58 protein-coding genes (1 of these 58 cut by a window edge) are annotated in these 55,420 nt (G+C 56.0%); 32 read left to right on the forward strand and 26 right to left on the reverse strand.

Annotated features, from left to right (window positions below; all coding sequences use genetic code 11):
• Together RCCS2_RS13230 and RCCS2_RS13235 are read right to left on the reverse strand one after the other, a co-directional pair.
• The coding region (locus tag RCCS2_RS13230; RefSeq protein ID WP_008235033.1) for a hypothetical protein at window positions 1-316 on the reverse strand (316 nt) is incomplete at its 3' end.
• Between the two features lie 96 nt (window positions 317-412).
• Complete coding sequence (locus tag RCCS2_RS13235) at window positions 413-1,417, reverse strand: TAXI family TRAP transporter solute-binding subunit (RefSeq protein WP_008235036.1); 1,005 nt, start codon at window positions 1,415-1,417, stop codon at window positions 413-415.
• 398 nt (window positions 1,418-1,815) lie between these two features.
• Here RCCS2_RS13235 and nanR point away from each other — a divergent pair, with 398 nt between their 5' ends.
• Entirely contained in the window at window positions 1,816-2,532 is a 717-nt protein-coding gene (gene nanR, locus RCCS2_RS13240) for a transcriptional regulator NanR (RefSeq protein WP_008235038.1), read from the forward strand.
• Here the strand turns inward: nanR and RCCS2_RS13245 are convergent.
• Window positions 2,524-3,429, reverse strand: coding sequence for a cyclase family protein (locus RCCS2_RS13245; RefSeq protein WP_008235040.1), 906 nt, complete (start codon window positions 3,427-3,429; stop codon window positions 2,524-2,526). The two genes, nanR and RCCS2_RS13245, sit on opposite strands and share 9 nt — an antisense overlap.
• Before the next feature lie 195 nt (window positions 3,430-3,624).
• Here RCCS2_RS13245 and RCCS2_RS13250 point away from each other — a divergent pair, with 195 nt between their 5' ends.
• From RCCS2_RS13250 to RCCS2_RS13290, 9 genes are all read left to right on the forward strand, one after another.
• Entirely contained in the window at window positions 3,625-4,728 is a 1,104-nt protein-coding gene (locus RCCS2_RS13250; protein WP_008235042.1) for a TRAP transporter substrate-binding protein, read from the forward strand.
• Window positions 4,729-4,788: 60 nt separating this feature from the next.
• Window positions 4,789-5,340 (forward strand): TRAP transporter small permease subunit, encoded by a 552-nt coding sequence (locus tag RCCS2_RS13255; protein WP_156788554.1) that lies wholly within the window; start codon window positions 4,789-4,791, stop codon window positions 5,338-5,340.
• A 3-nt stretch (window positions 5,341-5,343) separates the two neighbouring features.
• A complete protein-coding gene (locus RCCS2_RS13260; protein WP_008235045.1) occupies window positions 5,344-6,915 on the forward strand; it encodes a TRAP transporter large permease in 1,572 nt (523 codons plus the stop codon).
• A gap of 33 nt (window positions 6,916-6,948) precedes the next feature.
• Window positions 6,949-7,776 carry a sulfite exporter TauE/SafE family protein gene (locus RCCS2_RS13265; RefSeq protein WP_008235046.1) on the forward strand — a complete coding sequence of 276 codons (828 nt, stop codon included), beginning with the start codon at window positions 6,949-6,951 and terminating at the stop codon, window positions 7,774-7,776.
• A 38-nt stretch (window positions 7,777-7,814) separates the two neighbouring features.
• Window positions 7,815-9,080: a 3-oxo-tetronate kinase gene (gene otnK / locus RCCS2_RS13270; RefSeq protein ID WP_037294209.1), complete on the forward strand. Its 1,266-nt coding sequence runs from the start codon at window positions 7,815-7,817 to the stop codon at window positions 9,078-9,080.
• Entirely contained in the window at window positions 9,077-9,727 is a 651-nt protein-coding gene (gene otnC, locus RCCS2_RS13275) for a 3-oxo-tetronate 4-phosphate decarboxylase (protein ID WP_008235048.1), read from the forward strand. Before otnK ends, otnC begins: the two co-directional genes overlap by 4 nt.
• The gene (locus tag RCCS2_RS13280) at window positions 9,724-10,491 is read left to right on the forward strand and encodes a hydroxypyruvate isomerase family protein (RefSeq protein ID WP_008235049.1); all 768 of its coding nucleotides are present in this window, start codon (window positions 9,724-9,726) and stop codon (window positions 10,489-10,491) included. Before otnC ends, RCCS2_RS13280 begins: the two co-directional genes overlap by 4 nt.
• Window positions 10,492-10,987: 496 nt before the next feature.
• Window positions 10,988-11,788 carry an exodeoxyribonuclease III gene (gene xth, locus RCCS2_RS13285; RefSeq protein ID WP_008235050.1) on the forward strand — a complete coding sequence of 267 codons (801 nt, stop codon included), beginning with the start codon at window positions 10,988-10,990 and terminating at the stop codon, window positions 11,786-11,788.
• 46 nt (window positions 11,789-11,834) lie between these two features.
• Window positions 11,835-12,155: a hypothetical protein gene (locus RCCS2_RS13290; protein ID WP_008235051.1), complete on the forward strand. Its 321-nt coding sequence runs from the start codon at window positions 11,835-11,837 to the stop codon at window positions 12,153-12,155.
• A gap of 12 nt (window positions 12,156-12,167) precedes the next feature.
• Here the strand turns inward: RCCS2_RS13290 and RCCS2_RS13295 are convergent, their stop codons facing one another.
• The 5 genes from RCCS2_RS13295 to dksA form a co-directional block, all read right to left on the reverse strand.
• Window positions 12,168-12,485 carry a hypothetical protein gene (locus RCCS2_RS13295; RefSeq protein WP_008235052.1) on the reverse strand — a complete coding sequence of 106 codons (318 nt, stop codon included), beginning with the start codon at window positions 12,483-12,485 and terminating at the stop codon, window positions 12,168-12,170.
• Entirely contained in the window at window positions 12,482-13,168 is a 687-nt protein-coding gene (locus RCCS2_RS13300; protein ID WP_008235054.1) for a Hint domain-containing protein, read from the reverse strand. Before RCCS2_RS13300 ends, RCCS2_RS13295 begins: the two co-directional genes overlap by 4 nt.
• 93 nt (window positions 13,169-13,261) lie before the next feature.
• Window positions 13,262-13,618, reverse strand: a complete 357-nt coding sequence (locus RCCS2_RS13305) for a hypothetical protein (RefSeq protein WP_008235057.1) — start codon at window positions 13,616-13,618, stop codon at window positions 13,262-13,264.
• A gap of 140 nt (window positions 13,619-13,758) precedes the next feature.
• Window positions 13,759-14,907, reverse strand: coding sequence for an FAD-dependent monooxygenase (locus tag RCCS2_RS13310; RefSeq protein ID WP_008235060.1), 1,149 nt, complete (start codon window positions 14,905-14,907; stop codon window positions 13,759-13,761).
• Between the two features lies 1 nt (window position 14,908).
• Window positions 14,909-15,331: an RNA polymerase-binding protein DksA gene (gene dksA, locus RCCS2_RS13315; RefSeq protein ID WP_008235061.1), complete on the reverse strand. Its 423-nt coding sequence runs from the start codon at window positions 15,329-15,331 to the stop codon at window positions 14,909-14,911.
• 181 nt (window positions 15,332-15,512) lie between these two features.
• Between dksA and RCCS2_RS13320 the strand changes: the two genes are divergently transcribed.
• Complete coding sequence (locus tag RCCS2_RS13320) at window positions 15,513-16,352, forward strand: AAA family ATPase (protein WP_008235063.1); 840 nt, start codon at window positions 15,513-15,515, stop codon at window positions 16,350-16,352.
• Here RCCS2_RS13320 and RCCS2_RS13325 read toward each other — a convergent pair.
• Entirely contained in the window at window positions 16,349-16,717 is a 369-nt protein-coding gene (locus tag RCCS2_RS13325) for a hypothetical protein (RefSeq protein ID WP_008235064.1), read from the reverse strand. The two genes, RCCS2_RS13320 and RCCS2_RS13325, sit on opposite strands and share 4 nt — an antisense overlap.
• Window positions 16,718-16,828: 111 nt before the next feature.
• Between RCCS2_RS13325 and RCCS2_RS13330 the strand changes: the two genes are divergently transcribed.
• The 5 genes from RCCS2_RS13330 (at window position 16,829) to RCCS2_RS13345 (ending at window position 20,997) form a co-directional block, all read left to right on the forward strand.
• On the forward strand, window positions 16,829-17,287 hold the full coding sequence (locus RCCS2_RS13330) for a GNAT family N-acetyltransferase (RefSeq protein ID WP_008235074.1): 459 nt from the start codon (window positions 16,829-16,831) through the stop codon (window positions 17,285-17,287).
• Window positions 17,284-18,630, forward strand: coding sequence for a DUF2927 domain-containing protein (locus RCCS2_RS13335; RefSeq protein WP_008235076.1), 1,347 nt, complete (start codon window positions 17,284-17,286; stop codon window positions 18,628-18,630). The genes RCCS2_RS13330 and RCCS2_RS13335 overlap by 4 nt, the downstream gene beginning before the upstream one ends.
• Before the next feature lie 16 nt (window positions 18,631-18,646).
• Window positions 18,647-18,814 carry a hypothetical protein gene (locus RCCS2_RS18590; protein ID WP_008235078.1) on the forward strand — a complete coding sequence of 56 codons (168 nt, stop codon included), beginning with the start codon at window positions 18,647-18,649 and terminating at the stop codon, window positions 18,812-18,814.
• A gap of 3 nt (window positions 18,815-18,817) precedes the next feature.
• A complete protein-coding gene (locus RCCS2_RS13340) occupies window positions 18,818-20,005 on the forward strand; it encodes a vWA domain-containing protein (protein WP_008235079.1) in 1,188 nt (395 codons plus the stop codon).
• A 305-nt stretch (window positions 20,006-20,310) separates the two neighbouring features.
• A complete protein-coding gene (locus RCCS2_RS13345) occupies window positions 20,311-20,997 on the forward strand; it encodes a M48 family metallopeptidase (RefSeq protein ID WP_008235081.1) in 687 nt (228 codons plus the stop codon).
• On the opposite strand, the gene RCCS2_RS13350 is transcribed toward RCCS2_RS13345, so the two are convergent.
• The 3 genes from RCCS2_RS13350 to RCCS2_RS13360 are packed head-to-tail and all read right to left on the reverse strand — an operon-like array spanning window position 20,994 to window position 23,350.
• Entirely contained in the window at window positions 20,994-21,548 is a 555-nt protein-coding gene (locus RCCS2_RS13350) for an RSP_2648 family PIN domain-containing protein (protein ID WP_008235082.1), read from the reverse strand. The genes RCCS2_RS13345 and RCCS2_RS13350 overlap by 4 nt on opposite strands.
• A complete protein-coding gene (locus RCCS2_RS13355; protein WP_008235083.1) occupies window positions 21,545-22,750 on the reverse strand; it encodes an RSP_2647 family RNA methyltransferase in 1,206 nt (401 codons plus the stop codon). Before RCCS2_RS13355 ends, RCCS2_RS13350 begins: the two co-directional genes overlap by 4 nt.
• Before the next feature lie 45 nt (window positions 22,751-22,795).
• A complete protein-coding gene (locus RCCS2_RS13360) occupies window positions 22,796-23,350 on the reverse strand; it encodes a DUF6778 family protein (RefSeq protein WP_037294211.1) in 555 nt (184 codons plus the stop codon).
• 162 nt (window positions 23,351-23,512) lie between these two features.
• Between RCCS2_RS13360 and edd the strand changes: the two genes are divergently transcribed.
• Together edd and eda are read left to right on the forward strand one after the other, a co-directional pair.
• Window positions 23,513-25,318, forward strand: a complete 1,806-nt coding sequence (edd, locus tag RCCS2_RS13365) for a phosphogluconate dehydratase (RefSeq protein WP_008235085.1) — start codon at window positions 23,513-23,515, stop codon at window positions 25,316-25,318.
• Window positions 25,319-25,396: 78 nt separating this feature from the next.
• Complete coding sequence (eda, locus tag RCCS2_RS13370; protein ID WP_037294213.1) at window positions 25,397-26,035, forward strand: bifunctional 4-hydroxy-2-oxoglutarate aldolase/2-dehydro-3-deoxy-phosphogluconate aldolase; 639 nt, start codon at window positions 25,397-25,399, stop codon at window positions 26,033-26,035.
• A 173-nt stretch (window positions 26,036-26,208) separates the two neighbouring features.
• Here eda and RCCS2_RS13375 read toward each other — a convergent pair whose 3' ends face one another.
• Both RCCS2_RS13375 and RCCS2_RS13380 read right to left on the reverse strand, forming a co-directional pair.
• The gene (locus RCCS2_RS13375) at window positions 26,209-26,478 is read right to left on the reverse strand and encodes a hypothetical protein (RefSeq protein WP_008235101.1); all 270 of its coding nucleotides are present in this window, start codon (window positions 26,476-26,478) and stop codon (window positions 26,209-26,211) included.
• Window positions 26,475-29,240 (reverse strand): [glutamate--ammonia-ligase] adenylyltransferase, encoded by a 2,766-nt coding sequence (locus RCCS2_RS13380; protein WP_037294214.1) that lies wholly within the window; start codon window positions 29,238-29,240, stop codon window positions 26,475-26,477. The genes RCCS2_RS13375 and RCCS2_RS13380 overlap by 4 nt, the downstream gene beginning before the upstream one ends.
• A gap of 48 nt (window positions 29,241-29,288) precedes the next feature.
• On the opposite strand from RCCS2_RS13380, the gene RCCS2_RS13385 reads away from it, so the two are divergent.
• The 4 genes from RCCS2_RS13385 to RCCS2_RS13400 all read left to right on the forward strand — a co-directional run bounded on the left by RCCS2_RS13385 (window position 29,289) and on the right by RCCS2_RS13400 (window position 31,459).
• Window positions 29,289-29,480 carry a hypothetical protein gene (locus RCCS2_RS13385; RefSeq protein ID WP_156788555.1) on the forward strand — a complete coding sequence of 64 codons (192 nt, stop codon included), beginning with the start codon at window positions 29,289-29,291 and terminating at the stop codon, window positions 29,478-29,480.
• 139 nt (window positions 29,481-29,619) lie between these two features.
• Complete coding sequence (locus RCCS2_RS13390) at window positions 29,620-30,057, forward strand: DUF2852 domain-containing protein (RefSeq protein WP_008235111.1); 438 nt, start codon at window positions 29,620-29,622, stop codon at window positions 30,055-30,057.
• A gap of 78 nt (window positions 30,058-30,135) precedes the next feature.
• Entirely contained in the window at window positions 30,136-30,579 is a 444-nt protein-coding gene (locus tag RCCS2_RS13395; RefSeq protein ID WP_008235113.1) for an RDD family protein, read from the forward strand.
• A gap of 73 nt (window positions 30,580-30,652) precedes the next feature.
• Entirely contained in the window at window positions 30,653-31,459 is an 807-nt protein-coding gene (locus tag RCCS2_RS13400) for an arginyltransferase (protein WP_008235115.1), read from the forward strand.
• A gap of 38 nt (window positions 31,460-31,497) precedes the next feature.
• Here the strand turns inward: RCCS2_RS13400 and RCCS2_RS13405 are convergent, their stop codons facing one another.
• The 4 genes from RCCS2_RS13405 to RCCS2_RS13420 all read right to left on the reverse strand — a co-directional run bounded on the left by RCCS2_RS13405 (window position 31,498) and on the right by RCCS2_RS13420 (window position 38,182).
• Window positions 31,498-33,495: an autotransporter domain-containing protein gene (locus RCCS2_RS13405; RefSeq protein ID WP_198007051.1), complete on the reverse strand. Its 1,998-nt coding sequence runs from the start codon at window positions 33,493-33,495 to the stop codon at window positions 31,498-31,500.
• A 158-nt stretch (window positions 33,496-33,653) separates the two neighbouring features.
• Window positions 33,654-36,008, reverse strand: a complete 2,355-nt coding sequence (locus RCCS2_RS13410) for a TRAP transporter large permease (RefSeq protein ID WP_008235118.1) — start codon at window positions 36,006-36,008, stop codon at window positions 33,654-33,656.
• Between the two features lie 18 nt (window positions 36,009-36,026).
• Window positions 36,027-36,971: a TRAP transporter small permease subunit gene (locus RCCS2_RS13415; RefSeq protein WP_008235119.1), complete on the reverse strand. Its 945-nt coding sequence runs from the start codon at window positions 36,969-36,971 to the stop codon at window positions 36,027-36,029.
• Window positions 36,972-37,099: 128 nt separating this feature from the next.
• Entirely contained in the window at window positions 37,100-38,182 is a 1,083-nt protein-coding gene (locus RCCS2_RS13420; RefSeq protein WP_008235121.1) for a TRAP transporter substrate-binding protein, read from the reverse strand.
• 246 nt (window positions 38,183-38,428) lie between these two features.
• On the opposite strand from RCCS2_RS13420, the gene RCCS2_RS13425 reads away from it, so the two are divergent.
• Together RCCS2_RS13425 and RCCS2_RS13430 are read left to right on the forward strand one after the other, a co-directional pair.
• Window positions 38,429-39,862, forward strand: a complete 1,434-nt coding sequence (locus tag RCCS2_RS13425; protein ID WP_050770827.1) for a cache domain-containing protein — start codon at window positions 38,429-38,431, stop codon at window positions 39,860-39,862.
• Window positions 39,859-40,491 carry a response regulator transcription factor gene (locus RCCS2_RS13430; protein WP_008235123.1) on the forward strand — a complete coding sequence of 211 codons (633 nt, stop codon included), beginning with the start codon at window positions 39,859-39,861 and terminating at the stop codon, window positions 40,489-40,491. Before RCCS2_RS13425 ends, RCCS2_RS13430 begins: the two co-directional genes overlap by 4 nt.
• Here RCCS2_RS13430 and RCCS2_RS13435 read toward each other — a convergent pair.
• Both RCCS2_RS13435 and RCCS2_RS13440 read right to left on the reverse strand, forming a co-directional pair.
• Window positions 40,488-40,802: a DUF1272 domain-containing protein gene (locus RCCS2_RS13435; protein WP_008235125.1), complete on the reverse strand. Its 315-nt coding sequence runs from the start codon at window positions 40,800-40,802 to the stop codon at window positions 40,488-40,490. The two genes, RCCS2_RS13430 and RCCS2_RS13435, sit on opposite strands and share 4 nt — an antisense overlap.
• Window positions 40,803-40,877: 75 nt before the next feature.
• A complete protein-coding gene (locus RCCS2_RS13440) occupies window positions 40,878-41,990 on the reverse strand; it encodes a LysM peptidoglycan-binding domain-containing protein (protein WP_008235127.1) in 1,113 nt (370 codons plus the stop codon).
• Between the two features lie 487 nt (window positions 41,991-42,477).
• On the opposite strand from RCCS2_RS13440, the gene yghU reads away from it, so the two are divergent.
• Window positions 42,478-43,344, forward strand: coding sequence for a glutathione-dependent disulfide-bond oxidoreductase (gene yghU, locus RCCS2_RS13445; RefSeq protein ID WP_037294242.1), 867 nt, complete (start codon window positions 42,478-42,480; stop codon window positions 43,342-43,344).
• A 30-nt stretch (window positions 43,345-43,374) separates the two neighbouring features.
• On the opposite strand, the gene RCCS2_RS13450 is transcribed toward yghU, so the two are convergent.
• Complete coding sequence (locus tag RCCS2_RS13450; RefSeq protein WP_008235130.1) at window positions 43,375-44,130, reverse strand: DUF3592 domain-containing protein; 756 nt, start codon at window positions 44,128-44,130, stop codon at window positions 43,375-43,377.
• Between the two features lie 325 nt (window positions 44,131-44,455).
• Between RCCS2_RS13450 and RCCS2_RS13455 the strand changes: the two genes are divergently transcribed.
• Entirely contained in the window at window positions 44,456-46,210 is a 1,755-nt protein-coding gene (locus RCCS2_RS13455; RefSeq protein WP_008235132.1) for an acetolactate synthase 3 large subunit, read from the forward strand.
• 47 nt (window positions 46,211-46,257) lie between these two features.
• Window positions 46,258-46,824 (forward strand): acetolactate synthase small subunit, encoded by a 567-nt coding sequence (gene ilvN, locus RCCS2_RS13460; protein ID WP_008235134.1) that lies wholly within the window; start codon window positions 46,258-46,260, stop codon window positions 46,822-46,824.
• A gap of 128 nt (window positions 46,825-46,952) precedes the next feature.
• Here ilvN and RCCS2_RS13465 read toward each other — a convergent pair whose 3' ends face one another.
• Entirely contained in the window at window positions 46,953-47,195 is a 243-nt protein-coding gene (locus tag RCCS2_RS13465) for a hypothetical protein (protein ID WP_008235136.1), read from the reverse strand.
• A 320-nt stretch (window positions 47,196-47,515) separates the two neighbouring features.
• Between RCCS2_RS13465 and RCCS2_RS13470 the strand changes: the two genes are divergently transcribed.
• Genes RCCS2_RS13470 through RCCS2_RS13485 form a run of 4 tightly spaced genes read left to right on the forward strand, consistent with a single transcriptional unit; the run spans window position 47,516 to window position 51,305 of the window.
• Complete coding sequence (locus RCCS2_RS13470; protein WP_008235138.1) at window positions 47,516-48,679, forward strand: aromatic ring-hydroxylating oxygenase subunit alpha; 1,164 nt, start codon at window positions 47,516-47,518, stop codon at window positions 48,677-48,679.
• Window positions 48,676-48,885: a hypothetical protein gene (locus RCCS2_RS13475; RefSeq protein WP_008235140.1), complete on the forward strand. Its 210-nt coding sequence runs from the start codon at window positions 48,676-48,678 to the stop codon at window positions 48,883-48,885. The genes RCCS2_RS13470 and RCCS2_RS13475 overlap by 4 nt, the downstream gene beginning before the upstream one ends.
• Before the next feature lie 60 nt (window positions 48,886-48,945).
• Window positions 48,946-49,887 (forward strand): nucleoside hydrolase, encoded by a 942-nt coding sequence (locus RCCS2_RS13480; RefSeq protein ID WP_008235141.1) that lies wholly within the window; start codon window positions 48,946-48,948, stop codon window positions 49,885-49,887.
• A gap of 2 nt (window positions 49,888-49,889) precedes the next feature.
• Window positions 49,890-51,305 (forward strand): protein adenylyltransferase SelO, encoded by a 1,416-nt coding sequence (locus tag RCCS2_RS13485; RefSeq protein WP_008235143.1) that lies wholly within the window; start codon window positions 49,890-49,892, stop codon window positions 51,303-51,305.
• Here RCCS2_RS13485 and RCCS2_RS13490 read toward each other — a convergent pair.
• From RCCS2_RS13490 to RCCS2_RS13505, 4 genes are all read right to left on the reverse strand, one after another.
• Entirely contained in the window at window positions 51,280-52,179 is a 900-nt protein-coding gene (locus RCCS2_RS13490) for a DMT family transporter (RefSeq protein WP_008235145.1), read from the reverse strand. The two genes, RCCS2_RS13485 and RCCS2_RS13490, sit on opposite strands and share 26 nt — an antisense overlap.
• A gap of 111 nt (window positions 52,180-52,290) precedes the next feature.
• Window positions 52,291-53,256 (reverse strand): DUF3179 domain-containing protein, encoded by a 966-nt coding sequence (locus RCCS2_RS13495; protein ID WP_008235146.1) that lies wholly within the window; start codon window positions 53,254-53,256, stop codon window positions 52,291-52,293.
• A gap of 92 nt (window positions 53,257-53,348) precedes the next feature.
• On the reverse strand, window positions 53,349-53,894 hold the full coding sequence (locus RCCS2_RS13500; RefSeq protein WP_008235150.1) for a peptidylprolyl isomerase: 546 nt from the start codon (window positions 53,892-53,894) through the stop codon (window positions 53,349-53,351).
• The gene (locus RCCS2_RS13505) at window positions 53,887-54,393 is read right to left on the reverse strand and encodes a peptidylprolyl isomerase (RefSeq protein ID WP_008235152.1); all 507 of its coding nucleotides are present in this window, start codon (window positions 54,391-54,393) and stop codon (window positions 53,887-53,889) included. The genes RCCS2_RS13500 and RCCS2_RS13505 overlap by 8 nt, the downstream gene beginning before the upstream one ends.
• 130 nt (window positions 54,394-54,523) lie before the next feature.
• Between RCCS2_RS13505 and RCCS2_RS13510 the strand changes: the two genes are divergently transcribed.
• Window positions 54,524-55,420 carry the 5' portion of a phosphoglycerate kinase gene (locus RCCS2_RS13510; protein ID WP_008235156.1) on the forward strand. 282 nt of this gene lie beyond the right edge of the window, so 897 of the gene's 1,179 nt are visible here — the first part of the coding sequence; it begins with the start codon at window positions 54,524-54,526; its stop codon lies off the right edge, out of view.

The raw sequence follows: 55,420 nt of genomic DNA on the forward strand, positions 1-55,420 counted from the left end.
ACGCAGAGACATAAGGATACCGCAGCGATATGCGGTCATAATCAAAGTAGACATAGAATGCAGGCGCCAATGCGATGCCTGCCAGAACGAAGTCATACCAGGGAATGCGATCCGCGTTGCGTCGTGCGGATAGGCCATAGGCCAGATAGACAAGTGCCGTATACATGCCGACGTGAATGGACCGGAAAATCAGAACCTGAGGCTGGCCAAACTGCACCGTGTACAGGTGATAGAAAATCACGATCAGCGTAAAGTATCGTAATATCATGGCGTGACCGCCTGACAAAATACGCTGCCCACTTACCTCTACGGCCATTTCGCTACTTCCCCGATAACTGTGTCTGCGGCATTTCAGATGCACGAAAAGGTTGCCCCGCCTTAGCGGAGCAACCAAACCATTTCTTTCGCTGGATTATTCCAGAACGCCGATTTCGCGGTAATACCGCTCGGCTCCGGGGTGGAGAGGTACAGTCAGCCCGAATGGTGCTTTGTTAACGTCAAGTGCCGTGAACGCGTTGTGGCCGGCGATCAGTTCATCGGTTTTCTCAAACATCAGTTTGGTCATCTGATAGACAACCTCTTCGTCCATATCGGCGGTCGTGACGAAAAGCGGGGTCTGGTAGGTCGTCATGATATCCTGATCCTGCCCTTCATAGGTGCCTGCAGGGATGACGCCCGGGATGTAGCCATACTCGCTTTCCATCAGCGCGATGGCCTCTTCCGATTGCGAATAGATCGTGATGTCGTCTTTTCCGGCAAATTCGGCAAACAGCGGCGCACCTGGCAAGTCGTCATTCGCGAAGCCATCGATCTGTTTGTCGTTCACGCGGTCCATCGCTTCGCGGTAGGGCGAATAGGTGATTGAACCACCCCATGCCTGGATGTCTTCATATGATGCGCCATGGGCGGCCAGCATGCGTCCGGCGGCGAGTTCACCACCACTGCCGCGCGGACCGGTATCAATTTTGAGTGGGATTTGCCGCTCCGCGATGTCGCCAAGCTCTTCGATGCCTAGCGATTTATCAAAATAGACATGCATGTAGGCCGACAGGCCTGTATTCGCGATAGCGCGGATGTTATCAAGCTGGCCTTCGTAAGGCTCATCACCGCGTGCGGCAGCAAACAGATTGGTCGAATACGACATCGCAAACTGTGACTGCCCAGAGCTGAGCGATATCGGGTTTGCAACGCTGCCACCAGGGATGGTTGTGTAGGTTAGATCATCAATATTGTTGCGATACAGCTCGAACATCGTGGTCATGATCGCAAACCAGCTGCCACTGATTGAACCTGCGGAAACGGTATATGCTTTCTCTTCTGCGTGCACAGCCGTTGGCATTATCGGTGCGGTGGCAACGGCAAGCGTGAGTGTGGCAGCCAAAGGACCGCGTTGCCAGAACATCTTTGAATTGGTCATTGTTATTCCTCCCAAGAACGCCTTTGGCACCAGTTATTTGGGCCAAGGCTAACACTATTGGGGTGTCAGACATCCATAGTCATTAACCCACTCATCATACCAGTTTAAATGATTTCATAAGTCAAGTCATCACAAGGGGTGCAGTGTGGGGCTTCCTAATTGCGATAATTTATCCATATAAAACAAAATACTGCGGTTCTTACAGATATACTATCATTGTTTTCTAGGCTTGAGGCATGCCGCTTAATTATGTTACTTCTGCTTTGCTTTTACCGACTCAATGCACCAGATATAAAGACTGGTATGATCAGAATAGAGGCGCTACCGACGACGCCTCAAATGTCCCGCGACTTACGAAACCGCTTGAATAAGCTCTCATCCTGTATGAATTTGTCCCAATGACCGCAACAAAGCCAAAAGCCCGTAAGAAAAACCTGTCACACAACATACGTGAGCGTCTGATCGCGTTGTTACAGGATGATGCCTATGGACCGGGTGCCGCCTTGCCGTCAGAGCGCGAGTTAATGGCGCAATTCGGTGTAGGCCGCCCGGTGGTGCGCGAGGCCATGCAGCACTTGCAGGTGATGGGCATGGTTGAGATCCGTCATGGTGAGCGGGCGAAAGTAGCCGAGCCTTCTATCGGTAAGATGGTTGAACACTTCAGCGGCACCATGCGTCACCTGCTCGCCTCCTCAAGTGCGAACCTCGAACACCTCAAGGTCGCGCGCTTTGCGTTTGAAAAAGCGATGGTGCAAGAGGCCGCACGCATGCGCACCGCGTCCGATCTCGACCGGATGCGTCGGATCATTGAGGCGCAAGCCGGTGCGATGTCGGATAAAGACAGCTTTCTCAGCCATGACCGCGACTTTCACCGCGCGCTCGCTGCGACCAGCGGCAACCCGATCTATACCGCACTTGCCGAAGCAATGTTCGGCTGGTTGGCTGATTTCCACTCCGATACCGTTATTCTGCCAGGCCGCGAGCAGCTGACAATTGATGAGCATATCGACATTCTGGATGCCGTCGAAGCAAAGAACGAAAAACGCGCGGCCAAGGCGATGCACGATCATCTGACCCGAGCAAATGTTCTGTATCACCGCACCCATCTAAACTAGCGCGAGCGGTCGCAAAGGTGCGCCTGTTGCGCCTTTCAGTTTCGCGGGTGCGACGATGATGCAGAACACGGAAATATCTTGCACGATCAGTGGTTCCAGCAACATATTCTCGATTAGGTTAACCCCTGCGTCGACCAGACAATGCAGGTGTACTGGCATCTGAATTTTGGGGAAATCTGCGCCGGGCAGAACCTCGACCGCCATCGTGTCCGCACCAATTGCGATAACACCATGCGATGTTAGATACTTTGCAGCCTCCAGATCTATTCCCGGCTCGCCCGCGATGTAACGCGCAGGGTCCGTGTCGTAAAAACGCCCCCATCCGGTGTGCAGACACACAACATCACCCGGTCGTGGCGTGGCTTCTATTCTGTCAAATGCTGTTTTCACATCATCCGCTGTTACGGCGCGTCCCGGCTGAAGATGATTGCCATCATCCAGGCTGGCGACGTTCAGGGCGATGCCTCTTGTAACCATCGGCGGGATATTTTCGACACCAAGATCAGCCAGCCCAACAGGTGTTGTCAGTGCTGCAGCAGACCTGCCGCCATGCATGGCATCGCCCCGCGCAAAATGCCCAAGCGCGTCGATGTGTGTACCGACATGGGTTGTCATACCAATGCGTTCCAATATCGCGCCCGCATCGTTTTCGCCCCCGTTCGCGCGCCGCATCGCGATGTTGTCGGAGGCGCGGACGGTGGGTGAAATGACATAAGGTGTCATCAGCGCTGGATTGGCCGGCGCGCCGGGTGCGATGATCCGGCCGAGATCGATGATGCGCCCCTGTTTGACCAAGGACAGCGCTTCCAACGTCATATCCGGTGTCAGATATCTGCCCGCGGCGCCCGTTGGATCGCCCCGCTGCCAGTCCGAATGATCATGAATACAAGCTGTCATTCTATCCTCTCACGTTGCACGCAAGCACCTGGGCCGTAGGTGGAAAATCAAGATACCACGCGCTTGGCAAGACAATGGCTTGACATGATCACATTTTCAACTGGTATGATGACTAGGTGGAGGAGCGCGCGACAACGCGTGCTGCATGTAACGCAGAATATGCCGGACTTCCCGGTGTTCTTGTGGGAGGGAAAGATGACGAAATCAATCGAACGCAGACGGTTTATCAGGACGGCTGGCCTTGGTGTGGCGGGGGCTGCCGCACTTGCGTCGCCCGCTGTCGCACAGGGCAAGACACAACTGCGCTTTGTGACGTCTTTTCCAACAATGTTTCCGGGGCTGGGGACATCCGCCCGGCGTGTCACGGATCGCATAAACCTAGCAACAGAAGGCCGGATCGAGGTCGCGCTGTATGATCGTGGGGCACTTGTGCCTGGCGGCGTGGGCGTGTTTGAGGCGGTCGCTGCCGGCAATGCCGACATGTATTATTCGTCCGAATACTACCACCCGTCCAAAAGCCAAGCCTATAACATCTACGGTGCCGTGCCCTTTGGTATGACCACGCCAGAGACATATGCCTGGATCCTCCATGGTGGCGGTCAAGAGCTGTGGGACACGCTGCATGAAGGTTTCAACATGAAGCCATTCGCAGGCCCATCCACAGGTGTTCAGATGGGCGGCTGGTATAATAAGCAGATCGAATCGCTGGATGATATGCAAGGCGTGAAGTTCCGGATGCCCGGTTTAGGCGGCGAGGTTTTGCGGTCTATAGGGGTGGCTGTTGTCAACCTGCCTGGGTCAGAGGTGTTCGCAGCCCTGCAGTCGGGTGCCATTGATGGGGCCGAATGGGTTGGCCCATGGCACGATCTGGCCTTTGGTTTCCACAAGGTCGTGAAACACTACCATTGGCCGGGCTTCCATGAACCGGGCAATATCGGGTCTTACGGGATCAACCTGGATTTCTGGGAAGGCGTGTCAGACGCCGACAAACAGATCATCACGTCAATACTGGAAGCCGAATGTTATCTGCAAACGGCTGAATATAACGGCGTCAGCCCCGATGCACTGGACAAGTTGCTGACAGAGCATGACGTGCAATTGCATCAATACCCGGACGATTTATTGGTCGAACTGGCCAAGGCCAGCCGCGACGTGATGGAGGATGTGGCAAACACGGACGCCATAACGCGGGCCGTCTGGGACAGCTATCAAGCATTTCGCGAAAAATCGATTGGCTGGTCGCGGTTGGGCATCCAGGGCTTTCTGAATGCCCGCACAATGGCCGGATCAAATATCTAACAGGTTCCTCCCTGCTGAGAGCGCCCTTGGTCACCTGCCTTGGGCGCTTTCGGTTTTTGAATGAAATACATGCTGAAGCTGTCACACCATCTCGATATGATTACCGACACGTTTGGGCGTGGCCTGTCGTGGCTCGCGATTGCCATGGTGTTGCTGCAAGGTGCCGTTGTTTTCATGCGGTATGTATTCGGCCTGTCGATCCTGTGGATGCAGGAAGGCATTCTGTATCTGCACGCGATCATTTTTCTGTCGGCGGCGGGGTATACACTTTTGCATGATGGGCATGTGCGCGTTGATATTTTCTACAGCGACGCCTCACCTCGGACCAAAGCGATGGTTGATATCATCGGTGTCGTGTTCTTGCTGGCGCCCGTTTGTGTGCTGTTGTTGTGGGCGGGCTGGCCTTACGTGGCCGCGTCATGGGCGGTCTGGGAAGGATCAATGGAACCCAGCGGCATCCCGGCGATGTTTCTGCTGAAGACATGCATCTTGCTTTTCCCGGCGACGCTGCTGCTACAGGGGGTTTCGCTGTTGCTGCGTTCGGTTCTTGTTTTGCGCGGTGTGCTGTCGACAAATGCGTGGCAAGACCCGCAAAGCGATGCAGGGGGATAGGGTTTGGATCCCGATATCCTTCTTGGTTTGATGATAGTCTTTGTTTTTGGCACGTTGATGCTGGGGTTTTCGGTTGCGTTTACGCTGGCGGGCGCGTCCATCCTGTTTGGCCTGCTTGGGTGGTGGTTGGACGCCTTTCAGCTGTCATTCTTTGCAGTACTGCCCAACCGTGTCAGCGGATTGATGGCCAACCAGGTGCTGATCGCGATCCCGCTTTTCATCTTCATGGGTGTCATGTTGGAACGGTCCCGCGTGGCCGAAGAACTGCTTGAGACGATGGGCATGCTGTTTGGACGGCTGCGCGGTGGATTGGGCATATCGGTTGCCGTAGTGGGCGCGATGCTGGCAGCATCAACGGGGATTGTGGGCGCCACTGTTGTCACCATGGGTCTGGTGGCCCTGCCCACGATGTTACGCCGCGGCTATGATCCGAAACTTTCAACCGGGGTCATTGCCGCGTCCGGTACGCTGGGCCAGATCATCCCGCCGTCGATCATTCTGGTCGTGCTGGGGGATCAGATTTCGATCGCTTATCAGCAGGCACAACGTGAACTTGGGAATTGGTCGCCCGACCCGGTTTCGGTTGGCGACCTGTTTGCGGGGGCACTTGTGCCTGGGCTGGTGCTGGTTGGTCTCTATATTCTGTACATTCTGATTTATTGTTGGATCAAACCATCTGCTGGCCCGGCGTTAAGCGCATCCGATGCAGGCGAGACAGCTGATCTGGGCCGACGCATTGTGCATGCGCTGCTTGCCCCTGCTGTGCTGATCTTTTCGGTTTTGGGGTCCATCCTGTCCGGTATCGCCACCCCGACCGAGGCTGCCGCACTGGGTGCCCTAGGCGCAACGGTCCTTGGCGGTCACCGCGCCAATCCCGCAAGAAAGGGGGCTGTGCTGGCTGTGTGCGCGGGGCTGATCATTCTGATCGCCCTTGTGACCCAAGTGGATATGCGGGTCACGCGTGATATTGGAACACCGGTTGAGAAAGCCGCGATCTGGGTCGCTGTTGGGGCCTGTGTCGCTGTGGCCTATGGTCTTGCCGTTTGCTTATGGCGCGTGTTCCAAAACGGCACACTGGCCGAGGTCAATCGCCAGACCATCCGCATCACATCAATGGTGTTTGCGATCATCATCTGCGCGCAGCTGTTTTCACTTGTGTTTTTGGGGCTTGGCGGGGACGAGATCGTGACCCACGTTCTGACGTCACTACCCGGCGGTGTCTTTGGTGCAGTGTTTACCGTGATGGTCGTGATCTTCGTTTTGGGGTTCTTTCTGGACGTGCTGGAAATTTCGTTTGTGGTTGTACCAATCGTCGCACCCATTCTGCTTGCGATGGACTTGAACCCGGTTTGGCTAGGCGTGATGATCGCCGTAAACTTGCAAACATCTTACCTGACACCGCCATTCGGCTTTGCCCTATTTTACCTGCGCGGGGTGACACCGCCCGAGGTCAAGACCAGCACCATTTATGCAGGCGTCGCCCCGTTTGTTGTGATCCAGCTTTCGATGCTATGTATCCTTGCTCTGTTTCCGGCCCTTGCCACTTGGTTACCTAGCGTGGTCTTTGGTCCATGATGCACGTGTTTCCGTTCCCAAATAGGTGGATAAATGATTGATTTTGCGCCGCCTTCGTTTCTGCTGATCATCGGTGCCATTCTGCTCGCGACGGGTGCTTTGTCTGGCCTATTGGCTGGATTGCTGGGCGTTGGTGGTGGCATGTTTGTTGTGCCAGTGCTGTTTTTTCTGTTTGGCGCGTTGAACGTCCCAAACGATGTCGCAATGCATCTGGCCGTTGCCACATCGCTTGCGACGATTATCCCGATCTCTGTTTCTTCGGCGCGCGCGCATTATATTCGTGGCGCGCTGGATACCCATCTTTTTAGAAGCTGGGCGCCATTCATTTTTGTCGGCGCAGCCCTTGGTGGGCTTGCTTCGAAATATGTGGATGGCGCACAACTGACCGTTATCTTTGGCGCCATTGCCTTGATCGTTGCTTTAACCATGGCTGCACCCAAAGGCCCTGTCATCGCAGACAGCGTGCCATCATCGGTTTTACCAAGGTCGCTGATTGGCAGTGTAATCGGGCTTTTGTCAGCGCTGATGGGCATTGGGGGCGGGACCCTTTCTGTGCCAATACTGACGTTGTTTTCTTTCCCCGTGAAACGGGCTATCGGAACAGCCGCAGCTTTTGGTATCGTTATCGCTGTGCCTGCGGTGATTGGCTTTGTTTGGTCGGGGTTGGGCGTTGCAGATCGCCCGCCGTGGTCGCTTGGGAACGTCAATATGCCAGCCGCTGTCATAGTCGTCGTAGCGGCGATTTTCACAGCCCCCATTGGCGCGCGTATGTCACATGCGATCGACCCGACCGCATTGCGGTTTGTATTTTCTGGATTCTTGTTTGTGACTTCAATCTATATGCTACGCGAGGTGCTGTAATTTGGCTGCGCGATATGTTCACCAAAGGACCTGATTTAATGACGACACTTCTTGGCTGCATTGCGGATGACTTTACCGGTGCGACCGATCTGGCCGGAATGCTTGCGCGCAGCGGGGTGCCCGTTTCATTGCGCATTGGCGTTCCTGACAAGGTTCCGGACAACACCGCCGCTTTCGAAGTCATCGCCCTGAAATCCCGCACCGAACCTGTGGATGTTGCTGTCGCTGAGTGCCGAAAGGCGTTGGCATGGTTGCAGGCTGCGGGAGCAACGCGGTTCTTTTGGAAATATTGCTCGACCTTCGATTCAACACCGCAAGGCAACATCGGCCCGGTTGCCGAGGCCTTGATGGCGGATATCGGAACCGATCAAACCATCTATTGTCCCGCGTTCCCCGAGAATGGGCGCGCGATTTTCATGGGCAATCTATTTGTGGGCGCGCAGCCCCTGCATGAAAGCCCGATGAAAGATCATCCACTGACCCCTATGACGGACGCGAATTTGATGCGCCTGCTTGAACCACAAGTGACAAAACCCGTCGGGCTTGCCAATCGGTTGACCGTCGCGCGCGGTGCGGCGGCATTGCGGACCCGATTGGACGATCTGCGGGCCCAGGGCGTGGCGCATGTTATTGTCGATGCGGTCGCAGACGAAGATTTGCACGTGATCGCTGAGGCCTGCCAGAATATGGCCCTGCTGACCGGGGGCAGTGCCGTTGCGATGCCGCTGCCCATGCTTTGGTTGAAGGATGGAACGCTCACTGCATCGCAGGCGTCCCGCACCGTGCCGGACATTGATAGTGGCGCTATTGTGCTGTCAGGCAGTTGTTCGGCCATGACGCGCGCGCAAGTCGCGCATTATCTGCAAAACGCGACCGGTTACCTGCTGGATCCGCGTGTGCTGGCCAAGGATGGACCACAAGCAGCCTTGGATTGGCTTGCCGCACAGCCGATCACGGCCAACCCGATCATCTATGCAACCGCAGACCCCGCAGAGGTCAAGGCAAGTCAGGCCGCACTTGGCGTGGCGCAGGCGGGGTCCGTTGTCGAAAACGCCTTGGCACAACTAGCCCTACAAGCCCGCACGATGGGCATTGGCCGGTTTGTCGTCGCCGGGGGTGAAACTTCGGGTGCCGTGACCAGGGCGTTGGGTGTGGCACAACTGGATGTGCGCTGCGAAATTGCCCCCGGTGTGCCATGGACGTTCTGCCAGACCGATGGCCGCGATATCGCCCTTGCGCTCAAGTCAGGGAATTTCGGTGCCGCAACATTCTTTGAGGACGCATTGGAAATGGAGCTGAAATGACGACTGAAGCCGCTCTTCGGGAGCAAATCTGCCTATTGGCGAAATCAATGTTTGATCGTGGATTAACAGGCGGGAGTACGGGAAACATTTCGGCGCGCACCGATGATGGCGGTTTGCTTGTCTCACCGACAGGCACCAGTTTCGGACAGCTTGATCCGGGTCGCCTTAGTCGGTTTGATGCGATGGGCGCCCTGATTGATGGCGATCCGCCGACAAAGGAAATGCCGCTTCATACGGCCTTTTATGACACACGCAGCACTGCCGGAGCGGTTGTGCATTTACATGCCTGTCATTCGGTTGCCCTGTCCATGATGCCCGACGCGGATGCGGACAATTTTCTGCCACCTCTGACCCCTTACGGCATCATGAAACTCGGCAAGGTGCAGCTGCTGCCCTTTTTCATGCCCGGTGATGCCGCGATGGGCGAGGCCGTGCGCGGATTGGCCGGGAAACGCAGTGCCGTCATGCTGGCCAATCACGGCCCGGTCGTCGCTGGCGCGGATGTTGAAGCGGCCTGTAACGCGATCGAAGAGCTCGAAGACACGGCCCGCTTGGCGATGCTGACACGCGGGCTGAACCCGCGCATGTTGACCGCCGCCCAGGTTCAGAACGTTGTCACCAAGTTTGAAGTCCCATGGGAGACATGAAGTTTTCGGCAAATCTGGGGTTCTTGTGGTCTGATCTGTCATTGGTCGACGCAATTCACGCGGCGAAAGCGGCCGGCTTTGACGCCGTCGAATGCCACTGGCCCTACGATACGCCTGCCCCCGACGTGGCCGCAGCACTTGCCGAGACCAATCTCCGGATGCTGGGGCTGAATACGTCGCGCGGCGACGTTGCTGCTGGCGAAAATGGCCTGTCGGCGCTGCCCGGTCGCGAAGCCGACGCCCGCGCAGCGATTGACCAGGCGTTGAGCTATGCCGATGCAATTGGCACGCCCAATGTGCATGTAATGGCAGGCTTTGCAGAGGGCGATGCGGCGCTTGCGGCCTTTCAGGCAAACCTGACCTATGCATGCGAACAGGCCGCGGCGTTAGACGTCACGATCCTGATCGAGCCTTTGAACCACTATGACGCGCCAGGCTATTTCCTGACGACCACGGATCAGGCGCGCCGCATCATTGAAACGGTAAGCCACACAAATCTGAAGCTGATGTTTGACTGTTATCACGTCCAGCTGATGGAAGGCTGCATCAGCCGCCGTCTTCAGGCTCTCGCGCCGATTATCGGTCATATTCAATTCGCGTCCGTTCCGGACCGGGGGCCACCGGATGATGGAGAGCTGAATTATAGCTACATATTTGGCATTATTTCGCAATTGGGCTGGGACGTCCCATTGGGGGCTGAATACAGGCCTAAGACCGGCACCAACGCGACTTTAGGTTGGCTGCACCGCGCAGGTTGGAGTTAACGGCAGTTCATCGTGGCCGCGACCACGCTGAAGGCCATGCCACGCTTGTCCAAGCTAAGCTTGATTGTATTGCGTGTCGTCAGCTCTCTGCAACAATTTGTCTAACACAAAATCTAGAGGGTATTCGCAGAAACCGGTCCTCCACAGTTAGGGACGAATTTTAGCAACGTTCCGCGACCTTCGCGTTGTGTCTATCTACGGCGAAGGGAAGGTTTCCGGTGAGACGAAATTGTTCCTAAAGAATGACTGGTGCGGTGACATCCGCTGAGTTGCCGAATTTGCAGCGTTGCAAATGCGAATGTTTGCTGCGCCAGCAATAGCCGCATACACCAAAGGCGGGTTTGTCCACTCAGCGGACGTTGAACAATTGAAAAATATCGCTCCAGATACCTTTCTCACACCCGGAACGTCATCGGCCACCAGCGACATACGGCAGTTGCCTTTCTCTTTCCCCTCGCTCAAAACACTGCCTAGGCACCAAACGGGGACAGCATATATGAAAATCGCGACATTCAACATCAATGGTGTGAAAGCCCGGATTGGCGCGCTGACAGACTGGATTGATGAGGCCCAGCCGGATGTTGCTGTTCTGCAAGAAATCAAGTCGGTGGATGAGGGTTTTCCCCGCGAGGTGTTTGAAGACAAAGGCTATAACGTCGAAACCCATGGCCAGAAGGGGTTCAACGGTGTCGCGATCCTGTCAAAGCTGCCGCTTGAGGACGTCACACGCGGTTTGCCCGGCGCGGAGGGCGCCGGTCGTGAAGGCGTCGATGACGAAGAGGCCCGCTATATCGAGGCCACGGTTGTTGGTGAAAAGGCGGTCCGCATTTGCGGTCTGTACCTGCCCAACGGCAACCCTGCGCCGGGGCCAAAGTATGATTACAAACTGCGCTGGATGGAACGATTGCATGCGCGGGCGCAACAGCTGATGGCACATGAAGAAGTGGCGCTTATGTGCGGAGATTACAACATTATTCCGCAGGCCGAAGACGCCGCTCGCCCAGATGCGTGGCGCGATGACGCCCTGTTTCGCCAAGACAGCCGCGACGCCTATCGCCGCATCCTGAACCTTGGGTTCACCGAGGCCTTTCGCGCGCGCGAGGCAGGTGCAGGCCATTATTCATTCTGGGATTATCAAGCCGGTGCATGGGACAAGAACGACGGTATCCGCATTGATCACTTCCTGCTGACCCCGCAATGTGCTGATCTGCTCAATACCTGCTGGATCGAAAGCGACGTGCGGGGCCGCGAAAAACCATCGGATCATGTGCCTGTCTGGGTCGATCTTGCCGCGTAAGGCAAAAATCGGTTAAACTGACTGCTTGTTACTGAGGAACGTTGTCATGCTTCGCCCTGTCATCAGTGCCGCGATTATCGCGGCCAGCCTGCCCACATTGGCGCATGCGCAATGCCGGATTGCGGTGGCTGGTACGGCCTGCGTGGCCATACCGCAGCCCCTGACACCAAAGCCCGGCCCTGTTGAAATTGGTGAAACGTTAGAGCGCGGCAAATATTCTATGCTGATGAACGCCCGCTATTACGGCCTGCCCACGGTAAGTGATGGCTGGGTTTATTTCCGGATTGAAGAAGAGATTTACCGCGTTGATTGGCGCAGTCACGAGGTTTTGGAACGGGTAACGCATCAGGCCAGCCGAAATTGGTAAACAGGCCGGGTCCTAAAGTGCCCGCTTCAAAACAGCTTTTCGCGCGACCAGAGTATCAATCACTTTCGGATTGGTAATCTTCTTCCACTGCTGCCGCTTACTGACTACCTCTGGAATTATTTGTTCAAACAGTAGCCCGTCTTCGATAAAAATAAAAACCGACCAATTGTTTTCAATTGCAAAGGCTTCCTGCTCGCTTGGTGTGTACAATGGGGTCATCTCAAACGCGTCAGTGCCAAAGATTTTGGCATGGTTTTTGATCCGCAGCTTTTCCAGATCCGTGCCAAGGTCCTTGGCCGTTGCGGCTGGCATCAGATAGACATGCGTCACTGGCTGAGAACGCTGGCTTCACGCACTTTCAACGCCCGTCTGGCGGTCGCCCCAAAAGAAGCCTGATCCGCCCCAAGCTCGGGAAACAGGCTGAAGAGTTCGTGGCGTGCTTCCTGATCCAGCGTAGAAACGGCGTTATCACCAACAAAGAAGCTCTCGCTTCGCAGGTTATCGACGGTCACAATCTCATGTTTTTCAAACATCATGTGAATATACTCGATATCGGCTGGTTCATTTACGATGCGTATCGTCCGGTCGTTCAATAAACCCTTGGCAGGTGCCAATATCTCGGACGATGCAAAATACATTTCAGCACGCCAATCCGATATCAGGATTTTGTGCTGCGGTGATATCATCATGTCGCGACATGGAATGCCGTCACCAAACGCATCCTTCAATAGTCTGACAGGGCGAAGGTTTTGCTCTGTTGCCAATCGCTGCGCGGACACTTTCTTGCGGCCGATCCATTTGATCGCCTGCACGCCACTATCCTTGGTCACAACAAGGTCGCCAATCGCCAAATCCTCGACGGCGCGTGGTCCATGCGGGGTTTCAATTCGACTGCCCCGCGAAAAACAAAAAATATCAAATGAAACATCGCTTACGCCCACAGTCCCTGATGTGGACCCCGGCGTACTGCTATGGACCACAGTGAAAGACGCGATTGGTGCGTCAAAGCTCACCGTTACGCTGTCTGCCGCATTAACGCCGTCAAAGTTGGTCGAGGTATTTCCCGTTGCGAGGATAGTATAGGTGCCGTCCCCATTATCGGGTACCTAATGATAGGCCTCAAGATTCGAAAAAGTCACAGCGACAGGATTACCATTGATATCCAAAGCGGAAATTGTGACTTGGTCAGCGAAATTGCCGGGGCTGGCATCGACGTCCATCAACACGAACGTCGCATTGTCGACATCGCGACCAAAATCAATGGTAGAACTTGTTGGCGACGCTGCCGTCGCGCCACTAGAATAGTTGAACCCGGTGGTGCCAAAGCCAGAGCCATTAAACTCGGTCCAGCCAGACGAAGACGTGACCGACACATCAGCAGACAGCCCAGTCGCACTATCCGTAAAAACGGTGCTGGGATCGTTAGTACCAGTGATAGATGACCAGTCTAATAAAGCGACCATGGCAGACCCCCTGAAAACACCAACTCTGACATATCTTAGTCAAAGAAAATGTCTGTTTAATGGCATAGATATCGACAAATCCTGCTGTCACGCTGATTTACAGATGACAAAGTGTCGCCAACAGTTCTTACGCAATCACCTCATCGCGTCACATCGTGATCATAAAGCCAGCTAAGCCTATTCAGGAACGCCGCTGGTGCGACCTTTCCCATTGTCTTCAATCCCGCATGCGCAATCCGGCGCTGTACCCCGCTGAGGTGATAGTTCCGTGCGTTCTTATTGGCCGCCTCAACCGCTTTGATCACGCGCGCGCGCCGCGTGTCTTGGTAGGTCTGCAAAGCCGCCGCCAGCGACGCATCTGCATTGCAACAGCGTGCCAGAGTGTACGCATCCTCAATGGCCAAATTCGCACCCTGCGCCAGAAATGGCAGCGTCGGGTGCGCCGCGTCCCCCAGGATCGCCACCGAACCACTGTGCCATTTTTCCGCTACCGGATGCCGGAACAGCCCCCAGAGGTTTGCTGTCTCTACCTCACCAAGGATGCTTTTGACCTCCCACCCGCAATCGGCGAAGGCCATGCGCAGGTTGCCGGGGTCATCTGCGTGGTTCCACCCTTCCGCGGCCCACCCGCTACGTTCTTGAACGGCCACGATATTCAGCCGACCACCTGACAGCGGATAGGTCACCATATGCCGTCCTGGTGCCATCCAAATGCGGGCTACGGGATCAGATTTGTCTGTCTTGATCATCGCGCGCCAAGCGACCTGGCCTGTAAAGAAAGGCTCTGTTGGTTTGTTGATCACACCCCGCACAACCGAATGAAGCCCATCGGCACCAATGGTCAAATCAGGCCGGACGACAGCGTCGCCAATATCAAAACTGCCATCTGGATTCAGCCCGGAAATCCGCGCACCCAGTTTGAATTTGACACCAGCCGCTTCGCAGCCACGCGCCAGAATGTCGATCAGTGCCGCACGGTGATAAAACCGATAGGGCGGGTTTTGCGTGGACAGGTCAAAGCGGGTAATTTCGCGGCTGCGCACCGCATCCATCGGAACAACGGCTTGGGCAGTTACGCCGGTGGCGTTCAAGTCGTTGTCGATGCCCAGCGCGTTCAGCGCACGCGCGCCATTAGGGGTAATCTGCAACCCTGCCCCGACCTCGGTCAATGCGGGTGCCTGTTCGTAAACTGTGACGTTGGCATCTTGGCGCGCAAAGGCCAGTGCTGCGGTCAAACCACCAATGCCGCCGCCAATAATGGCAATGTCACGGCTTTGGTTGTGGGTCATATCAGTCGTCCCGGTGGACCTTTTCGCGACGTTCGTGACGCTCTTGCGCCTCAAGGCTCATGGTCGCGATGGGGCGGGCATCCAGCCGTTTCAGTGAAATCGGCTCACCGGTCTTTTCGCAATAGCCGTATTCACCTTCGTCAATACGACGCAGGGCGGCGTCAATTTTAGTGACTAGCTTGCGCTGGCGGTCGCGGGTGCGCAGTTCCAGCGAACGGTCTGTTTCTTCGGACGCACGGTCGGCCACGTCAGGGATATTGCGGGTCTGGTCTTTCATGCCAGCGACGGTGTCGCGGCTGTCTTCCATCAGTTCAGATTTCCAGTTCAGCAGTTTCCGGCGGAAATACTCGGTCTGCTTGTCGTTCATGAATGGCTCATCGTCTGCTGGGCGATAGTCGTCTGCTAGAAACACTTCGGCCTTCATCGTAAATCCCTTTCACTGTGGCAGTCGCACGCTGGCGTCCGCACTGCCCTCACCCCAGTTTTGACGCGGGTTTACTCCCTTCAATCGGTGCTGTCACCCCCCCATTTTGCCCTCCTCGCAAGGTGTTGATGATCGCGGATGACCTGCTAGGTTGCCCATGAAATCAAAAGGGTGCGACATCATGCAATTCACCGGCACTGACACATATGTGGCCACCGACGACCTTACGATGGCTGTGAATGCGGCCGTAACATTGGAACGTCCTTTGCTGGTCAAAGGCGAGCCAGGCACCGGCAAGACTGAGCTTGCACGGCAGGTCAGTGCATCCCTTGGATTGCCGATGATTGAATGGCACATCAAATCCACCACCAAAGCCCAGCAGGGTCTGTACGAGTATGATGCGGTCAGCCGCCTGCGCGACAGCCAACTGGGTGATGCCCGCGTGCATGATGTGGCCAATTACATCAAAAAGGGCAAGCTTTGGCAGGCGTTTGGTGCTGACGGAAAAGTCGTGTTGCTGATTGATGAGATCGACAAGGCTGACATCGAATTCCCAAACGACCTGCTGCAAGAACTGGATCGGATGGAATTCCATGTCTACGAGACGGGCGAAACCGTCACGGCTGTCCACCGCCCTATCGTGATCATCACGTCCAACAACGAAAAAGAACTCCCCGACGCCTTTCTGCGCCGCTGCTTTTTCCACTATATCCGCTTTCCTGACATGGACACCATGCGCCAGATTGTCGAGGTGCATCACCCCGGTATCAAAGATCAGCTACTGACTGCCGCCCTGACCCAGTTTTATGAACTACGCGAAACGGCAGGGTTGAAGAAAAAGCCATCGACGTCCGAAGTGCTGGATTGGCTAAAACTGCTGTTGGCCGAGGATTTGACCGCGGAAGACCTTAAACGCGACGGGGCAAATGCGCTGCCCAAGCTGCATGGGGCCTTATTAAAGAACGAACAGGACGTGCATCTGTTTGAACGTCTGGCCTTTATGGCGCGCGGTCAGCGTTAAGCCGGGTTCAGGTCAATATCCTGTGCGCGCGCAAAAGACCGGCAGTAATCCATCCAATCACTGAACTCTTCGGTAAACACCGCCGTCACGCCGCGCGCGTTCCATTCTTCATATTTCGCTGTCATCGCGGCCTCTACGTAATCGCGGGGGTCAGACACCCCTTCGCCTTGCGCCTGCACGATGGCCGCATTCATCCATTTGGCCTGACCGTATTCCAGCAGGTGCAACGCATCATCGCTTTGGACATTGTCATGCCCAAAGGCGTAAAGCCCCGCGCATTCCGCCATGCTTTTGCTAAAGGGTTGTGCGACAACCGGGCCAGCGATGCCTAACGCCAGAACGGTGATGATAAAAGGTCTTTTCATAAGCCCGATAGAACAGATGCAGTACGGCCAAAACAAGACCCCACAGCTAATTGACTGGCCCTGCGCGTAAACCCAGCTATTGTCGCCAAAAGACAAAGAACGAGCAGCCTGATGACAACCATACACAGTTTGATGATCCGCCCGGTCCAATCCGGCGACGAAGCCGACTGGCGCAGGCTTTGGACCGACTACCTGACGTTTTACAGTTCCAGCGTGCCAGAGGCCGTTTATGCCAGTACCTTCGCGCGGTTACTGGGTGATGATCCGCAGGACTTTCACGGACAGGTCGCAGAACAAGATGGCAGGATCGTGGGCCTTGTTCACTATGTTTTTCATCGCCATTGCTGGCGCATAGAAAATGTTTGTTATCTTCAAGATCTGTATGCGGATCCATCCGTGCGCGGCACCGGCGTGGGGCGCAAACTGATCGAGGCGGTTTATACCGCCGCTGATCAGGCTGATGCACCTTCCGTCTATTGGCTGACGCAAGACGACAACCACACGGGCCGCCAGCTTTATGACCGTGTTGGCCAGCTGACCAATTTCATCAAATATCAGAGACCCACATGAAGCGTTTAGCCATCCTTGCCTTGGCCTTTGCGGCCGCCTGTGCCGAAGTGCCCAACGGGCCTGACCCGATCCGTCTGACGTTCCCGGACGTGCAACGCTTTGCCGGGGCCAGCCCCGGACCCGCCACACGGCCAAACTCGGAAATGGCACTGGATTTTGTGGATCTGGCGTTTCGAATGGAAAGCGGGCGCACCTTGCCCACGTTGACCCGGTTTGAAGGGCCGATCACCGTGCGGGTCGTCGGCAACCTGCGTCAGGAAAATCGCGAAGACCTGGCAGCATTGCTGGACAGACTGCGCCGCGAGGCGCGCATTGATATCCGCCTGACCAACAATGCGGATGCAAACATCGTGATCGAAGCCGTGCCCAACCGCACCTTGCAACGCGCCGCCCCAAACGCCGCCTGCTTTGTCGTGCCCCGTGTGCAAAGCTGGGCGGAATTGCGCGCCGCGCGCGACACCCCAACGCTGAACTGGGCCACACTGCAAACCCGCGAAAAAGCCGGCATCTTCATTCCCTCTGACGTGACACCGCAAGAAGTGCGCGATTGCCTGCATGAGGAGTTGGCCCAAGCGCTGGGACCGCTGAACGACCTTTACCGCCTGCCCGATTCCGTCTTCAATGACGACAATATCCATGCGGTGCTGACCGGTTTTGATATGTTGATGCTGCGGGCGTACTACGCGCCGGAATTGCGCAGCGGCATGACTGAACAACAGGTGGCCAGCCGCCTGCCCGGTATTCTTGCCCGCATGAACCCGCGCGGCCAACGGCCCGGTGGTGGCATACCGTCAGCCACATCGCGGGCCTGGATCACGGCCATGACCGACGCGCTTGGCGATCGGATATCGGAAACGCGCCGCAGACAAGCGGCCGCGCGCGCCATTGCCATCGGGCAGGCGTTGGGTTGGACTGGCCCCCGTGAAGGCTTTGCCAACTACGCTTATGGGCGTTTGCAGATCGGCAACGACGCGACATTGGCCCTTGGCGCCTTTAACGCCGCAGGGCGTGCCTATGGTCAAAGCCCGGTGACAGACATTCATTCCGCCCATATCGCGTTACAATTGGCGGCCTTCACCCTGATTTCACGCGATGCAGAAGCCACGATTGCCATCACAAAGCCCGCCATTGCCGTGGCAAGGCGCCATGAAAACGCGGCACTTATGTCGCTGTTGATGATGTTCAATGCCGAAGCATTGGACCTGAGCGGCGACACAGAGGCCGGCATGGCCATGCGTCTGGACAGTTTAGGATGGGCACTTTATGGGTTCGGTGACCGGGATGAGGTCATTGACAGGCTCAATGAAATTGCATCCCTCGTGCCGCAAATTCCGCCCAGCTGACAAAGGCCTACTTACCATGATCCCTCTTTCCGGCATCGTTATCGGCGCAATTTTTGGTGCACTGCGTGCCAAATCCAAAGGCGGCAAAGGCAAGGACATGCTGCAATGGGGCGCTGTGTTCGGCATGATCTTTGGTGTGATCGGTATATTCATCCTGATTTTTCTACAGCGCAGCCTGACATAACAGATGTTCCTGCCCTTTTTTGACAATTTACGCAGCAACGGTGTACCCGTTTCACTGCGCGAATTCTTGTCATTTCTGGAAGGCATGAAAGCGGGGCTTGCGACCTATGATGTTGAAGCGTTTTATTTTCTGGCACGCACCATCATGGTCAAAGATGAACGTCATTTGGACAAATTCGACCGCGCCTTCGCTACCACCTTCGCAGGGCTGGACAGTATCCCCGATGAAGCGGTGTTGAACGCCGTTGATATCCCCGCCGAATGGCTGGAAAAGCTGGCCGAAAAGCACCTGAGCGACGCAGAAAAAGCTGAGATTGAAGCGATGGGCGGTTTTGACAAGCTGATGGAGACGCTCAAGAAGCGGCTGGAAGAACAAAAGGGGCGCCATCAAGGTGGGTCCAAATGGGTCGGCACGGCTGGCACGTCACCTTTCGGTGCCTACGGCTATAACCCCGAAGGCGTGCGCATAGGCCAAAACGAAAGCCGCCATCAGCGTGCGGTCAAGGTCTGGGACAAGCGCGAATTCAAGAACCTTGACGACACGGTGGAACTGGGCACGCGCAACATCAAGGTCGCCCTGAAACGCTTGCGCCGCTGGGCGCGCGACGGGGCACATGAGGAACTGGACCTGAACGGCACCATTCGCGCCACCGCAGAACATGGATACCTTGATGTACAAACCCGGCCCGAACGACGCAACGCGGTAAAAGTGCTGTTGTTTCTTGATATCGGCGGGTCCATGGACCCTCACATCAAAGTCGTCGAAGAACTGTTCAGCGCGGCCAAATCAGAATTCAAACATTTCGAATATTTCTACTTTCACAACTGCCTGTATGATGGCGTCTGGAAAGACAACCGCCGCCGCTGGAACGCCCAAACCCCCACGTGGGATGTGCTGCGCACCTATGGCCCGGACTATAAATGCATCTTTGTGGGTGACGCCAGTATGTCGCCTTACGAGATTGCCTTCAAAGGTGGCGCGAACGAATATTGGAACGAAGAGGCCGGGCATATCTGGCTAGAGCGCGCCCGCGATCAATGGCCCAACCATCTGTGGATCAATCCGCTGGATGAACGCTACTGGCCCTACACCCAATCCATCCAGATGATCCAAGAGATTTTTGGCGCTGACCGCATGGTGCCCATGACCCTCGCTGGGATTGAGACGGGGATGAAAGCGCTGGGGCGGTAAGCGTGACGCATAAACAATGCCGTCGCGCTACTGTTTGAATACCATCTCGGATGAAGAAAAATGACGGTCCATCGTCGCGGTCTTGGGGGTTTCGCTACAGGCCATCGGGCCACATGCAAACGTAATCAACAAAATAACTCTCATCTCAAATACAACCTTTCAAAGCATCGGCCAAAATCACATGCCGTGCTTAGTCTACGCATCAGCATAGCAGGCTATTCCCGGCGTGACGAAAAATAATCATCGGGGTCGTTCAACCCCGCCCAAACCCTTGAGAAAAAGCGCAACACGCCCATATCAGACATATGATCAAACTTGCCCCTATCCTGCTAGCCGTCCTTTACGGTTTGGCCATGTATCGTTTTTCGATCTGGCGCACCAAGCGCGAACTTGACGCCAATTCGACAGAGCTTGCCGACCCTATCCTGAAAGTGCTGATGGACCGTATGGCCAAGGCGCTCGATATCGATCGGATCAAGGTGCATATCTATGAGATTGAACCGGTCAATGGCCTTGCCGCCCCTGACGGCCGTATCTTCATCACCCGCGGTTTTTTCAACAAATACCGGGCGGGCGAAGTAACATCAGAAGAAATGGCAACCGTCATCGCGCATGAAATGGGGCACGTTGCTTTGGGTCATTCGCGCCGCCGCATGATTGACTTTTCCGGTCAAAATGCGATGCGCACCGCACTGGCGATGATATTGGGCCGGTTCATTCCCGGCGTCGGCCCGTGGATCGCAAACGGGCTGATGAGCCTGCTGGCCGCGCGCCTGTCGCGCAGCGATGAATTTGAGGCGGATGCCTATGCCTCTGCCCTGTTGGTCAAGGCCGGGATCGGAACAGAGCCACAAAAATCACTGTTCAAGAAGCTTGAAACGCTCACAGGTGCGCGCGGTGCCAAAATCCCTGCGTGGGTCATGAGCCATCCAAAAACACCGCAGCGTATCGCCGCGATTGAGGCCAATGAAGCGAAATGGGGCGCAAGCTAAGCGCCGCCACCGCGTTCTAATGCTTTGCCAAATCGGGGCATGCGCGCCTTTTTCATCAGCGCCCGCATAGTCCAAGGTGTTTCTGACAACCGGTTCGCCTCGGCCAATACATCCGCCGCGATATGTGTGACCTGTTGCGGGGCCTCTGCCAACAGGATCAACGCAAACCCATCAGGGTCCCAGCGCAATAGCGCCGCATCGCCCAGTATGTTCTTGGGAAAGTCTTTGGCGTTCATGGTCAAAATACCGTCACAGGATCCGACCACAGCCGCCGTCAACACATGAATATCCGCCGGATCAGGCAACCAGAACTGCCGTTTTTGCGCCGCGTCATAAGATACAAGGGCCTGTGGAAAGCTTGCGCCAAGCGACGCAATCTCGCCCCGCGCCCAAACCTCTTGCGCAGGTCCCAACTTACCTGCGGCCCGCGCCCATTCTTCCAAAATGCGTGCCGACCACCGCGCCTCAAACAATCCCGCTTTGGCGCAGCCCAGCAGCACCTCGCGCATGACCGTCGGATACAACACACACGCGTCGATCATCACCCTCATAGGCGGAACGTCAGCGCCTTGAGATAGCCGCTTTCGGCCAAATGCGGCAGCAACGGGTGATCAGGCCCGGCGGACCCGGTATAGATAATCTGCCCGCGCCGGCCGCCGCGCCCGATCCCGCGGGCGGACGCATTGCGAAACTTGGTCAAATCTGCTGCATGCGAACAGGAACACAGTGTCAAATAGCCGCCGTCAGCCACCAAAGGGGCCGCCAGCCGCGCAATCCGTTCATACGCCCGCAGACCTGCATCCAGCGCAGGCTTAGAAGGGGCAAACGCTGGCGGATCGCAGATCACGACATCAAAGGTTTCGCCCTCTTCTGCCAAAGCCGCAAGCACATCAAAGGCATCACCCTTGCGGGTTGTGAACCGATCGGAAACGCCCATTTTCGACGCCCCGGTTGCGGCCAATTCCAACGCTGGCGCAGATCCATCGACAGCCAAAACAGATGCGGCGTCTGCGGCCAGTGCGGCCAAACCAAAGCCACCCACGTGGCTGAAGACATCGAGCACCCGTGCGCCCTTTGACAGGCCCGCGACAAAGGCATGGTTCGGGCGTTGATCAAAGAAAAGCCCGGTCTTCTGCCCCCCCATGACATCGGCCATGTAAGTCGCGCCGTTCATTGGCACGGCGACCGGATCGTGCGGCGCATCGCCGGTCAGCACGTCGGTTTTTTCCGCAAGCCCTTCCAGTGTCCGCGCGCGTCCTGTGCCGTTCATGATCACGGTTGTGACGCCAGTGACGTCTTGCAGTGCTGCAACCAGTGGCCCAATCAGCACATCGGCCCAAGCCGCATTTGGCTGCACCACGGCCAGATCACCAAAGCGGTCGATAATCACACCCGGCAGACCATCGGCCTCTGCATGGACCAAACGATAGAACGGTTCATCATAAAGGCGCGCGCGATGCGCCAGCGCCCGTGTGAGCCGCGCAGCAAACCACGCTTGATCAACCACCGCCTCCGGGTCCTGATCCAGCATGCGGCAGATAATCTTTGATGCCGGGTTCACCGTTACCACACCCATTGGGACACGGTTGGCATCCTCCAACCGAGCAATCGTGCCCGGGGTCAGGTTGCGGGTGCGGCGGTCAGTGACCAGTTCATTGGCGTAAACCCAAGGAAAACCGTGGCGGATTGCGCGTGCTTCGGCCTTGGGTATCAGGCGAACGACGGGCAGTGCGGGGGATGTTTGATCTGTCATGCCCGCGTCCTACCCGCTCTTGCCGCGGCTGGAAAGGGGCCGTGATCAGACCAGTTGCGCGCGCAGCAGGCTGGTCAGGAAATCAGTCACCCTGACCTTCTGGGTCTGCCCTGCGGCATCAAGTCTTGCCGCGCGTTCACCACCGGGTGCGTCAAGGTTGCCAGCGACACGGCGTGTCGGCTCAATCACCTCGTCTGTTCCGGCCCGGCGAACGGTCATGTCAAAGACCACATTGTACACACCACCAACTGTAAAGCGCGTCCGGTTCGTCACACCATGAAACCGCACCAGCGTCACATCGACATCGACAGGAAAGCTGCCGTTCAGAATGGCACGGTTACGTGTTGCAGCCTCTTCAAACATGACCGCGATCTGCGGAATACGCGGGCCAATCGGATCACCACGCCAAACCACATCAGCTGCTGGATAGAATGATTCACTTTCCGCGATACGAAGCCCCGCCTGCGCATCAAAGCGAAACCCGCGCAAGGCATATGACCGATCCATCTGTGGTCGGGCAGTCCCTTGCAGGCCAGCCCCACCCCCGCAGCCAGCAAGGCCAATCATGGTAAGCGCGGCGATAAAAGTTCTACGGTGCATGAATGATCAACTCTTGATTACGCAGCTGTCCGGTCACAGCCATTTGACAGCATAAAACACGCAATTATGTTAATTTCCAGCCAATCATGCGGCAATATCACCCCTTGTTAGCGCTAACACAGCGTGGTACATTTTTGAAAAAGCGTAACAGCCGAGGACGCCATGCCGCTTCACCCAAAAATTGCCGAAGTCACCGACCGTATCCGCGCCCGTTCCGAAGGGCCGCGTCGTAAATATATGGACACAATGGAACGCGCCGCTGCAGAAGGCCCGCGCCGGTCGCACCTGACCTGCGGCAATCAGGCCCACGCCTATGCCGCCATGGGCGACGACAAGACCAAGTTGACAGATGGGCACACCCCCAACATCGGGATTATCACCGCCTACAACGACATGCTGTCGGCCCATCAACCGTTCGAGACGTATCCAGACCTGATCCGCAAGGCGGCCCGCGCTGCCGGTGGCACCGCACAGGTTGCGGGCGGCGTCCCTGCGATGTGTGACGGCGTCACCCAAGGCCAGACGGGTATGGAGCTATCGCTTTTTTCGCGCGACGTGATTGCCTTGGCCGCTGGTGTTGGCCTGTCGCATAACGTCTTTGATTCTGCGGTTTACTTAGGTGTCTGCGATAAGATTGTCCCCGGCCTTGTGATGGCCGCTGCGACCTTTGGTTATATCCCGGGTATCTTTATGCCAGCCGGGCCGATGGTATCTGGCTTGCCCAACGACGAAAAGGCCCGCGTGCGTCAGGAATTCGCCAAAGGCAACATTGACCGCGATGAGCTGATGAAGGCCGAAATGGCCTCTTACCACGGCCCCGGCACTTGCACGTTCTATGGCACCGCAAACTCCAACCAGATGCTGATGGAATTCATGGGGCTGCACCTGCCCGGCGCATCTTTTGTCAATCCCGGCACACCTTTGCGCGATGCGCTGACCACGGCCGCCACCGAACGCGCGCTTGAGATCACAGCGCTTGGCAATGACTATACACCCGTCTGCGATATTCTTGATGAAAAGGCTTTTGTGAATGGGATTGTCGGGCTTATGGCCACGGGCGGTTCGACCAACCTTGTCATCCACCTGCCTGCGATGGCCAAGGCCGCTGGCGTTATCATTGATCTGCAAGACTTCAGCGACCTGTCCGAGGTCACACCATTGATGGCCAAGGTTTATCCAAACGGTTTGGCTGACGTGAACCACTTTCATGCCGCGGGTGGTCTGGGTTACATGATTGGTGAACTTCTGAACGCTGGCCTGTTGCATGACGACACGAAAACCGTCGCCGGTCAGGGTCTGGACCTCTATTCCCAGGAACCCAAACTCGTTGATGGGCGCGTGCAATACGCCCCCGGTGCAGGCAAATCGCTTAACGAAAAAATCCTAAGGCCCGCCACAGATGCGTTCCAACCTCAAGGCGGGCTGGTGCAGCTGGCTGGCAACCTTGGACGCGGGGTGATCAAAACCTCTGCTGTCGCACCGGAGCGGCATATTGTTGAGGCCCCTGCCCGCGTGTTTCATACACAAGATGCAGTAAAAGAGGCTTTCAAAGCCGAAGAACTGACGCAAGACGCGATTATCGTTGTCCGCTTTCAGGGCCCCAAATCCAATGGCATGCCCGAATTGCACGGTTTGACGCCCACATTGGCAGTTTTGCAAGACCGGGGTCTTAAGGTTGCGTTGGTCACCGATGGGCGGATGTCAGGCGCATCAGGCAAGGTTCCTTCCGCCATTCACGTCTGCCCCGAAGCGGCCGATCACGGGCCAATATCACTGATCCGCGATGGTGATATCATTCGGCTGGACGCGACAACCGGAACCATTGAAGTCAAAGATGTTGATCTATCGACCCGTACCCCCGCCACCGCTGACCTTAGCGGCAATGGCAACGGTGTTGGGCGTGAACTCTTTGAAGTCTTTCGCCAAAATGTCGGCCTCGCGGCCGAAGGTGCGGGTGTTGCTGTGTGATATCCGCTTTTTCATTGTCCATAAATATCTACTGGAGGCGCTACAGCTGCTCCGGTCAATACATCCAAGGATCGCATCATGACCCCGCAAGACGCCTCAGCCGCCGCTGCTAAAGTTTGCCTTATGGCCCCTGTTGTCCCTGTTCTGGTGGTTGATGACGCAAGTATCGCCGCCAATTTAGCCAAAGCACTGGTTGCGGGTGGTTTGCCTGCGTTGGAGGTCACGCTGCGTACGCCTGCGGCCCTTGATGCGATCCGCGAAATGGCCACCGTCGCTGGTGGGGTCGTGGGGGCGGGCACGTTGCTGACACCCAAAGACGTCGAAGATGCCAAGGCCGCTGGGGCAACTTTTGGTGTGTCACCCGGTGCGACCGATCTGTTGCTGGACGCTTGTGAAGCCAATGATCTGCCCCTGTTGCCCGGCACCGCGACGGCATCAGAGGCAATGCGCCTGCTTGAACGTGGCTATACCGTGCAAAAATTCTTTCCCGCAGAGGCCAATGGCGGCGCGCCCGCCCTTAAGGCGATTGGCGCCCCGATCCCACAAGTCAAGTTTTGCCCGACCGGCGGGGTCAGTCTGAAGAATGCCCATGATTATCTTGGCCTGAGCAACACGCTCTGCGTTGGTGGCTCTTGGGTCGCGCCCGCAGACAAAGTGCGCGATGGCGATTGGGACGGCATCACAGCACTTGCAGCAGAAGCGGCAGCGCTGTCGTAAGGCTGACATATAGCGTCCAGCGCTTCATCAGACACTAGGGTTTTCATCCTATTACCGCGCGCATCGCCGAGGTTTCGATGCGTTGAGCGATGCTATAGCAACGCGACCCAATTGGGAGGATTTTTAAGGACCAAAGGTCTTTCATCAATCCGATCAGATCAAGCGGACATAATTTATTGGCGCCCCTGGCGTCCCCCACGGCGGCGGGGCGGACCCGCATCTTGTAAGGCGGCATTCAGCGTATCCCACATCGGATGGCTGGCCGGCGCCTGGCCAGCGTAATGTGCGATCAAGTGTTTTACATCTTGCTGCACGTCACGTCCCGGCGGCAACCCCAACGCCCAGTCAAGAAAGATGCTACGGCATTCCGGTGCCGCAATACCCTCAATCGCGAAGGCGTCTTTGATCAATCCTTTCGGATCATAGAGATGATCATCTGTCATGATCGCTCCAAATAGTGTGTGATGATGGATCCGGCTTGTGCTTGCGCCGCATTCAAACGCGCAAGCACATCGTCCATGTCTTGCGATCCTGTTTCCCGCAGTATCAAACGCCGCGCCCCTTCTGACAGTTTTTCAAAATTTGCATCGTCGCCCGCCAGAAACCGCAAGGCAGCCTGCAATTTCCAAAAAAGATCAAAAGCAGCCTGCAACGCAGCCTCATCAGCGGCATCAAGCCAACCATCCACGACACCGGCCTTTAACTGACCTGTCGTATTAGTTGCCTCGCTCGCGCATTTGAGCGCAACTGTTTGCGCAAAAAGTTCAATATCCTGCATGCGGCCCGGCCCAACCTTGGCGGCCCATCCCCCAGCTTGGGCTTTCTGTTCTGCGATGCGCAACCGCATAGCTGCAACATCGGTCAGAACAGTCGGCCCATCAGCCTTGGCCGCCAACAGTGATCTGCGAAACGTCTCAATATCCGCGCAAAGGCTTGGATCACCTGCCACAGTACGGGCGCGCGTCAGCGCAAGGTGTTCCCAGGTCCAGGCCTCGTTTTCCTGATATCCTTGAAAAGAGGCCAAAGACGTCGCGACCGGGCCCTGCCGCCCGGAAGGGCGAAGGCGCATATCAACTTCATAAAGCCGCCCTTCGGCCATCTGCACGCTAAGCGCGGTGATCAAAGCTTGCGTCAACCGCGCAAAATAGGTCCGCGTTGCCAGCGGTCTGCGACCGTCGGAACTATCAACCCGTTGCGCATCATAAATTATGATCAGGTCCAGATCCGATGTCGCGGTCAACCATCCCGCACCAAGCGACCCCATCGCGATCACTGCCCCGCCACGCCCGGGCATCGCGCCATGTTTGCGGGCAAATTCGGCCGTGACGGCTGGCCAGACGGCGGCAGCAACCGCTTCTGCCAGATCGGCATATTGCGCACCACATTGGGCCGCATCAATCAGATCACGTAGAAAATGAACACCAATGCGGAAGTGCCATTCCTTGGCCCAGCGACGGGCCGTCAGAAGCTGCGCTTCATAGTCGTCTGCCTTGTCCAGTAACTCTGTCAGTTCCGCATGCAGTGCGGCCTTGCCCGGCCATTCCGCAAAAAATGCGCCCCCAATCACGGCGTCAAGCACGCCAGCATTCCGCGACAAATGCTGCGCCAGCGCCGGTGCCGTGGCGCAAATATCAACGATCAATTGCGTCAGCTGCGGGTTCGCTTCGAATAACGCAAAAAGCTGCACACCCGCAGGGAGCCCCGCCAGAAAACCGTCGAACTGGGCCAATGCCTCTTCCGGCTTGGCAGCTTCTTGCAGGCGGGCCATGATTTCTGGCGTAATCCGCGCGAACGTCTGGGTCGCACGGGTCGTACGCAGCGCGGGATAACTGTGCCACCGGGCGACAACATCCTGCCCCCAGTCAGGTAACTTGGCGCTACTGTCGGGTTCTTCTGGCGCAAAGAAGCCTTCGATGAGTGTATGCACGTCCTCTAATCGGTCGCGCAGCGTGTCATGTAACGCGGGCACCGTCATTCCCATGAACGCCGCAAGCCTTGAAAAGCCGTCCTTATCACTGGGCAAGGTTTGGGTTTGCGCGTCGTTGATCATCTGCAACCTGTGCTCTACCTCGCGGTGAAAGCGATAGTGGTCATAAAGCTGCTTTGCCGCTTTCTGAGGTATCCAATCCGCTGCGGCCAAAGCGGCCAACCCTTCACGCGTGCCGCGCATGCGCAACGACGCGTCCCGCCCCCCTGCAATCAGTTGCCGTGTCTGCGTAAAGAATTCGATCTCGCGGATGCCGCCGCGCCCCAGTTTCATGTTGTGCCCTTCCAAGACCAAAGGCCCGTGCAGCCCCTTATGGTCACGGATTTTCAGACGCATATCATGAGCGTCTTGTATTGCGGCAAAATCCAGATGTTTGCGCCAGACGAAAGGACGCAGCGTTTCCAGAAAACGCGCGCCTGCTTTTTGATCGCCCGCACAGACCCGCGCCTTGATATAGGCCGCCCGTTCCCACGTGCGCCCGACGCTTTCATAGTACCGCTCTGCTGCTTCCATTGACAGGCACACCGGTGTGACCGACGCATCAGGGCGCAAGCGAAGGTCGGTCCGAAATACATAGCCACCTTCGCGCACGTCAGACAGGATCGCCGTCATCTTGCGGGTCACGCGGATGAATGCGCTGCGCACCTCGTGATAATCATCGGGATCAAAACGGGTTTCATCGAACAGGCAAATAAGGTCGATGTCAGAAGAATAATTCAGCTCGCCCGCACCCATCTTGCCCATGGCCAGCACCACCATTCCGCCCGCATCTGCCGGATCACCGCCTGCGGGTAATTTGCCGCGCGCAACCTCTGCCGCGACCAGCTGCGTGATTGTTGCCTGCACAGCGGCATCTGCAAAATCGGTCAGGATTTGTGTCACCGTTTCCAGCGGCCAGACGCCACCAAGATCAGCCAGCCCAGTCAACAGGGCCACCCGCCGTTTGGCCTGCCGCAGGCCTACGGCAAGATCGGTCAGCTTTGTGTTGGGTATATCGGCAAGAAGCGCCGCAATCGCGGCCTCTGGATCATCGGATGCGGGACCAACCCACGCCGCCTCGTGGCGCAAGAGGTCTGCCAGATACGGGCTACAGCCTGCCGTGCCGGCGATCAGTTCCTTCATCGCATGTGCGAGGCCGGGAAAAAGTGCACGCGCGTCGTCGCCCCGATCCGGGTCGAATGGGTATGGCGAACGGGTGATACGGTCAGCAAAGGACATGCCCGCACACTGCGGTGCGCATCTGCGCTGGTCAATGCGGATCGTGTGGTGAAACTATCCAAAAAGGATCAGGATCAACATGAGCAAAAGTCTGAAATGGGTGATGGCCACCTGAACCCGATCCGGGCGTTTTTCGATCCTAAATTGGCTGAATTCACTGTGATCTACGCCGCCACAGGCACGCCACGTCATATTTTCCCGATTTATCCCGCCATTCTTGTTAAAATTTCCGCGGCGTAACATGCTGATTTTAATTCCAAATAAAAGTAAATGTAAAAAACATTTACATTAAGACTTGAAGGTTGGCGCCATACTTCCGATATCTGTCATGTGAAAAGCATTCACATCAACCGCAAACAGATCGTTAAGGAGCCCAACCATGAACACCGCCACATCCCAGTCCCCGATGGCTATGGACCACCGTCCCGGCTTTTTTGCCCGCGCCGAGAGCTGGCTTGACGAACGTGGCAAAGGCGCATGGATCGCCGCCATGGTTGTCAGCTTTATCGTCTTTTGGCCCGTTGGCCTTGCCCTTTTGGCTTATATGATCTGGAGCAAACGCATGTTCAACAATTCTTGCAATGCAATGACCCGCAGCCGCACCCGTCACATGGGCAAATCATCCGGCAACAGCGCATTTGACGCTTATAAGTCAGAAACTCTGCGCCGCCTGGAAGAAGAGCAAGACAACTTTGAGGCCTTCCTCAAGCGTCTGCGTGAAGCCAAGGACAAGGCAGAATTTGACCAGTTCATGGACGATCGCGCCAAAAAGATGACTGACACTGATGACGAAAATACAGGTTCTGCACCGGCCTAAGTGCCGCGTGTGACCAAAGGGGTGGCCCACAGTTCCCAGTGGGCCGCCCTTCCATTTTTTGATGCAACGAGAGCCCAAATGACCATGTCTTCCGATAACGCCACCGCCGCTGATTTTGATCCACGCCTTTACGATGGCGTCACCATCAAACGCGGCCTCGCATGGGTCTTTGATGTTGTTATGATCGCCATGCTTTGTGCTTTGGTGCTGCCCTTCACCGCCTTCACCGGTATCTTCTTTTTTCCCGCGCTGATGTTGTTTGTCGGCTTCATTTATCGCTGGTTTACACTGGCGGGCGGGTCTTCGACCTGGGGCATGCGCATGATGGGCATCCGGTTTCGCGACCATCAAGGCGCGTCGCTCAGCTCTGGTTTGGCCCTGGCGCATACCTTTGGCTACACCATCAGCGTGGCGATTGCGCCACTGCAACTGATCTCGGTCATTCTGATGCTGACCACCCCACGCGGCCAAGGCCTGAGCGATCTGATACTGGGCACAGAGGCGATCAATACCGGTCGTTAAGCATGCGGCATTCGGGGGGCTTGGCCAATGATCAACACATTGTTAAGCTTTATCGAAACCGACCGGAATTTGCATGCGCCACACGCTTCCCATTGCCCCGCAGTTTTATGTGACTGCACCCCAGCCCTGCCCTTATCTTGAAGGGCGGATGGAGCGGAAATTGTTCACCGCATTGCAAGGCGATGTCGCGACCAAGCTGAACGACAGTTTATCCAAACAAGGGTTCCGCCGATCGCAGAATGTGCTGTATCGTCCGTCCTGTGCAGAATGTTCCGCCTGTATGTCCGCCCGCATCGACGTGTCGAAATTCACCCCACGCCGCAGCCAGCGTCGTGTGACCAAACGCGCAGCGCATTTGCACCGTCGCGCCACATCACCCTGGGCTACAGAAGAACAATACGCATTGTTCCGCGAATACCTTGATGGCCGTCATGCCACTGGCGGCATGGCCGATATGGATATGTTTGAATTCGCAGCCATGGTCGAAGAAACGCCGATCCGGTCGCGTTTGATCGAATACACCGATGCAAAAGACCTGACAGCCGTCTGCCTGACCGATATCTTGGATGACGGTCTGTCGATGGTTTATTCCTTCTTTGATCCGGCCAATGACAAGCTGTCGCTTGGGACTTACGTGATCCTTGATCATATCGCTATCGCCCGCGAATTAGGCCTGCCTTACGTTTATCTGGGCTATTGGGTCCCTGGCAGTCCCAAGATGGATTATAAGGCCAAGTTCAAAGGGCTTGAGGTGTACCGGGATGGCGTTTGGAACGCCGTGGCCGATCCTGCAGCTTACAGCGCCGATATGCACCCGCTTTCGACCGATCCAATTGCCGAACAAGTGGCCCGGATCGATCTGCCCGACGGGCGCAGCTAGAAAACGCGGGGCAGCCAAGCCGCCCCGCATCAGACGTTCTAGAACGAAAAACTGACATTCAGGCCGCCGGCAACGGCCCTTTCGCCACCATCTGCAAAGCCGAATTCAAAATCACCGACGACCCGCATTGCCTGTGTTTCGGAAAACACCGCTTGGGCGCCCAGAAAGCCACCCAAAGCCGTGTCGCTATCGGTTTCCGCAAAGCTTTGGCTTTCTTCACCCAGCGTGATGGTGATGTCTTCTGCGTCCGTGGCGCGCCCGTCGATACCAAAGCGAAACGCCGTTTCAAACGCACCGGCCGTCGAAAACGTCTCAAGCTGCACGCGCGCATTCAGGCTTTGCGCGGTCCGGCTGTCCACATCCAGATTGGCGTTTGTTGTGCCGCTTTCAGAGTATCCATCATAGGATGCAAAGGTGTATTGCGCGCTGGCCGATGGTTGAAACTGGATACCGCCAAGACCAAAACTGCTGCTTTTCGCCTGCAAACCGGCTGTGACAAAACTGCCATCAATCTTGGCCGTCGCTGTTTCAAACCCCGCAAGGTTGTCGGCCACAACCCGGTCGCTGTCATGGCTTTCGATCCCGGCCAATAGGCTGGATGTCAAATCCAGACCACCAAGGGATGTCCCGATATATGCCCCGCCGAAAAGACTTTGGGTGGCAATTTCGATGGACGTTTCATCCGTTTCGGTTTTGCCGGTCGATACCCCGCCGACCAGCCCAAGGCGACTGCCGCCCAGATCCGTTTCATAACCTGCGATCACGCCAAACAGACCGGTCTGATAAGACAGGGTCACGCCATCGTCTTTCCGGTCACGCGATGCGCCAATTACGCTGGCCCAAGCCCCATCTGTACCGGCCTGCTGTCCAATGGTGCGCTGTGCAGTATCTGCCAAAAACCCGGTCGCGTCGTTCAAGACCGAAAACCCGGTTGTATCCACCACGGTGATCACATCACCCGTTGCAAACAGCGGACGATCATCGCCTTTGATAATCACATTTTCGACGTTCTCAAACGTCAGAACCGCCGATACGCCACCGCCGCTGTTGTCGTAATTCACTGTGTCACTGCCAAAGCCCAAATCAAAGCCACCGATGATCACGGATCCTGCACCCAGGTTCACTGTCTGCGACCCCGATCCGCCCCGCACCGCCTGGCTGTCTTCGCCTGTCACATGAATCAGGCCCGTGTTGGTCAGTGTTGCCCCCGCACCCAACAGAACAACCCCATCCGAATCCACGCCGCTGGTCCTAATCGTTCCGCTGTTGATGTTTGTCGTATTGCGGCCTTGTGAAAAGATTCCCGAAGATGCATCGCCAATGGTTACAATGTCACCGGTATTGGTGTTCTGCGTGCTGGACCCCAACGACAATATCCCATCGGCATCAAAACCACTTGTCTGCACGGCACCGCTATTGGTGTTTGTGCTGGCAAAGCCTACAGACAAAAGGCCATCAGACTGGTCGCCTTGGGTCACGATGCTGCCGCTGTTGTTATTCTGCGAGTCGCGACCGCGCGAGAAAATACCACCGGATCCACCGCCCAACGTGCTGACCGACCCGGTGTTGGTGTTCAGCGCGTTCTGTTCAAAGCTCAAAATACCGTCTGCGTCAAAGCCATCTGTGCTGATCTGACCGTTATTCGTATTTGTGGCATCTGCCCGGTTCGACACAATACCGTCGCCCTGTGCGCCCAAGGTTGTGATCGTCCCGTTGTTGATGCTGACCGCACCGACACCGCCGGAAAAGATACCGCCTGCATCAAACCCGGTTGTGTTGATTGTACCGTCGTTGACGACGACTACATCGTCGGCGCTGATCACCACACCATCTTGATCTGTCACATCAATGGCCCCGCCTGCGTCAATCGTCAGGCTATCGCCATCTGCGTCCAACGCCACGGTTTCTGTGACGGTCTGCCCGTTTTGGATGACCACCGCCTCTTGTGCAAAGGCAGGCTGATAACTGGCGAGCCCTAAAATAAGAGCTGTCGTTGAGACGGCCTGAGACCGTTGAAAAGATGTAGGTAAAGTCATGTTGCATCCAGCGTATTTGTGAAAATTGGTGCACCAGCTTTTGCTGCTGCTTCCAAGTTTACGCATGGGAAACCATTTTATTCGCGGCCCGCGCAAAAAAAGAGCGCGCAGTTCCCGCTGCGCGCTCTGACTTCACAAGGTGATCTGGCTTTGCAGGTCTAGTTCAGCAGGTTCGGCACAATCGTGACAACCGCAGGGAAGAACGCCAATAACAGCAAGCCAAAGACCTGAATGCCAATGAACGGCATCACCCCCTTATAAATCTGCCCGGTCGTGATCGACTTGGGCGCAACCCCGCGCAGATAGAACAGCGCAAAGCCAAAGGGCGGCGTCAGGAAGGATGTTTGCAGGTTCACCGCAATCATGATGGTCACCCATTTGGGATCAAACGTGCCGCCATAGATGACCGGCCCCACGATCGGGATCACGATGTAGATGATTTCAAGGAAATCGAGCACGAAACCCAGCATGAAAAGCACAAGCATAACCAGCAGGAACACGGTCCATTCATTGTCAAATGAGCGTAGGAACTGCTGGATGTAATGCTCGCCCCCGAATGAGATCAGCACAAGGTTCAACAACTGCGATCCGATCAGGATGGTAAAGACCATCGAGGTCACCTTTGCCGTCTCGCGGACAACCGGTGCCAGCACCCCGCCCGCGACCAGAACCCAACAGGACCAAAGCAAACCGAAAAGCGCGAACAAGAAACATCCAAAGGCCACCAGATAGGCCAGCCGGTTTTCAAACAGAACCACCTCTTGTCCAAGGCGCATATCAAAATTGACGCCAATAAGCAGCATCACAACAATGGCTGCGGCGGTCAGCAGGACAATACGCCCGGACCGCCCTTGGTCATGCAGCTTGCGGTAAGCCGCCAGCAGGATAGCACCACCCGCACCCAAGGCCGCAGCGGGCGTTGGATTGGTGATACCACCCAGGATCGAACCCAGCACAGCCACGATCAGGACCAGCGGTGGGAAAACCACGCGCAGGATTTCATTGCCAGCCAAAAGCTTGGCAGCAAAGCGTAGTCCGTAGAAGGCGATGATGACGGGAATAGCTATGAACAGCGTTGTTTGCCCCGCCGTCGTGAGCGGCGAGATGATAAGGATATCAACCAGCAACATCAGCCCAACACCGGCCGCACCGATGATCAGTGGCCGCGCATCTGCGCTTGGTGCGACGCCACGCGCAATGGCCAGCATCAGCCCCATCAGAACCGCAAAGATCGCAATGCCAGTGCCAATTGGCGCTGCCGCATCAACCTTTTGCATCACACGCTCTGCGCGTTCTTCTGGCGATAATTCGCGCGCTTGTGCAACCCCACCAGCGTCGTTGATTGCCGCTTGTTCGGCCAAGGCTGCTTGCCACGCTTCGTCACCGTGCAATTCTTGCATGGCAACCGCGCAATCATCGCTGACATTGGTGCGCAGCGATGCCGTTTGACCTGACGCTGTGAAACTATCGACGATGACTTCCTGTGATCCAACAAGGTTCGTCTGCCCCATCCCAATGGCCAGACCGATGATGCCAACAGGCACAGCCAAGAACCATGTGAAGCTATCGTTACGGGTGACGACTTCGCCGCCGGTTGTTTCCGCAAACTGCACAGGCGGGGCTTTGGAAGGGTTGATCAGCGCAAAGACAAACGCATAGCCCGCGTAAAGCACAGCCAGCATGATGCCGGGCAAAAGTGCGGCTTGGAACAGCGTACCCACGGACACAACCGCAGGCTCGCCCAGATAGGTCAGCGCATCAGAACACCCAACCAGTTGCGCGCGTTCTTCTTGGGCGGCTGAATACAGATCACCAGCAAGCGTACCCAAAAGCACGATCACGATGGATGGTGGAATGATCTGCCCCAGCGTACCAGATGCGGCGATGACCCCGGTTGAAAGCTGCGGCGAATAGCCGTTTTTCAACATTGTCGGCAATGCCAACAGACCCATGGTCACGACAGTTGCACCCACGATACCTGTAGAGGCCGCAAGAAACGCACCCACAATCACGATGGACACAGCCAAACCACCCGGCAACGGGCCAAAGACCTTGGCCATCGTTGTCAGCAGTTCATCGGCAATCCGCGACCGTTCCAGCACGATCCCCATCATCACGAACATCACAACAGCAAGCAGTGTTTCGATGGATTGCCCTGCCAGAACACGTTCGTTCATGCGGTTGACCATAAAGCCGATGTTGCGGTCCAAGGCGATTTCCCACCCTTGTGGAAACAGCACGTCCTCGTATCGCGGTAACTCTGGATATCGGAAAACCGATACCGCATCCGGCCGGACCCCTTCTGCGATCAGGGCCGCATATTCGGCCGAGTTCGTATCCACGGCCGCGTGGATCAACAGGCCCGAGCTATCAAGCGCTGCGATGATCGCAAATGAGATAACAGCAGAGCCTGAGATCGCAAAGGCGACCGGGAAACCTGACAGGATCCCTGCGAAAAGTGTGAGAAAGACGATAATGATACCGACTTCGATGCCATCTAATCCGAAAAGCATGTGTCTACCGCCCGTTCTTTAGTGAATATTTGCGGCAAGTTCGGCGGTTTCATCGCCAATCTTGTCTTTATCAAGGTTCTTGCCTTCGCTCTCAGGCCCTTCTTTCCACTCGAGGTAAGAGCGGTAAAAGAACGCGACCGCCTGTAGCAGGATCATCGCTGTAAAGATCACCAGCAACACCTTGAACAAGAAGTACGCATTAAAGCCATTGGGCGAAAAGCCAATCGTTTCGACGTTCCAGCGCAGCGCGCGGGACTGTGTCAGCAAACGATCCAAGGAACTAGAGGCCGATGGGTTTGGCACCACCAAGTGTCGCCACAAGAAGAACCATCCATAAAGCCACGTCAGGATCGCGGCAGGCACCATCAATACCATGGACCCGATCATGTCGATCACCCGCTTGGCGCGGTAGCTGATCGCGGAATAGACAAGGTCAACGCGGACGTGCCCGCCTTGGACAAAAGTGTAGGACGCGCAAAGTGTGACGATCATCGCGTTGTAGAACTTCAACTGCTCTGACCACCAGCTGACGTCATGGGTGACAGTCACACCAAAACCGATGCTGATCTCAGATACCGCAAACACGCGTTGCATAAAGATGATCACGATCTGTTGCAGCACCATCAAAAGGCCGGCCCAAGCGGCTGTGCGGCCGACAATGTTGGCAAACCCTTCAAGGCCGCGCACGCAGCCCCACATAAAGCGGTTGTTGATAAAGCCGATGATCGTGACGATCAGGAATATGGCGAAGACGACGAAGAAAAACTCGACCGAGGCACCGTAGTAGATGAAACGCATCAGCGCTTCTTTCTGTTCGGCTTCCATCGGGCCGTTGATGGATGGCAGCCAAGACAACCAAGAGCCGGGATTAAAGAGTGCGTAAAAGAAGTTGTAGAATGCGTCGATCAGGTTGCCAAAGAACCACCCTATCGCATTTCCACCCCATGCATCGCCGAAGCTCATGCCAATTCCCCCTCGTGGAAGTCGTTCTCGGACGCCCTTTGCATCCGTTGGTGTGAAGGCCCTTATGCATCAGCGCATCGGGCCTTCACTTTGATCTAGATCATGAAATCATGAAACGCCGCAGTGGCTTAGGCCATTACACGGTCGCGTTGCGCGCGATATGCACCTTCGGACTGCTGGATCCAAGAAGAGGATGCCGCCATGGATGCGTTATAGCTTGCACGAATACGATCATAGATGTCGTCGCCGTTGTACTGGTCAAGCGTTTCGCGTGCCGCCGTACCCATCGCATCCCAAACAGCATCGGGGAATTCCAGAACCTGAACACCACCGGCCTGCAAACGCTGCAGCGCTGCACCGTTGTTGTTCATGAACTGTGCAAGGTTCCACTGGTGTGCTTCGCCGGACGCAATCTCAACGATTTTCTGGTGCTCTGTGCTCAGGCTGTCCCAGACGTCAAGGTTGGTGGCCAGTGACAGGGCCGCACCCGGCTCGTGCATACCGGCGGTGTAGTAGAACTTGGTGATTTCCTGGAAACCAGCCTTTTCATCTGCCCATGGGCCGATCCACTCTGTGCCGTCAATCGCACCGGACGCCAGCGCCTGATACACTTCTGCACCTGGCAGGTTTTGTACGGATGCGCCCATGCGACCCAGCGCTTGACCACCAAGACCCGGCATGCGGAACTTCAGACCTTGGAAGTCTTCTGGACCTGCGATTTCCTTGGCAAACCAGCCACCGGCCTGTGGGCCTGTGTTACCGGCCAAGAATGACTTCAGACCAAAGATCGACCCCAGCTCATCGTGGAATGCCTGACCTTCGCCTTGGTAGTACCAGTTCGAAATTTCCTGTGGCGTCATGCCGAATGGCACGGATGTGAAGTAGGCATAGCCTGGGTGCTGACCAACAAAGTAGTAGTCTGCACCGTGGTACATGTCGGCCTGACCGGATGTGACCGCGTCAAACACTTCAAACGCACCGACAAGTTCGCCAGCGGCCTTCAGGTCAATTGTAAGCGATCCACCGGACAGGGCTGTGATTGTGTCAGCAGCGCGCTGTGCGGCGTCATGCACACCAGCAAGGCCACGGCCCCATGTTGTGACCAATGTCAGCGTGCGGTTGCCCTGTGCATATGCAGGTGCAGCCAGCGCTGTTGCGGCTGCCGCTGAGCCACCAAGTGCTGAATTCTTTAGAAATGAACGACGATCCATAAAGTTACCTCCCGGGTGTTACATCATTACGGGGACGCAAAGCGGCGCCCACAGATGGATTTCGTGTCGCGACACTAGCGCGACGTTATTTAAGGTGGAATACGTAGTACTGCGTATAAACGCCGCTTTTGTCACTTTTTCTAACCAATTCTGCCAAATGTTTAGGCGTTAACAGAAGTGACGATTACGTTAATCAGCGATTCTTGGCATTTGATTCGCAAGCGATTCTTGGCTAACGATCAGCGCATGATGGGCCTTTTTTCGCGCATGCGTGACATGATCAATATCAGCTACGGACAAAAGGTGTTCCTTCTGGCCACCCTGCCCTTGATCGGTGCTGTTTTTCTGATTGCGCTGGTTGTAAGCGCGCAATCACGCCAGTTGGCAGAACGCGAAATACAGGCGTTGGAAGCGCAGTTGATTGAAACCAAGCGCGCCGAACTGAAAAACTATTTGTCAATTGCCCGCACCGCCGTCGTGAACACCTATGGCCGTGCCGCCCCTGATGATGAAGAGGCGAAACTGGCCGTTAGCCGTGAACTGGCTGCGATGCTTTACGGGCAGGACGGCTATTTCTTTGTCTTCGATTATGAAGGCAATAACCTCGTCGCGCCCCGCCAGACCTACCTGATTGGCAAGAACTGGACTGGCCTCGAAGACCTCAACGGCACCCCCATAACCGATGAATTGATCCGCATCGCCCGGACAGGTGGCGGATATCACAGCTTTGACTGGCCCAAACCATCAACTGGCGCGACCGAGCGGATGATCGTCTATGTCAACGGCCTGCAAGACTGGCGTTGGGCCATTGGTACAGGTGTGTTCATTGATGACGTGCTGGAAAATGTCGCCGCTGCGCGGGCGGATGTCGAAACCCGTATCACGACCACCAGCTATTATATTGTTGGCATTGCTATTGCGGCTTTGATTGCTGTTTTCATGACAGGTATGTTCCTTAATCTGCGCGAACGGCGCTTGGCAGATGCCAAACTTAAACAACTGACCCAGCGCATCTTTGATACCCAAGAGGAAGAACGCGGACGTGTGGCGCGCGAATTGCATGACGGGATCAGCCAGATGCTGGTGGGCGTGCGCTATGCGTTGGAATTGACACGCCGCAAGGTTGGCGATGATGCAGGCATCCGCGACAGCCTGAACAAGGGGATCGATGGTCTGGGTTCCACCATCCAAGAGGTCCGCCGCATCAGCCGCGATTTGCGCCCCGGTGTGCTGGATGATCTGGGGCTTGGCCCTGCCTTGCAAGCGCTGACAGACGACTTTTCAACCCGGACCGGCATCGCGGTCGAATTCGAAACCGTCGTGTTCCGCAACCGGCTTGATCAGGAAGCACGGATTGCACTGTACCGCATCGCCCAAGAGGCGCTGACCAACATCGAACGCCACGCTGAGGCCGGGACAGTACAGGTCAGCCTGAAGGGGAACCGCAAGGGGGCGAACCTGCGGATCGTGGATGACGGCATTGGCATGACATGGCCGCAACAGGAACGACGGCCCAGTGCCGGTCTAGGTTTGCGCAATATGCAGGAACGTATCGAACAATTGGGTGGGACGCTGCGCATCCTGTCGGCGCGCACGGGAACAACCGGCACGGTCATTGAAGCCCAAGTGCCCCTGAGCCATATGCTGCGCCCACAAAACACAGCAAAGGAAAGCGCATGACGACCCGCGTTCTTATCGTAGATGATCACCCCATGGTCGCCGAAGGCATCCGATCTTTGCTGGAAAGCTATGATGATCTGGAAATCGTCGGCACCTTGGGCAATGGGCAGGATGCGGTGGATCAGGCCATCGCCCTGGGCCCCGACGTGATCTTGATGGATTTGAACATGCCCGGACTTTCAGGGCTGGCAGCGACCGAGATGATCCTGGAGAAACAACCAGACACCCGGATCGTGATCCTGTCGATGCATGACAGCCCTGAATATATCTCAACAGCGCTCAGCCATGGTGCGCGGGGCTATATCCTCAAGGATGTGCCTACCGAAGAAATTCACACGGCGATTGAAACTGTCATGGGGGGCGGGGAATATCTGTGCACTGGGGCGAAAGGATCGCTGCAACCCAAAATCAGCGATGGGCGCGAAACGCTGACCAGCCGCGAACAGACAATCCTGTTGGAATTGGCGCAAGGACAGTCGAACAAAGATGTTGCCAATACGCTCAATATCTCGGTCCGCACGGTCGAGACGCATCGCAAGAATATCAAACGCAAGCTGGGCATCAGTTCCACAGCCGGGCTGACACGCTATGCGCTGGAACACGGTGTTTTACAGGGAACAGGCATTTAGCGGTCTTTTGCGGCTACGTCTTTCAACAGTGCGGCCATGCGCTCCACCTGTTCAGTCGTCCAGCGTGAATAATGACGCTTCGTCGCCACTGGTTGATGGCCCAAACCCAGCTTTGGCGTGTCGTGATAGGCCGTTTTCGGCCGGATGGGGCGTGGCACAAAATTACCGCCACAAGTTGGGCAGACATCTTTCAGCACGTCGGCCACGCATTTCGCGCAATAGGTACATTCATAGGTACAGATGCGCGCATCATCCGCATCAGGCGGCAGATCTTTATCGCACCATTCGCAGTTTGGTCTAAGTTCGAGCATCGTGTTCCCCTTACAGACAAAAAAAGCCCCGCGCCTTGGGATACGCGGGGCCGTCCTCAGTCTAAGAGTGACTAATTAGTTTTCAACAGTCTCTTGAATGCTTTCGCGCACGATGTTGAACCATTCACCCGACAGGCGCAGTTCTTCAAGGCCCGCGTTGATAATCGGCAATGCCTCGTTTGCGAAGGCGTTATCCTTTGCGACAAAGATATGCGACGACACGGCACCGCTAAGCGGTTCAATTTTGGCAATCCGATCTGCAAAACCGGATTCGCGGATGTCTTCCTCGGCTGGCAAGGTGTCATAGGTCATCACGTCAACGTCGCCGCTGGCCAAAAGCTGGACGCAGTCCTGCTGCGATACCGGGGTCACATAGGTGATGTTTGGTGCTACCAGTCGTTCGGCCTCAAGATCAAAGGTAAACCATGCTTCGGGACGGCAAATGCGCGCACCAAACAGGTCTTCGTGGCTGGTTGCAGCCGCATATTGACTGTCCGCGAGGGTAAAGAAATCGACCAGAATTTCGTAGAACGGTTCTGAGTGGTTGAAATCCGTGCAGCGATAGGCGCTGGCCTCGGACAGGTTTTCAACCAGATCACAATTTGGCAGGAACCATGGGAACGCCATATCAACGGCACCGGTCGGCAACAGCGTTTCCAAGTGTGACCCCCAATCATTGATGAAGATCAAATTATAGGCTTGATCAGGGTTGCCCAGTTCCATCGACCGTTCCACCATCCGCGTGATCATACCACCGCCGGGCAGATCTTCGTCGGTGAACGGGGCATAGCCTGTGCCGGTTGTAATACGCAGCGGCCGGTCCGGCATCGCTGTTGTTGGCGCAGGGCCGGTCGAGGCCGCAGTGACGCGCGCGGTTGATGTGGGCAAAGACCCATCCGCACAGGGGATGACCAAGACCATATCAACTTCGAGTATGTTTGGGTTTTCCAGAACATTTGTATTGGCATCAAATAGCGTCTGAAATCCGCCACGCACACCTGCCGTTGTCGCAATTGTACTTAACCTGTCACCGCTTACGACCGTGTAGGTCGAACACTGCTCTTGTGCATGGGCCGTCTGTGGTGCGCCCAACATAAGGCCGGCGGTGGCGACTGTGGCTGCGGCAAAACAAGTGGATGACAGAGCGGTGCGCTTGGTCACGCGCGGATGCAGATTGAGTGTGGACATGGAGGATTCTCGCTCTTTAGGGTTTCGTTGTGCGCATCTATGCGTTGAAAAGCGGCGAAATGTTGACGGAAACTCGACCAATAATAACACGACAATTTTTCACGTTTGGGCGTACCTCAGGCAGAAAGCGCCGAAAAACCCAGTGTTTTATAGCTATTATTGTGAAATACTTATTAATAATTTCATAATGCAGACGGGAAAACCAGCACACAAAATTGCACGTACCACGATCATTAATTCGAATTCGTGAACAGTGTCGTGTCACGGTCGCTCTATTGCCACCCCAATCAGACAGTATATCGCTAAAACTTATAAACCACTTTTTCGGCGATAAAATCTGCCGCAAAATGCGTCCAATGCATCTATCGCGTGGCACCATCACCCACCCATGTGGAACATTTTTATTGCCGTTAAAGGATGCAGCCTTGCTCCTGCGACATTCCGACCCACATTGATCAGAAGTATACTCTAGCAGATCGGAAGAATGATGTCTGACACCCCCACCTATACTCCACCAAAAGTCTGGACCTGGGACGCCGAAAGTGGCGGTAAGTTTGCCAACATCAATCGGCCCATCGCAGGGCCAACCCATGACAAGGATTTACCAGTCGGCAAGCATCCGTTTCAGCTGCATTCACTCGCGACGCCCAATGGGGTGAAAGTGACCGTCATGCTGGAAGAATTGTTGGCCGCGGGCCATGCCGCTGAATACGACGCCTGGCTGATCAACATTCAGGAAGGTGACCAATTCAGCAGCGGCTTTGTTGACGTGAACCCAAATTCCAAGATCCCTGCCCTGTTTGACAAAGACACCGGCGTGCGGGTCTTTGAAAGCGGTGCGATCCTGCTGTATCTGGCCGAAAAATACGGGGCGTTCCTGCCAAAAAGCATGCCCGAGCGTACCGAAACGCTGAACTGGCTGTTCTGGTTGCAAGGCTCTGCCCCCTATCTTGGCGGCGGCTTTGGCCACTTTTATGCCTATGCGCCCGAGAAATTCGAATATCCCATCAACCGCTTCGCGATGGAGGCAAAGCGCCAGTTGGATGTGCTGAACCAGCGGCTTGAAGATTGCGAATATCTGGGTGGTGACGCATATTCGATCGCCGATATGGCCACTGCCCCGTGGTATGGCGCACTTGTCAAAGGTCAGGTCTATGAGGCGGCAGAGTTCCTTGATGTGGCATCTTATGAACACGTCAATCGCTGGGCTGATGCCGTGATGGACCGGCCCGCCTATCAACGGGGCAAAATGGTCAACCGCGCGTGGGGCGCGCCATCTGAACAACTGCGCGAACGGCATGACGCGGGGGATTTTAACACCCAGACATGGGACAAGATCGGCGATGAAAGCTAGCTTTCATAAGGTGCATCTTTTGTGGTGCGCCTACTTCGGATTTCTGGACAGCCGGAACATCGCAAAAATTGAAAAGGCAAGAACGATACTGAAGAATACGCACAACAGCATAATGCCAAATGGCATGTCGCTTCCGGGTAGAAAATACGAGTAAACCCCATAGATCATCGCCGCCAACATAAAAAGCATGCCACCGCCAAGACAGACATCCATCAGTAAAAAGGCACCGAATTGATCAAGCCTTTTGGACTTGCGGCCCAGTGTAAAGAACAAGACCTGCGTTAAGATATAACCAAGGATCGTCAGCATCACGACGAGCCCCAGATAAAGCCCAATTGACGCAAGTGAAATGACCTGCAACGGCCTGCCATCTTGATAAGCAACGGTGACCTTGGTCCCGATCACAGGTTCCGCACCGCTTCTGATATCGCCTTTCTGCGTGATTGCGCGCCCGGCGCTGTCAGTGAACCGCAGCATTGGGGTGTGCATCAAAGTACGCTCCGTGAAACCATCGCTGCCACGGGTTTCTTCCCACGCACTACTGACCCCTACAATTGTTGCTTCATACTTGGGTGAGACAACCATGCGATGGATTGACTGGGCACCAATAGCCACGAACATAAAAAACAGGGTGGACATCGTCACCAAGACAAATCCGAAAAACAGGTTTGTTCCGATCCCAATAGGCTTGCCATTCTTGGACCAACGACGGCTGACGCCAGCCATCAGCAGAACCCCGAAAAGGATGGATGCAAAAAAGAGGTAACCCATAGGCGTCACTGTCATGGCGCCTGCCTAACTGTTGCATCATCCAGATCAAGCCCCGATGCAAATAACAGATCATTGAAGACAGGCCCAAAATAGACCCCGGAAAGAAAGTTGCGAAAATCCGCTCTTTTGCGACATTTTCTCCATTACGGCTGTTGACCCCCCTTGAGCTGCGCACTAATGTCGCCGCATAAGAAGGAAACCTAATGACACACGTCGTACTCATTGTGAGAAAAGCGCGCATGGGCCGGTAACGGTAAGACCATAATGATCCCATGCGCCCCCGATACTTCGGGGGTTTTTTTATGACTACGGCAAAGATAGGCGATAGGACGCGAGACAAATGACAAAAGCCATGACGGGCGCAAAAATGGTCGTTCAGGCACTGATTGATCAGGGCGTGGACACAGTCTTTGGATACCCCGGTGGTGCCGTCCTACCGATCTATGACGAGATTTTTCAGCAAAACAGCATCAAGCATGTCTTGGTCCGCCACGAACAGGGGGCGGTGCATGCCGCCGAAGGTTATGCCCGCTCGACTGGGAAACCCGGTGTTGCTTTGGTGACCTCTGGCCCCGGTGCAACAAACGCTGTGACCGGGTTGACCGATGCGCTGATGGACAGCATTCCGATTGTCGTGCTGACCGGTCAGGTGCCGACTTTCATGATCGGATCAGATGCGTTTCAGGAATGCGATACGGTTGGCATCACACGCCCTTGCACCAAGCATAACTGGCTGGTGAAAGAGACTGATAAACTGTCGTCGGTCCTGCACGAAGCATTCCACATCGCCACATCCGGCCGCCCCGGCCCTGTGGTGATCGACATTCCCAAGGACGTGCAGTTCGCGACCGGCACATATACAGAGGCACGTCAGGTCGAGACCCATTATAACCCGCAAGTAAAGGGTGACATGGAGATGATCACCGAACTGGCGGCGGCAATGGAAAAAGCCAAGCGGCCTTTGTTCTATACGGGTGGCGGTGTCATCAATTCTGGCCCTGCCGCGTCGCAGTTGCTGCGCGAATTGGTGGCCGCAACAGGTTTCCCGATCACATCCACGCTGATGGGTCTGGGCTGTTATCCGGCGTCTGGCGACAACTGGCTGGGTATGCTGGGCATGCATGGTCTTTATGAGGCCAACATGGCGATGCACGACTGCGATCTGATGATCAACATCGGCGCGCGCTTTGACGATCGGATCACGGGGCGTCTGGATGCGTTCAGCCCCGGATCAACCAAGGCGCATATTGATATTGATGCGTCCTCCATCAACAAGGTGATCAAGGTCGATATTCCGATTTTGGGTGATGTCGCGCATGTGTTGGAAGACCTGCTGAACGTCTGGAAAGCCCGCGGGCGCAAGACCGACAAAGAGAACGTCCAGAAATGGTGGCACCAGATCAATGACTGGAAGAAGGTCGACTGCCTGGCGTTCGAGCAAAAGGGCAAGGTGATCAAACCGCAATACGCCCTGTCGCGTCTGGAAGAGCTGACCAAGAAACACGACCGGTACATTTGTACCGAAGTGGGCCAGCACCAGATGTGGGCGGCGCAATATCTGGGGTTCGAAGACCCGAACCGTTGGATGACATCCGGTGGTCTGGGCACCATGGGTTACGGTTTTCCGGCCTCTATCGGTGTGCAAATGGGGCATCCTGATGCGCTGGTGATCAACGTGGCCGGTGAAGCATCTTGGCTGATGAACATGCAGGAACTGGGCACGGCAATGCAATACGGCCTGCCCGTCAAACAGTTCATCCTGAACAATGAACGGCTGGGCATGGTACGCCAGTGGCAGGAACTGTTGCATGGGGAACGCTATTCCAGCAGCTGGTCGGAATCGCTGCCTGATTTCGTGAAACTGGCCGAGGCGTTTGGCGCAAAGGGTATTATCTGTGACGATCCAGACAATTTGGACGATGCGATCATGGAAATGCTGACCCACGACGGCCCCGTCCTGTTCGATTGTCTGGTGGAAAAGCACGAAAACTGCTTCCCGATGATCCCATCGGGCAAACCACATAACGAAATGCTGCTGGGTGAGAATGCGGATGTGGCGAATGCGATCAAGTCCGATGGTGCGGTGATGGTCTAACGACTACCCCGCTGACCTGATTTAGTTACAAGATAAAGGGACATCACATGTCACCGCTCAAAATCAAAAAAGGCGCGACCAGCCACTCCGCCTATGATCTACGCCCCAACTTTTCTGACAAAGAAGAGCGCCATACACTTGCCGTTCTGGTCGAAAACGAACCGGGCGTGCTGTCGCGCGTCATCGGCCTTTTCGCTGGCCGTGGGTACAACATCGACAGCCTGACCGTGGCAGAGGTGGATCATCTGGGCCACCGTTCGCGCATCACGATTGTCACATCTGGTACGCCGCAGATTATCGTTCAGATCAAGGCGCAACTGGGCCGCATCGTGGATGTGCATAAGGTCAACGACCTGACCGTCGAAGGGCCGTCCGTGGAACGTGAACTGGCGCTGTTCAAAGTCACAGGCACAGGCAATGATCGCATTGAAGCGATCCGTCTGGCCGATATTTTTAGGGCAAGTGTGGTCGATAGCACCTTGGAATCATTTGTTTTTGAGATCACAGGCACACCCGAAAAAATTGATGCTTTCGCAGAACTCATGCGGCCCTTGGGGCTGGAAGAGATTGCGCGCACGGGTGTCGCGGCACTGTCGCGCGGCGCTGTCGCCTAGTACAAAATGCCCGCCCAAAGGGAGGTTTGAGCGCGCATTTCGCAATCCCCCGCGCCCGATTGGGGCGTGACGCGAGGGACGCAGTGGGTGACCCGGATCAGCGGCTGATCTGGGCCACGCGCCACTTATTAGGCCGGCAGCAGGCCAGCTTCTGTTGCAACTGCGATTTCGTCCGCATCCAACAGGCCATCGCCGGATGTATCGAGAACTGTGAAGTCATCCTCGGACATCTCAGGCATTACGGCCTGAAGCTCTGGATAGCTGTACATGCCGTCGCCGTTGATATCGATCGCGGCGTCTTGGGCAAAGCTGGGAACAGCCAGCGCGGAAAGTACTGCAATTGGTGCGATCAGCTTAAGTGTACGAGTCATTTTTTTTCTCCTATTAGGACATGAAGAAGACATTTTTGCCTTCACCGAAACAATTGGACGTCCTCATGCGATCTTTCCATAGCTCCCCCGCAAAGAGAAGTTTTGCGGCGTTCTTGCGCCAAATTTTGCGTCAGTGATGCGCAAAAGCACGCTGAGATTTCCCACCGCCGTCCTAACTGGCAAATGTGGGCCGAGGACCTTGGCGTCAAGTGGCAAACTTTGGCCCATTGCGGGTTTTTGATGTCGCTGTGAGAAAAGTCGCCGTCGCGCCCAGACGGCATCAAGATAGACCGATCTGCCATGATTTTCCTACCAAGAGGATGTATATCATGGCCAAAGACATTCCCGCGCAGACCCTTGATGCAGTGCGTCAGCCGATCGAGACCGCAAACGGGCTGCCAAACGCGCATTATATCAGCCCTGATGTGTTTGCCGTCGAAAAGCAGGCGGTGCTTTGTGCCAACTGGGCGGGCCTTGCCGTGGCTGCCGATGTGCCCGAACCCGGCGATGCCAAACCGATAGAATTTCTTGGCATGCCATTGCTACTGGTCCGCGACCGCCAAGGGCGGGTGCGTGTATTTCAGAATATTTGCCGCCATCGCGGCATGATCCTTGTATCCGAGCCAAAGAAAATCGAAGGCGCGATCCGCTGCCCTTATCATTCGTGGTGTTATTCCACCGATGGCAAACTGGTCAGCACACCCCATGTCGGCGGTCCCGGTCATAATACCCATGACGCTATCGACAAATCCCTGCTAGGCTTGATCGAGGTGCGCAGCCATATCTGGTTCGACACCGTGTTCATCAATATCGACGGCAACGCAGACCCTTTTGAGGAGGTCCACGCCGATCTGATTGCCCGGTGGTCTGATTTTGATCAGCCGATGTATCATGGCGGTGCTGACAGTACCTTTGTCCTGCCTGTCAAAACCAACTGGAAGCTGGCGGTCGAAAACTATTGCGAAAGCTATCACCTGCCTTGGGTGCACCCCGGCCTTAACAGCTATTCCCGGTTAGAGGATCACTATAACATTGATGAAAAGGGCAAGTTTTCGGGTCAGGGCACCTATGTCTATCGCCAGTTAAAGGGTGACGATGGTGCGGTGTTCCCCGATTTTGCTGACCTCGATGACAAATGGGCAGAAGGCGGTGAATATATCACCGTCTACCCCAATGTGCTTGTCGGCGTGCAGCGCGATCATGCCTTTGTCATTGTGCTGGAACCCGTCAGCTTTGAAGAAACACGCGAACATATTCACCTTTATTATGCGACCCCTCAGACAGACGATGCTTTACGCGCCAAGAATACTGTCCAATGGCGCGGGATTTTCGAAGAAGACCTCTTTGTTGTCGAAGGCATGCAAAAGGGCCGCTATGCACCCGGTTTCGACGGCGGTCGTTTCAGTCCCGCGATGGACGGGCCGACCCACTGTTTTCATGACTGGGTGGCTGGCAAGATCGCGGATCACGTCGCGCGCGCATGATGATGCTTCACGACCGCCTGCTTGACGCGCATGCATGCGATGACAAGACCGCGTTAATCGCCCTTTATACCGAAGCGGCCGACAGCACTGGTGATATCAACGCCGCCTGCTTCTACCTTACTCACGCCTATATCTTCGCGCTTGAGCTGGGTGATCCAGCATCGGTGCCACTTTATCGGCGACTAAAGGCACAAGGTCGCGTCTGACCCCTTGCCCCTGCCCGCCCTTCGGCCCACGTTGGGGTCAAGCAAGACAGGACAAAAAGCATGGCCCCCCGCAAGATCATCATCGACACTGACCCCGGCCAAGATGACGCGGTCGCGATCCTGCTTGCCCTTGCCTCGCCCGAAGATATTGACGTGTTGGGGATTACGGCGGTCGCGGGCAATGTCCCGCTCCCCCTGACCGAAAAGAACGCGCGGATTGTGTGTGAACTGGCACGCAAGCCCGACACACGCGTGTTTGCAGGCTGCGATACCCCGATGAAACGCAAGCTGGTCACAGCAGAACACGTGCATGGCAAGACCGGTCTTGATGGTCCGCAAATGGCCGACCCGACGATGCCATTGCAAGACCAGCACGCGGTCGATTTCATTATTGAGACATTGCGCCACGAACCCAGCGGCACCGTCACGCTGTGCCCCATTGGCCCACTAACCAATATCGCAACGGCGTTTGAGCGCGCACCGGATATCATCAACCGTGTGCAAGAGATTGTTCTGATGGGCGGCGCTTACTTTGAGGTGGGCAATATCACCCCGACCGCAGAATTTAACATCTATGTGGACCCAGAGGCGGCCAAGATCGTCTTTGGCGCAGGTGCCCCGCTGGTGGTGATGCCTTTGGATGTCACACACAAGGCCTTGACGACACATAACCGCATTGACGCCTTCCGGTCCATGCACACCAAAGTGGGCGACATGGTCGCCGCCTGGACCGATTTTTTCGAACGCTTCGATATGGAGAAATACGGATCAGAGGGTGCGCCGCTGCACGACCCCTGCACCATTGCCTATCTGATTGAACCGCAACTGTTCGAAGGCCGTCACATCAACGTGGAAATTGAGACCGAGGCCGAACTGACCCTTGGCATGACCGTCGCGGATTGGTGGCGTGTGACGGACCGTCCGGCCAATGCGATGTTCATGAAAGATATCGACGCGTCTGGGTTCTATGCGCTGCTTGCAGCACGACTGGCGCGGCTGTGAAGATGCATATTCCTTTTGAAAATTCCTACGCACAACTGCCAGCGCAGATGTATACGGCGCAATTGCCGACGCCTGTGAAAGCGCCGCAGATGATTGTGGCGAACGTCGATTTGGCGAAGATCCTTGGCATTGATCCGGCGGACCTGATGACACCCGAAGCGGCACAGGTATTTGCCGGAAACCATATTCCCGATGGGGCGGCCCCCCTTGCCCAAGTCTATGCGGGTCATCAGTTTGGCAACTGGAACCCGCAATTGGGCGACGGGCGCGCGGTGCTGCTGGGCGAGGTCATTGGCACTGACGGTATCCGCCGCGATATCCAACTCAAAGGGTCTGGCCCGACCCCCTATTCGCGTCGCGGTGACGGACGCGCGTGGCTGGGTCCGGTGATGCGCGAATATCTGGTAAGCGAGGCGATGCATGCGATGGGCGTGCCAACAACCCGCGCGCTGGCCGCTGTGACAACGGGTGAGGATGTCTACCGCGAAGAGGTTCTTCCCGGCGCGGTCATCGCCCGCGTGGCGCAAAGCCATATCCGCGTCGGCACGTTCCAGTTCTTTGCCAGCCGCGGCGATATGATGGCGCTGCACGCACTGACAGATCATGTGATTGCGCGGCACTATCCACAGGCGAACGGTCCTGCAGAACTGCTTGATCTGGTCATTGCCCGCTACGCCAAGCTGATCGCGAAATGGATGGGTTTGGGGTTCATCCACGGTGTGATGAATACCGACAATGTGTCGATTGCCGGTGAAACAATCGACTATGGGCCTTGCGCCTTCATCGACGGCTTTCACCCTGACAGCGTGTTCAGCGCCATTGATCAGTACGGGCGCTATGCCTATGCCAACCAGCCCGCAATCGGGGCTTGGAATATGGCGCAGTTTGCGACCTCACTGATCCCATTGATGCCTGACCGAGAGGCGGCGATTGAAGATTTCACCGCCGCTGTGCACCGGATGCCAAGGATTTATGAGGCCGAGTGGCTCAAGGTCTTCGGCGCAAAGCTAGGGCTTGCAAACCCGATAGAGGATGACCGCACCCTGATTACCGATCTTTTGGATCTGATGACGAAAGACGGGGCAGATTTCACCAATACTTTCGCCAGTCTGGGTAGTGCCAGCGCACGGGACCAATTCATCAAACGCGACGCCTTTGATGCCTGGGCAAACCGCTGGCATTTGCGCAAATCAGATGATGCAGCATCCATCATGGCGCAAGCCAACCCGCAGATCATCCCGCGCAATCACCGCATAGAAGAAGCCATCGTTGCTGGACGCAAAGGTGACTACGCCCCGTTCCACGCGCTTTTGGCAGCCATCACCACCCCCTACGCCGCCTTGACCGGCGACACCGCCCCCTTTGCACGTGCGCCAAGCAAAGATGAACAGGTTACGCGGACATTTTGCGGGACCTAATCGGTCTGTTGATCAGCAAAATGCCCAACGCCACCAGTACCAGAGCGGCAATCAGATTTGGTCCGATCTCTTCCCCCAGCAAGAGCCAGCCCAACCCGACTGCCAAAACCGGCGACAGAAAACTGAAAGAGGCCACACCAGAGGCCGGATAGATCGACAAAAGCCATAGCCAAAAGATGAAACCCGCGCTGACAACGACAACAATCTGAAACAGCAGCCCAACAAAGTGGATCGGTTCCAGATCACGAATAAATGGCCCGAAAAAGAACGCCGCAATCAGCAGGACAGGCGCGGACACACCCACCTGCCACATCAACTGTATCTCTGGACGTACCCGCGACAGTGATGATGCTTTGGCCAACAAGGCCGTCAGCGCCCAACCCACAGCTGCACCCACTGCTGCCAGATCACCCCAAAAGCTGCCTTCCCCATCGTCACGGGTCAAAATCGCAAGCGCGACACCAAGCAGTGCCAGCCCAAGACCCAAGGCTTTCACCGGTGTCACCCGGTCATCGGGCATTACAAAATGCGCCATGATCGCCAGCCAAACGGGCATTGAATAAAAAATTACGCTCGCGCGGCTGACTGCTGTCAGATCAAGCGCCGTGAAAAGGCACAAAAACTCAAACGCAAAAATCAATCCCATCGTGAAACCGGCCAGCCGCGTGCCTTTTTCAAAGCGCAAAGGAATGCCGCGCCAACGCAGCCATAACCAAATACATAAAACCGCGCCTGCCGACCGCAGCCCTGCAAAAAATACCGGCTGCAAGCCCCCATTGGTGACCTTGATCACAACTTGATTGAAAGCGAGTAGCAGGGCGAAACCTGTCAGGGCCACGGCCCCGAACAGATCAATCTGAGATTTCTTTTCCATTGCCGCCAGATCATGCGCGCAGCATCAAACTGTCAAGCAAAACCCCTGACTTTTGATAGACCTGCAAAAAACGTTCGCCGGATGCATTATTCCTCTGGCCATCTACAGCCGCTAATTGCCCAGCATCCAGTCACCATCCGGCCAGAACGCGTGAAAGGCAAACGCAAACATCACGTCATGGGGCAAATCGTTACCATCCGCATCACGCACACGCACATTGCCGACTTCTTTGCCTGATCCGATACGCGCTGAATCCAGTGCCGAAGCTTGTCCTTGCGTCCATGTAAAGCTTACGCCCGCTTCAGTCAGCTGCCTTTCTTCAGACAATCGCGTCAGCGGCCAGGCCCGATCACCCGCACGGACCACGCGGGCCAATGCGGGAATATCATGGGGTGGCATTTCGCCGGAATAAAGAAACGGACGGTTCGAGCTGTCATAGCGCACATAGGGGTTGGCGCCGTAATTGCGGTTGAACGGCGGCTGCGCCATCACCAACCCATCGGGATTACGTGTCGAAAACGCCTCCCAGCTTTCCATCCAACTGGGCAGACTGACCAATTCGGTGCCCGTCAGGTCACCTACAATCGCCTCACCAATCGCTTGCTGCCACCAGCTTTCGGTTTCGCGGTCATACATGATCATATCCGAATTGCGTAGCTTGCCAGAAACACCAAAGCTTAGCGTGCCTTGTGCGACGCGGCGGTCAAAGGTGATCCCGGAATTGCACAGCGGGCAGAAGGTGACGGCGACCGGAATACCCCCGACCACGTCATTCACGATCTCATGCCATGTCAGATATCGGATCGGATAGGCGCGCGGCACCTCGCCTGCGATCTCTAGCGTGATAACGGGTTCGCGTGGTTCCAGATTGGGTTTGTCCGCGACGGCAAGAAAGGTTGGATCATCAATGGCCGGAATGCCGTCTTTGGGCGGGCCGCCGGACATAATTTCGACCCAACTGTCGACCGTGTTGGTTTCAAAATCAGTATTTGGCCATTCAAAAGACCAAAACTCCGGGCTTGCCACAGACATGCTGGCGGCAGTGCAAAAGGCTGCGATGGTGGGGATCAGGCGCATCGGTCTCTCCTTAATATTCGGTCAGAGAGTGGTCGATTGCGCCGGGTCAGCCTAGCCCCCTCGCGGATATGTGAGGGGGCTGGCGTTTTTCGTTACTCTGTCACGCGGACGGCGGCCATCATATCAGGCTGGCCGATCACCGCACCATTGGCACCGGTGCCGCGTTTGATCTGATCGACCAGTTCCATACCTTCAGTGACCTCGCCAACCACGGTATACTGTCCGTTCAGGAAATAACCGGGTTCGAACATGATAAAGAACTGGCTATTGGCCGAGTCCGGGTTTTGCGCCCGTGCCATGCCGACGACGCCGCGTTCAAACGGGATATCCGAAAATTCCGCGGGAATATCCGCAAACTCGGACCCGCCGGTGCCGGCCCGCGACAAATCCATGCCCATCACGCCATTTTGCACATCACCTGTCTGGGCCATAAAGCCTTCAATCACCCGGTGGAAAACGACGCCATCATAGTTGCCTGCCTCGGCAATGGCCGTGATCTGTGCTGTGTGCAGCGGTGCCGTTTCCTCGAACAGGTCGATGACGATAGTGCCGTTGGCCTCACCCTCAAGATCAATCTCAAGGCCCGCGCTGAGCGCCGGTGTCGCGGCAATCGCCAGAATTGCTGCAAACTTATACATCTGCGGCAACTTTCACGCTGATCATCCGGTCAGGGTTCATCGGCGGCTCGCCCCGTGTGATCGCATCAACGTGTTCCATGCCAGACACAACCTGACCATAGACAGTGTACTGCCCGTTCAGAAAGTCGTTGTCCTTGAAGTTGATAAAGAACTGGCTGTTGGCAGAGTTGGGGTTCTGCGACCGCGCCGCGCCGATAGACCCGCGTGCATGCGGAATTTTAGAAAATTCGGCAGGGACATCGGGCATATCAGAGCCACCTGTGCCAGCGCGCCCAATGTTAAAATTGTCTTCCATGTTGCCGTTGGCCACATCGCCCGTTTGCGCCATGAAGCCGTCAATCACCCGGTGAAAACACACGTTGTCGTATTTGCCAGCGCGCGCGAGTTCCTTCATCCGCGCCACGTGGGCCGGTGCCACATCAGGCAACAATTCGATGATCACGTCACCGTCTTTGAGTGTCATGATGATGGTGTTCTCTGGGTCTTTGATGTCGGCCATCGGGCTCTCCTTAATCTGTGGTTCGCACCTGACATATGGCCCATTGATGCAATTGCCAAGCAGGTCCGGTTGACGCGGGCGCCCGATTGCCGCAACACCTTGCTAAAATCAACCTTATGGGAGCACGCCGATGGCTTGGAAAACACTTGACGACATGGACTTTGCGGGCAAACGCGCGTTGGTGCGGGTGGATATCAATGTACCGGTCGAAGACGGTGTTGTGACCGACACCACCCGGATTGAGCGGATTATCCCAACGGTTGATGATATTCAGGAAAAGGGCGGCAAGGTGATCTTGATGGCCCATTTCGGGCGCCCCAAAGGTCAGGTCGTGCCAGAAATGTCGTTGGAACACATCGCCCCCGCGGTCGCCGATGTGCTGGGGCTGCCGGTCACATGGGTGAATTCCGACTACGGTGACGCCGTGGCCAAGATGGAAGGCGATGAGGTTCTTTTGCTGGAAAACCTGCGCTTCAATCCCGGCGAGGAAAAGAATGACGCAGGTTTTGCCAAACGTTTGGCCAGCCTTGGTGATATCTATGTCAACGATGCTTTCTCTGCGGCGCACCGCGCGCATGCAAGTACAGAGGCGATTGCCCGCCTGCTTCCCGCTTGTGCGGGACGTTTGATGGCAGAGGAGTTGAGTGCGCTTGACAAAGCACTTGGGACGCCAAAGCGCCCTGTGGTCGCTGTTGTCGGTGGTGCCAAGGTTTCAACCAAGCTGGACCTGCTTGGAAACTTGGTGGGCAAGGTTGATCATTTGGTGATCGGCGGCGGGATGGCGAACACGTTTTTGGCAGCCCAAGGCATCAACGTGGGTAAATCGCTTTGCGAGCATGATCTGGCAGAGACCGCCCGCGAGATTTTGGGCAAGGCCAAGGCCGCTGGCTGTGAAATTATCCTGCCCCGCGACATTGTCGTCGCGCGCGCGTTCAAGGCCGGTGCTGACAGCGAAACGCTGGCCCCCGATGCTTGCCCTGCCGATGCGATGATCCTTGATGCAGGGCCCGCGACGGTGGACTACATC

This window comes from Roseobacter sp. CCS2 (genome assembly GCF_000169435.1).
Taxonomy (GTDB): domain Bacteria; phylum Pseudomonadota; class Alphaproteobacteria; order Rhodobacterales; family Rhodobacteraceae; genus Yoonia.

What these genes read in the sequence shown, in the direction of transcription:
- RCCS2_RS13280 (WP_008235049.1), top strand. Translation starts at nt 9,724, where the DNA reads ATGAAGTTTTCGGCAAATCTGGGGTTCTTGTGGTCTGATCTGTCATTG.
- RCCS2_RS13380 (WP_037294214.1), bottom strand. Translation starts at nt 29,240, where the DNA reads ATGTCCTTTGCTGACCGTATCACCCGTTCGCCATACCCATTCGACCCG.
- otnC (WP_008235048.1), top strand. Translation starts at nt 9,077, where the DNA reads ATGACGACTGAAGCCGCTCTTCGGGAGCAAATCTGCCTATTGGCGAAA.
- RCCS2_RS13310 (WP_008235060.1), bottom strand. Translation starts at nt 14,907, where the DNA reads ATGACCCACAACCAAAGCCGTGACATTGCCATTATTGGCGGCGGCATT.
- RCCS2_RS13235 (WP_008235036.1), bottom strand. Translation starts at nt 1,417, where the DNA reads ATGACCAATTCAAAGATGTTCTGGCAACGCGGTCCTTTGGCTGCCACA.
- RCCS2_RS13245 (WP_008235040.1), bottom strand. Translation starts at nt 3,429, where the DNA reads ATGACAGCTTGTATTCATGATCATTCGGACTGGCAGCGGGGCGATCCA.
- RCCS2_RS13250 (WP_008235042.1), top strand. Translation starts at nt 3,625, where the DNA reads ATGACGAAATCAATCGAACGCAGACGGTTTATCAGGACGGCTGGCCTT.
- RCCS2_RS13305 (WP_008235057.1), bottom strand. Translation starts at nt 13,618, where the DNA reads ATGGTCGCTTTATTAGACTGGTCATCTATCACTGGTACTAACGATCCC.
- RCCS2_RS13415 (WP_008235119.1), bottom strand. Translation starts at nt 36,971, where the DNA reads ATGAGCTTCGGCGATGCATGGGGTGGAAATGCGATAGGGTGGTTCTTT.
- RCCS2_RS13455 (WP_008235132.1), top strand. Translation starts at nt 44,456, where the DNA reads ATGACAAAAGCCATGACGGGCGCAAAAATGGTCGTTCAGGCACTGATT.
- RCCS2_RS13435 (WP_008235125.1), bottom strand. Translation starts at nt 40,802, where the DNA reads ATGCTCGAACTTAGACCAAACTGCGAATGGTGCGATAAAGATCTGCCG.
- RCCS2_RS18590 (WP_008235078.1), top strand. Translation starts at nt 18,647, where the DNA reads ATGATCCCTCTTTCCGGCATCGTTATCGGCGCAATTTTTGGTGCACTG.
- RCCS2_RS13375 (WP_008235101.1), bottom strand. Translation starts at nt 26,478, where the DNA reads ATGACAGATGATCATCTCTATGATCCGAAAGGATTGATCAAAGACGCC.
- RCCS2_RS13495 (WP_008235146.1), bottom strand. Translation starts at nt 53,256, where the DNA reads ATGCGCCTGATCCCCACCATCGCAGCCTTTTGCACTGCCGCCAGCATG.
- RCCS2_RS13490 (WP_008235145.1), bottom strand. Translation starts at nt 52,179, where the DNA reads ATGGAAAAGAAATCTCAGATTGATCTGTTCGGGGCCGTGGCCCTGACA.
- RCCS2_RS13405 (WP_198007051.1), bottom strand. Translation starts at nt 33,495, where the DNA reads ATGACTTTACCTACATCTTTTCAACGGTCTCAGGCCGTCTCAACGACA.
- RCCS2_RS13290 (WP_008235051.1), top strand. Translation starts at nt 11,835, where the DNA reads ATGCTTCGCCCTGTCATCAGTGCCGCGATTATCGCGGCCAGCCTGCCC.
- RCCS2_RS13255 (WP_156788554.1), top strand. Translation starts at nt 4,789, where the DNA reads ATGAAATACATGCTGAAGCTGTCACACCATCTCGATATGATTACCGAC.
- RCCS2_RS13430 (WP_008235123.1), top strand. Translation starts at nt 39,859, where the DNA reads ATGACGACCCGCGTTCTTATCGTAGATGATCACCCCATGGTCGCCGAA.
- RCCS2_RS13485 (WP_008235143.1), top strand. Translation starts at nt 49,890, where the DNA reads ATGCATATTCCTTTTGAAAATTCCTACGCACAACTGCCAGCGCAGATG.
- RCCS2_RS13265 (WP_008235046.1), top strand. Translation starts at nt 6,949, where the DNA reads ATGATTGATTTTGCGCCGCCTTCGTTTCTGCTGATCATCGGTGCCATT.
- RCCS2_RS13345 (WP_008235081.1), top strand. Translation starts at nt 20,311, where the DNA reads ATGATCAAACTTGCCCCTATCCTGCTAGCCGTCCTTTACGGTTTGGCC.
- RCCS2_RS13480 (WP_008235141.1), top strand. Translation starts at nt 48,946, where the DNA reads ATGGCCCCCCGCAAGATCATCATCGACACTGACCCCGGCCAAGATGAC.
- RCCS2_RS13475 (WP_008235140.1), top strand. Translation starts at nt 48,676, where the DNA reads ATGATGATGCTTCACGACCGCCTGCTTGACGCGCATGCATGCGATGAC.
- RCCS2_RS13335 (WP_008235076.1), top strand. Translation starts at nt 17,284, where the DNA reads ATGAAGCGTTTAGCCATCCTTGCCTTGGCCTTTGCGGCCGCCTGTGCC.
- dksA (WP_008235061.1), bottom strand. Translation starts at nt 15,331, where the DNA reads ATGAAGGCCGAAGTGTTTCTAGCAGACGACTATCGCCCAGCAGACGAT.
- RCCS2_RS13320 (WP_008235063.1), top strand. Translation starts at nt 15,513, where the DNA reads ATGCAATTCACCGGCACTGACACATATGTGGCCACCGACGACCTTACG.
- otnK (WP_037294209.1), top strand. Translation starts at nt 7,815, where the DNA reads ATGACGACACTTCTTGGCTGCATTGCGGATGACTTTACCGGTGCGACC.
- ilvN (WP_008235134.1), top strand. Translation starts at nt 46,258, where the DNA reads ATGTCACCGCTCAAAATCAAAAAAGGCGCGACCAGCCACTCCGCCTAT.
- RCCS2_RS13470 (WP_008235138.1), top strand. Translation starts at nt 47,516, where the DNA reads ATGTATATCATGGCCAAAGACATTCCCGCGCAGACCCTTGATGCAGTG.
- xth (WP_008235050.1), top strand. Translation starts at nt 10,988, where the DNA reads ATGAAAATCGCGACATTCAACATCAATGGTGTGAAAGCCCGGATTGGC.
- RCCS2_RS13360 (WP_037294211.1), bottom strand. Translation starts at nt 23,350, where the DNA reads ATGCACCGTAGAACTTTTATCGCCGCGCTTACCATGATTGGCCTTGCT.
- RCCS2_RS13400 (WP_008235115.1), top strand. Translation starts at nt 30,653, where the DNA reads ATGCGCCACACGCTTCCCATTGCCCCGCAGTTTTATGTGACTGCACCC.
- RCCS2_RS13465 (WP_008235136.1), bottom strand. Translation starts at nt 47,195, where the DNA reads ATGACTCGTACACTTAAGCTGATCGCACCAATTGCAGTACTTTCCGCG.
- yghU (WP_037294242.1), top strand. Translation starts at nt 42,478, where the DNA reads ATGTCTGACACCCCCACCTATACTCCACCAAAAGTCTGGACCTGGGAC.
- eda (WP_037294213.1), top strand. Translation starts at nt 25,397, where the DNA reads ATGACCCCGCAAGACGCCTCAGCCGCCGCTGCTAAAGTTTGCCTTATG.
- RCCS2_RS13340 (WP_008235079.1), top strand. Translation starts at nt 18,818, where the DNA reads ATGTTCCTGCCCTTTTTTGACAATTTACGCAGCAACGGTGTACCCGTT.
- RCCS2_RS13505 (WP_008235152.1), bottom strand. Translation starts at nt 54,393, where the DNA reads ATGGCCGACATCAAAGACCCAGAGAACACCATCATCATGACACTCAAA.
- RCCS2_RS13330 (WP_008235074.1), top strand. Translation starts at nt 16,829, where the DNA reads ATGACAACCATACACAGTTTGATGATCCGCCCGGTCCAATCCGGCGAC.
- RCCS2_RS13395 (WP_008235113.1), top strand. Translation starts at nt 30,136, where the DNA reads ATGACCATGTCTTCCGATAACGCCACCGCCGCTGATTTTGATCCACGC.
- edd (WP_008235085.1), top strand. Translation starts at nt 23,513, where the DNA reads ATGCCGCTTCACCCAAAAATTGCCGAAGTCACCGACCGTATCCGCGCC.
- RCCS2_RS13325 (WP_008235064.1), bottom strand. Translation starts at nt 16,717, where the DNA reads ATGAAAAGACCTTTTATCATCACCGTTCTGGCGTTAGGCATCGCTGGC.
- RCCS2_RS13440 (WP_008235127.1), bottom strand. Translation starts at nt 41,990, where the DNA reads ATGTCCACACTCAATCTGCATCCGCGCGTGACCAAGCGCACCGCTCTG.
- RCCS2_RS13450 (WP_008235130.1), bottom strand. Translation starts at nt 44,130, where the DNA reads ATGACAGTGACGCCTATGGGTTACCTCTTTTTTGCATCCATCCTTTTC.
- nanR (WP_008235038.1), top strand. Translation starts at nt 1,816, where the DNA reads ATGACCGCAACAAAGCCAAAAGCCCGTAAGAAAAACCTGTCACACAAC.
- RCCS2_RS13425 (WP_050770827.1), top strand. Translation starts at nt 38,429, where the DNA reads ATGATGGGCCTTTTTTCGCGCATGCGTGACATGATCAATATCAGCTAC.
- RCCS2_RS13500 (WP_008235150.1), bottom strand. Translation starts at nt 53,894, where the DNA reads ATGTATAAGTTTGCAGCAATTCTGGCGATTGCCGCGACACCGGCGCTC.
- RCCS2_RS13410 (WP_008235118.1), bottom strand. Translation starts at nt 36,008, where the DNA reads ATGCTTTTCGGATTAGATGGCATCGAAGTCGGTATCATTATCGTCTTT.
- RCCS2_RS13390 (WP_008235111.1), top strand. Translation starts at nt 29,620, where the DNA reads ATGAACACCGCCACATCCCAGTCCCCGATGGCTATGGACCACCGTCCC.
- RCCS2_RS13355 (WP_008235083.1), bottom strand. Translation starts at nt 22,750, where the DNA reads ATGACAGATCAAACATCCCCCGCACTGCCCGTCGTTCGCCTGATACCC.
- RCCS2_RS13350 (WP_008235082.1), bottom strand. Translation starts at nt 21,548, where the DNA reads ATGAGGGTGATGATCGACGCGTGTGTGTTGTATCCGACGGTCATGCGC.
- RCCS2_RS13420 (WP_008235121.1), bottom strand. Translation starts at nt 38,182, where the DNA reads ATGGATCGTCGTTCATTTCTAAAGAATTCAGCACTTGGTGGCTCAGCG.